Genomic DNA, 57671 nt, shown 5'->3' with positions numbered 1-57671 from the left:
TCCCTGGGCTTCGGCCGCCTCACCGTCCACAAGCTCATCGAGCCCCTGGTGCCTGAACCCGAGCGCGCCAAACCCAAGGAGAACACCTCGAATCTCCTGGATTCGGTGGTGGTGGGCGATACCGCGGGCATCCTCTACGCCCTGGCCGCCTGTTGCAAGCCCATCTGGGGCGACGAGGTGGTGGGTTACATCACCCGCACCCGCGGCACCGCCATCCACCGCGCCGACTGCCCCCAGCTCACCATGGGGACCATGCACCCCGAGCGGCGCGTGAATGTGGCCTGGGGCAAGCACGGCACGGAGCTCTACGACACCGAGATCGCCCTCACCACCGAGGACCGCCCGGGCATGGTGGCCGCCGTCTCCGAGGGCATCCAGCGGGTGGGCATCAATGTCCAGCGCTTCCACGGCTCGGCCACCGAGGAGGGTGCGGGCCTCTTCCACATCGCCTTGCGCGTGCGCGACCGCTCCCACCTCGTGGAGCTCATGGCCGGCCTTCGCAGGATCCGCGGTGTCTACACCGTGGAGCGGGTGAAGGGGTCGGTGTTCGGGAAGGTGAAATGAGGTTGGAGCAGGGAGGCTCCTTCCGCCAATGCAGGCATTGGCAGGGATCTATGGGCACCGCTGCGAGCCCGCGAGCAGGCGGGCGATCCAGGCGGAACGCAGGTTCGGTGGAGCGGAGAACCACGGTCCGCAGGACCACCCCGAAAGGGTGGCGCACGGGATGTGCGCCATGACCTCCTGGCGCCCTCCCGAGGACGCGCCCCCAATCCCCTGGCCCCGGATCGCGGAGAGCCTCCGCCGGCCCCAGCTCGGCCCGACCCCCCACAAGCTCAGCGCCCGCTTTCCCGAGGACCCCCGCCGGGCGGCGGTGGGCGTGATCCTCTGGGGCGATGCGGCCGGCGCGCGCAAGGTCGTGCTGGCCCAACGCGGCTTCGGGGCACCCCACCACCCCGGCGAGATCGCCTTTCCCGGCGGCATGGTGGAACCCCGCGACCGCGACCTGCCCGCCACGGCCCGCCGCGAGGTGGCGGAGGAGATCGGCCTGACCGAGGGACTGTGGGAATTGGGCTGTTTCCCCGATGGTGTGGCCAAGGCCCGGGTACGCTTCACGCCCGTCTTCTTCCGATGGGAGCAGCCAGATCCCCGGTTCTACCGCCTCGACCGGGAGCTGGAGCAGGTCCTCATGCTGCCCCTGGTCCCACTTATGCAGGCCCCCTGGACCATCGAGCGCCTGGAGCGCCACGGCCTGGCCATCGATGTGCCGCGGCTTGAGCTGCCCCAGGCTCCGCTGTGGGGAGCCACGGCCTTCATCCTGAAAGCCTGGCTGGATGTCCTCGACGGGTGCCCTTAAGGCGATGACCGGGAACCCGTGCCCTACTTCACATTCACGGCCAGCCAGGCCTGGTTCACGGCCGCGTATTCCGCGGAACCGGCACCGAAGAGGTCCGCGGCGGCATTCAGCGTCGCGACGCGGGCCCCGGCGTAGTCCGTGCGCTTGGTCATGTAGGCCGTGAGGGCGCGGTACCAGATGTGGCCGGCGCGGTCGTTGCCAATGCCCGTGATGCTGGCGACGCCGTTGGTCATGGGCGAGGCGATCCCATCGCTGAGGGCGTCCGCCTGGCTGCCGTGGGCCAGCAGGAAGAAGAAGTGGTTGGCCACCCCCGAGCTGTAGTGCACATCCAGGCGCCCGAGCCTGGGGTCATAGAAATCCGGGCTGCGGCCATCGAGGCTGGGCTGGTACATCCAGCGCAGGGCGTTGTTCGGGTAGGCGTGACCCCAGCTGTTTTCGAACAGCCGATAGTTCGCCGTGATGGGGCCGGGACCGGGGGCGGTGGGGATGACGCTGCCGGTGCCCCCATTCAGGGTGTAGAACTCCACCAGGGTGCCGAGGATGTCGGAGTTGGCCTCGTTGAGGCCGCCCGATTCCTTGCGGTAGACCAGGTTCGCCGTGGCGGCGCAGACGCCGTGGCTCATCTCGTGGCCGGCGGTGTCCAGGTCAGCCTCCCCCACGGAGCCGCCCACCTGGCCGTCCCCGTAGGTCATGCAGAAGCAGCTGTCGGACCAGAACGCATTGTCGTACTGGCTGCTGTAGTGCATCCGGCTGTAGGTGGCCTTGCCCGCATCGTCGATGCCGTTCCGCCCGAAGGCATTCAGGTAGAAGTCCCAGGTGGCCTGCATGCCGCGGTGTCCGTCCACACCGGCGGTCTGGGCGTTGGCGCCGGTGCCGGCCACGCCGTCGTACTGGAGCCCATCCCCCCAGGCATCGTCGCCGTCGGTGAAGATGGCACCGTTCCCCGTGGTCTTGTTCAGCAGGTTGGTGGTCACATTGTTGCCGAAGGTGCCGCCCTGCCCCCGGGTCGTGTCCCGCAGCTCGTAGCCGGAGCCCGTGCTGTTGGTGCTGAGGGAGACCTGGCCGTACCACTGGGACTGGCCGGTGCCGGTGGTTCCCGCCGTCCGCAATGTGTCCCAGGACTCGAGGACCGCGCCCGTATGCGCGTCCACCAGGAAGTCCGTATGCTTCGTCTCCTGGGCGCCGTTCTCGAGCTCGGTATGGACATGGTAGGCCAGGATCTGGCGGGTGGCGGCCCGGCCCTGCCCGCCGGTGTCGATGCCGGCGATCACGAGCTCCACCGTGGGTTCGTGCGCGTAGCTGCCCCGCGGGGCCAGGGCGGCATGGGCCGAGGCCAGGGCCTCGGATCGCCCCAGGGCCGGCTCCACGCCGAGGCCAAGCCCGCGCACCAGGTCGTCGGTGACCGCGCGCACCCGGCCGTTCCGGAAGTGGAGGATGGCCTCCCCCTCGAACACGGGAACGCCCCGGTGGGTCTGGTGGACCCGCACATGGTCCTCGCCGAGGGCATCGGCCACATGGTTCTTGAAAGTGAACCCGGCCTGGGGTCCGAGCCCCATCTGGAATGCCCGCGCGGCCAAGTGGCCCCGCGCCTCCCGGAAGAGGGCCTCACTGTGGACCGGATCCGGCGGTGCCGCCAGCAGGAGCGCGGGGAGGAAAACGGGAGCGAGAAGGGAAGCTGCCACGCGCACAAGACACCTCCGGAGCAAGTGGGATGGGTGAACAGGGGCCGGCGGATCTCGAGCCGGCCGCCGTGGGCATGAACAGAGGGAGGAGCGGGTCCAGCCTAGGGCCCCGATCCTACTCCCGGCGGTTAAGAGATGTTAATTTTTCGGCCTTTGCAGTATGAAATTACGATCCTTCCCCATTTCTTCCCATGACTCACCTCTCCCTTTTCCCACCCATGAAAAACGGCTCCCGAAGGAGCCGCCGGTTGGATTTGAAGGAAGAAGGCCTACTTCTTCTTCTCCGCCTTCACGGAGCCATCCTTCTCCAGGTACTTGTCGGGATCCTTCTGGAGCGAGGCCCCGCAGGACTTGCTGCACACGCGGTAGGCCTGGCCCCGCACGGCGAAGGTCGCGGACTTGGCGTCCACCGTCATCTTGCAGACAGGATCCTTGGTGTTGGTGGCCGGCTTGACCTTCTCGGCGGCGGGAGCGGCCAGGACGGCCAGGGTGAGCAGGGCGGCGTGAAGCATGGGAACTCCAGGAAGAAGGTTGGACGCGCTCTGGATCACCAGAGCGGTTTCGGGAACTGGGGTGCCTGGGGGTTCCCCAGGTCGGGACGCCCCGGGAAGGTCCCCAGGTCGAGGAAGACCGGCGCGCCGAGCGACCGGATCCGCTCCCGCTCCGCGGAATTCCACCAGGGCAACGGCTTCGTGGAGGTGGCCTCCAGGCGGAGTGGCTGGGCCACGGCGGGCAGGCGGGGCGGGGCCAGCGTAGGACCAAGCCCCCACCCTGCGGCGAATAGGACGAGCACGGCTGCTTTCATGGGCCACTCCGGATCGATGCCCCAGCATACCCTTTCTCCAGACGCGGCGGCGGCCCCCGAAGGAGCCGCCGTTCAAGGGAGGAAATCCGGGGGTCCCTACTTCTTCTTCGCGTTCTTCGGCGTTCCGTCCTTCTCCAGGAACTTGTCCGGGTCCTTGAGCAGCTTGGTGTCGCAGCCGGCGCAGCAGAGGCGGTACTCGCGGCCACGGACGGCCACGGTCTTGGACTTCTCCGTGACTTTGCCGCCCAACACGGGGCAGGTGGCGTTGGTGGCGGGGGCCGGCTTGTCGCCGGACGCCGCCAGCAGGGCGAGGGTCAGCAGGGGCGTGAGCATGGGGACTCCTTGAGGGCCACGGCCAAAAGACGATGGTGGATGGAACCCAGGCCGTGCATGGGGCCACCGCGGGAGAGGTCAGGCCGGTTCTGGCACGGGGAGGGGCGTGGGCGGACCTTCCACCACCTCTTTGCGCTTCCAGAGGTAGTAGATGGCGGGATAGACCAGCAGCTCCAGCAGAAAACTGGTGGCGAGGCCCCCCACCATGGGGGCGGCGATGCGCTTCATCACATCGGCGCCCGTGCCCGTGCTCCACATGATGGGCAGCAGGCCCATGAAGGCCGCGAAGACCGTCATGGCCTTGGGTCGGACGCGCTTCACAGCGCCGTGGATGATGGCTTCGATCAGGTCACCATCGGTCTTCAGGCGCCCCTCCCGTTTGGCCTCGTCGTGGCTGAGATCCAGGAACAGCAGCATGAACACGCCCGTTTCGGCGTCCAACCCCATCAGGGCGATGAGGCCCACCCACACGGCGATGCTCATGTTGTAGCCCAGGGCCCAGAGCAGCCAGAAGGCGCCGATGGCGCTGAAGGGCACCGCCAGCATGACGACGGAGGCCTTGAAGGCGCTCTTGGTGTTGGCGTAGAGCAGACCGAAGATCAGCACCAGGGTGATGGGCAGGATGATCTTCAATCGTTCCTTCACGCGGATCATGTTTTCGTACTGGCCCGACCAGGTGAGGCTGTAGCCCGGGGGCAGCTTGAGCTCCTTCTCCACGGCCGCCTTGGCGTGCTGGACATAGGAACCCACATCGATCTTCGAGGTATCGAAGTCCACCAGCACATAGCCGTTCATCTGGCCGTTCTCGTCGCGGATCATGGCAGGACCGTTGGCCCACTTCAGGTCGGCGATCTCCTCCATGGGAATCAGGGCCCCGCCTGGCGTGGGGATGAGCACCCGGTTCAGGGCATCGGGGTTCTCCCGGTAGTCCCTGGCGTAGCGCACATTCACGGGGTAGCGGGCCCGGCCATCGTAGACCGTGCTCTGATTGTCGCCGCCGATGGCGGTCATCACCAGCATGTTGGCCTGCTCCACGCTGAGGCCGTAGCGGGCCAGCTGCTCCCGCTTCAGCACGAAATCCAGGAAATAGCCCTGGGCCGTGCGCTCGGCGAAGGCGCTGCGGGTGCCCGGGACGCCCGATAGGATGCGCTCCGCTTCCACGGCCACCTTCTGGATGGTGTCCAGGTCGGCGCCGTTGATCTTGAGGCCGATGGGGGTGCGGATGCCGGTGCTGAGCATGTCCTGCCGCGCCTTGATGGGCATGGTCCAGGCGTTGGGGATGGCCGGGAGCCGCACCACGCGGTCCAGATCGGCGACGATCTCCTCCTCGGTGATCCGATCCCGCCAGATGGGCCGGAGGGCGGCTTTCAGGAAGTCCGGCGCCCAGGAACTGAACCAGCGGGGTTTCTCGCGCCACTGATCCTCAGGCTTGAGGACGATCACCGTCTCCATCATGGAGAAGGGGGCGGGATCGGTGGCGGTGTCCGCACGGCCCGCCTTGCCGAAGACACTGCCCACCTCGGGCACGGTGCGGATCAGGCGGTCCTGCACCTGGAGGATGCGCTGGGCCTCGGTCTGGCTGAGGCCGGGCAGCGTGGAGGGCATGTAGAGCAGCGTGCCTTCGTTCAGGGGCGGCATGAACTCGCTGCCCAGGGAGACGAAGGCCGGGATGGTGGCCAGCACCAGCAGCACGGCCACGGCGATGGTCGCCTTGGCGTGCTTCACCACGAAGCGGCAGGGCCCTTCGTAGATCCGGTGGAGGAAGACACTGATGGGGTGCTTCTCCTCGGCATAGTACTTCCCGACGACAAACTGCGTGAAGGTCCAGGCCAGCCACTTGGGCTTGAACTGGAAGGGCTCCACCCGCGCGAAGAGCATGCGCATGGCCGGGTCCAGGGTCAGCGCCAGGAGCGCGGCGATGCCCATGGCGAAGTTCTTGGAGAAGGCCAGGGGTTTGAAGAGCCTGCCCTCCTGATCCAGCAGGGTGAAGATGGGCAGGAAGCTCACCGCCACCACCAGCAGGGAGAAGAAGACGCTGGGGCCGACCTCCATCAGGGCCTCGAGCCGCACCTGGTAGAAGCTCCCCGGTTTGCCCGCCTCGATCCATTTCTCGATCTTCTTGTAGGCGTTCTCCACCTCGACGATGGCCCCGTCCACCAGCACGCCGATGGAGATGGCGATGCCGGCGAGGCTCATCAGATTGGCGTTCTGGCCGATCCCGTACATCGGGATGAAGGCCAGCGCCACACTCACGGGGATTGTGATGATGGGGACGATGGCCGAGGGGATGTGCCACAGGAAGATCAGGATGATGATCGAGACGACGATCATTTCCTCGATGAGCTTGTGCTTCACCGTCTTGATGGCGTTGTCGATCAGCTCGGAGCGGTCGTAGACCGTGACCACTTCCACGCCTTCGGGAAGGCCCTGCTTCAGGTCGTTGATCTTCGCCTTGACGCGGTCAATCACATTCAGGGCGTTCTCACCCTGCCGCATCACCACGATGCCGCCGACCACATCCCCCTGACCGTCCAGGTCCGCCAGGCCGCGGCGCATCTCAGGCCCCAGGGTCACCGTGGCCACATCGCCCAGGCGCACCGGGGTGCCGTTCTCCGCCTTGAGGACCGCTTGTTCGAGGTCCTTGGTCGTCTTCACATAGCCCCGGCCCCGGACCATGTACTCGCGCCCGCTGTACTCCACGAGGCGCCCGCCAACTTCCGAGTTGGCCCCCTTCACGGCACCGATGACGGCTTCGATGGGGATCTTGTAGGCCGCCATCTTGTTGGGATCGACCTGGACCTGGAACTGCCGGGCCTGGCCGCCCACGGTGGCGACTTCGGCGACGCCGGGCGTGCTCTGGATGGCGTACCGGAGGAACCAGTCCTGCAGCGATCTCAATTCATCCGTGCTGTGCTTCCCGCTGCGGTCCACCAGGGCGTACTGATAGACCCAGCCCACGGAGGTCGCGTCGGGGCCGATGACCGGCGTCACGCCTGGAGGCAGGCTGGAGGTGATCTTGCTGAGGTATTCCAAGGTCCGGGATCGGGCCCAGTAGATGTCCGTGCCGTCCTCGTAGATCACATAGACATAGGAGAAGCCGAAGTCAGAGAGGGCCCGCACCGCCTTCACCTTCGGGGCTCCGAGCAGCGCGGTGACGATGGGATAGGTCACCTGGTCCTCGACGATGTCGGGGCTCCGGTCCCACTTGCTGTAGACGATCACCTGGGTGTCGCTGAGATCCGGCAGGGCATCCAGGGGGATATGGCGCATGGTCCAGAAGGACATGGCAATCAGCACCACAGAGGCGGCCATCACCAGCCAGCGGTTCTCCGCCGAGAAGCGGATGATCCGCTGGAGGAAGGTCGGGTGTTCGGGGTCGTAGCCGACAGGTGCGCTCATCTCGCCCCCCTCAATGCTGGTGGCCGGACGGCGCCGGCTGGGAAGGGGCCGCCTTGGGGCCCTCGGGGCCGGCGCCCTTCTGGCTCAGGTGGGCCAGGGCGGCCTTCAGGCGGGATTCGGAATCCACCAGGAAGTTGGCACGGACGACGACTTCCTCGCCGGCTTCGAGGCCCGAGCGGATCTCCACCTTCTCGCCGACGGTGGTGCCCGTGGTGACCTCCCGGGGCTCGAACTTGCCGTCCCCCAGGGCCACGAAGGCCACCTTCATGGTGCCGGCATCCAGCACCGCATCCAGGGGGACGATCAGGCCCTTGTGCCCCTGCCCCTTCAGCACGACTTCTCCGAACATCTCGGGCTTCAGCTCGCCGGCGGGATTCGGGAACTCCACGCGGGCTTTGGCGGTGCGGGTCTTGGGATCCATGACCGGATCCACAAAGGCGATGCGCCCCTTGATGACCTTCCCGGGCGAGGCCTGGACCGTCAGCTCGGCGGGCATGCCCACCTTGGCGCGGCCCAGTTCGGCCTCGTAGATGTCCACCAGCACCCAGACGCGGCTGAGATCCGTGATCTCGAAGGGGATGTCCGCCGGGGTGAGCCGGGCGCCCTCCACCACATTCTTCACCGTCACCACGCCCGAGATGGGGCTGCGCAGCGTGAGCGACTTCAGAACCTCGCCGGTCTTCTCCAGGTGGTCGATGGCCGAGGGCGGCACATCCCAGAGCGTGAGGCGGCGCCGGGCGGAGTCCAGCAGGTCGCTGCCGCTGGCCTGCAGCGACCCGCCCGACAGGGCCTTCTGGGTCTTGAGGGCCAGGAGGAACTCCCGCTGGGCGCTGACGAACTCGGGGCTGTAGAAGCTGAACAGGGGCTGGCCCTTCGCCACGGGCTTGCCAACGAAGTCCACGAAGAGCTTCTCGACGAAGCCCTCCACTTTCACATTGACCTTGCGGACACGCGTCTCGTCGACGGCCACCCGGCCCAGGGCGCGAAGCTCCCCACTCACCATCCCCTCGGCCACTGTCTCAGTGCGAAGGCCAATGAGCTGCTGGCGTTCGTGGTCGATGGTGACGGCCGCATGATCCTCGAGGCCGGCGACGGCCGTCCCCTGGCCATCCATGGGCACGAGGTCCATGCCGCAGATGGGGCAGGTGCCCGCGTGGTCCTGGATGATCTGCGGGTGCATGGGGCACTGGAACATCTGCTTCTTGGGGGCGGCCGCACTGGCGGCTTCGTGGTCGTGCTTCGGCGCCGGGCGCAGGAGCAGGGTGCCGCCGACGCCGGCGATCAGGCCCAGGGCCACCAGGCCGAGGGTGCGGAGGCGCGGAACGCGGCTGGGGGCCTGGGTGGGGGTCAAACGGGGGGGATCGAAGGTGGGTTGGTCAAGGCTCATGGGGAATCTCCTACATCTTCATGGAGGCGGGACCGCTGTCCTGGGCCTTGCCCGGGGCCTTGGCGGTGGATAGAGAAGCCGAGGGCGCGGCCGCGGCGCCGGCCGAGAGGCTGGCGGAAGCCAGCGATCCGCCATTGATGGGAACCGTGGCGCCGAGGGCCGCTTCGCGCAGGGCGATGTGCTGGGCCTGCAGCTGGGCCAGGGTCTGCAGGTAAGCGCCCTGGTCGCCCACCCAGCCGTTCAGGGCCTCAAGGGCGCCGAGGAAGGAGGCGCGGCCGGCCTCGTACTGGGACAGCACGGCCTTGAAGGTCGCCTCGCTCTGCACCAGCAGGCCCGCCTGGTAGAGATCCCGGGTACGGCGCAGGGTCTGGATCTGGATGCTTCGTTCCTCCGTGCGCTGGCGGAGCAGGGTACGGACGGACTCGACCTCGGCGCCCTGGCCCCGGCGGTGGTGCTCGTGCTCAGCGACGGCTCGCTGCTGCTTGTGGCGGCCGTAGATGGGCAGCGAGATGCTCACGCCCACCTGCCACATGGGCTCCAGGCTGCCGCGGGGCATGATGCCGGCCGTCACGGCGAAGTCCGGGCGGCGGTCCAGCTTCGCCAGGTCCACCAGCTTCTCGGTCTGCCGCACACTGGCGCGGGCGCCGGCCAGCTCGGGGCTCACGGCTTCGACCTCCTCCGGGGCCAAGGACGCGGGTTCGGGCAGATCCGCCAGGGCCGCGGTCGTGGGGATGGGGTCGGCCGGGTCGTGCTGGCGCAGGCGGTTCAGGCCGGCGAGCACCGACCGTTCCTCGGCCTCCAGCGACCAGGCCGCCTGCTTCAGCCGCGTGAGCTCCAGCTGGGCCCGCAGCAGATCGCCCTGATTGCCCTGCCCCACCTCGTACCGCGTGCGGGCCAGGCGCTCGGACTGCTCCAGGAAGACGGCCTGCTGCGCCAGCAGCTGCTGCTGCCCGCGGACCAGGAGCAGGGCCGCGTAGCCCCGCCGCACATCGGCCTCCAGGCTCATCTGGACGCGGGCGCGGGCGGCTTCGGACACATCCACACCCAAGGCGGCCGCTTCCTTGCGGAGGCCCCGCTTGCCCGGCCAGGGAAAGGGCTGCGTGAAGGCGACGCTGTAGTAGCTCGTCTCCATCTTGCCGATCATGAGTTCCTTGAAGCCGTCGTTCTGGAGGCCCAGCGACAGCGAGGGATCCGGCAGCACCCCCGCCTGAGGGATGCGCTCGCGATCCATGCGCACGGCGGCTTCGGCTTTTTCGAGATCGGGATGTTTCCCGAGGGCTTCGGCCAACAGCGCCGCCAGGACGGGATCGGCCCCGGCCGGTGGCGTGGAGGGGGGTTCGGGAAGAGGGGTCTGGGCCAGGCCCGATGCGGCAAGCACCAGGGCCGGGGCCAGACGCAGCAGCGTGCGCATGGGGAACTCCGAAAAGGGAAAGAGACGGCAGCCTGCTCGTGGGCAGGCAAAGCTACGCTCAATCCCCGATCAGATCCGGAGTGCGCTCAGTCTTGCGAGGTGCCGACCCAGATCGGGATCACGGCCCTCCGCCGCGGGGAAGGATTCGGTGCGTTCAGGGGAAGGAACCGCCTGGGCCCAGGTGGCCGGTTCGGGGCGGGGCTCGGTGCGGCGCTCGACCTGAGTTCGACGGGCGGTCGGGGCGGCGACGGCAGCGGCGCGCTCCGTGCAAGTGGACGGGGCGGGCCCGCGGTTGCCTTCGGGCTTCGGGCAGGGACAGCTGTCCTCCATGCCGGTTCCGATACCTGCCCCGATACCTGTCGGGGCGCCGCAGCAGCAGGACTCATGCGACTCGTGCGCCTGCACCGGCGTCCAGATCCCGGCCCCGCTGCCCAGGAGCAGCACGACGGTCAGGATGGCGCGCAGGATCAGCCGCACGGAGGAACCTCCGGATGCTTCCCATCATAGGCCTTCCACCCATGTGGCAACACGGAATCCTTGACCAAGGTCACAGGGTTTGATTTGCCGCCCAGGGAATCGAGCCTCCCATCCGCCCCATGGGACCTCCACCTGTTGGGTCTACACAGATTGGGCGTCGTCCGGTGGCATAGATACTTCCCCCGGGCCTTGAAAAGGCGCGTGCTTCAAGGCGCAATCACCTGGCTTTACCTTCCTGAAAGCGCATATTGATATGTGTTGAAACAAGAATCTTGATCAGCGTTCTTTCACCCACCCTGGAGCCGCCCATGTCCAATGCCCGTGAAGCCCGACCTGAGGTCCGAACGGCCGCCGTCGCCGTCCTGCTGGCAGCTGGGATGGTCTTCCTCAGCTGCGGGGGGAGCAGCTCAAGTTCTGCCACGGCCATGGCCCCACTGCCGGCGAATGTGACCACCGTTCAAGTGAACCTGGGCGACGCCCCTTCGGATTGGATCATGGCCTTCGGCATGACCGTCAACTCGATCACGCTCACGAACTCGGGCGGAGGCACCGTGAACATGGTTCCGACGGCTTCGCCCATGGAGCTGATGCAAGCCATGGCCACGGTCATGCCCATCTCCTCCGTGGCGGTACCCCAGGGCACCTACACCCAGGCGATGGTCACCTTCTCGGCGGTCTCCATGGGCTACATGGACCCCGTCTCGCACACCTACAAACAGAAGACGCTGGCGGGCCCCTTCACTGCCACCGTGCCCTTCACCCCGGCCATGACCGTGGGCGCCTCCTCCATGGCACTGAACTTCGACATGAACATGGGGTCGTCGGTATCCATTGATGCGTCCGGAACCGTCTCCCTCACCCCGATGATGACCGCCAGCATGGGGGCGACCGCTGGCACGGGAATGAATCCCTGGCAGGGCACCATGCAGCACCAGGTCGGCACAGCCTCCAGCCTGTCGGGCTCCCGGTTCGCCCTCGGTTCGATGATGGGGATGCAGCAGACCACGCTCATGACGAACGCCAGCACCCAGTTCATGGGCACGGGATTCACCGGCATGGGATCCATGACCACCGGCATGCTGGTGGCTGTGGATGCGGCGCTGCAGTCGGATGGCACCTACCTGGCGCAACGGGTGGAATCCATGGGAGCGGGAGTCAGCGGCATGATGGGCGGGGGCGTGGTCACGGCCATCACAGGCAACCCGCCCACCCAGCTCACACTGGTGGCGAACGCCGGCCAAGGCGGTGGAATGATGGCCTCATCCATCGCCGGGACCCTCACCGTGGCCATTCCAGCCTCCACGCCCTACATCATCGATGCGAATGGCGTAGATCTCACGGGCCTTCCATTCATGCCGACCTTCGGTCCTTCAACCCTTAGCAAGGGACAGCGGGTGGAGGTGGTGAGCGGCAGCGGCATGATGGGCGGAGGCATGATGGGCGGCTCCGGCTCGCTCACCGCCAGCCAGGTGCGATTGGAACAGCAGGGGCTGCACGGTGTGGTATCTGCCTATGTCACCAACGGTTCCCAGACCAGCTTCACGCTGACGCTGCCCGCGGATTCTGCCTTCACCTCCCTCACCGGAGCCACCGCCATCCAGGTCTACAAGCAGGCGGGAACCCAGCTCCGAAACCTCAATGCCATCGCCAACACCAATGAGGTGATGGTCCGCGGCCTCCTGTTCAACGATGCGGGCACCTACCGGCTCGCGGCCAGCTGGATCGTCGCACCCTAAGCCCCAGCAGGTCCCGCCCCCATTCGCTGGCCAATGAACGCCGGGCGCTTCGGCCCCGGCGGGCAGCGGCGCTAGGATGGAGGCATGGGCACAGTTGAAACGGCAGAGGTTGCGATCATCGGCGGCGGCATCGCGGGGCTCAGCCTCGCCTTCCACCTCGCCCGCGCCGGTCAGCAGGGCATCGTCCTCCTGGAACGCGAGGATCAGGCCGGCACCTACGCCAGCGGCCACAATGCCGCCGTGGCCCGCTCCCTAACCGGCCGCGACGAGCACACGGCCCTGGCGGTGGAGGGGCGGCGGCGCCTGGCCGAGGCGGGTCTGATGACCGCGGGCGGCGGCCTGCTCGTGAGCGTGGAGCACGGCCCGCTCGATGCCTTCGAGGCCGAGGCGGCCCGCCACGGCGTGGAAGTCCACCGCGGCGAGGGCATCCCCCTGCCCGGCCTGAAGGCCGCCGAGCACCTGGCCATCCCCGGCGACGGGGTCATCGACATCGCCGGCCTGGTGCGCGCCTGCGCCGAGGGCGCCCGCGCCGGCGGCGCGGACCTTCGGTTCGGCTGCGCGCTGCTGGGCCTGCGCCTCACCCAACCTCCCGCGGAGGCCGGCTTCGACCTGGACACGGACCGGGGCCCCCTGCGCGCGAAGGCGCTCGCCATCGCGGCCGGGGCCTGGGCCGGGGACCTGGGCCGCCAGGCGGGCTCTCAGATCGCCTTCACGCCCCTGCGCCGCTCCCTGGTGTGGAGTGGCGCGCCCCATCCCCAGCGGGATCCCTGGGCCTGGTGGGTGGACCGCCCCTTCTACCTGCGCCCTGAAAGCGGCGGCCTGCTCATGTGCCCCTGCGAGGAGGTTGCCGTGCCCCTCCCGCCCCGTGGGCGGCAGCCCGAAGTGGACCCCGCCGTGCTCGAGGGCCTCTTCACCAGCCTGCGGGAGCTGGCGCCGGACCTGGCGGAGCGCCCCGTCACGCGCTACTGGACGGGCCTGCGCACCTTCGCGCCGGACCGCCGGTTCGTCCTGGGCTGGGATCCCTGGAACCCCCGCCTGTTCTGGTCGGCAGGCCTGGGCGGTCATGGCATGACCAGCGGCCTGGCCGTGGGCCAGCTCGCCGCCGACTGCTTCCTGCGCAAGACCACCGCCGGACCGCTCGATCCAGCCAGGTTTAAGGGCTGAGTAGCCTCTAGAATCTCCCCATGACCACGCTTCGCGTCGCCCTCATCCAGCAGGACACGGTCTGGCAGGACCCGGCGGCGAACCTGGGCCGGGCGCGGGGCTTCGTGGAAGCGGCGGCCCGGGCGGGGACGCGGGTGGCGGTGTTCCCGGAGCTGTTCACCCTGGGCTTCACCATGGCGCCCGAACCTTACGCCGAAGCCCTGCCCGGCCCCACCACAGAGGCCGTGGCGGCGCTGTCCCGCGAGTTCGGCCTATACCTGGTGGGCTCGGCCGTGGAAGCCCATGCGCCCCACCCGCGCAACGCCGCCTTCGTCACCGCGCCGGATGGATCTCTCGTGGCGGCCTACCGCAAGATCCATCCCTTCTCCTACGGTGAGGAGCACCAGCACTACACGGGCGGCGAGGACTGCCCCCTGTTCGAGATCGACGGCATCCCCTGCGGCCTGCAGATCTGCTACGACCTGCGCTTCCCCGAGCCCTTCCGAGCCCTGGCGGCCCGAGGTGCCGAAGTGGTGTTCGTCCCCGCCAACTGGCCCGCGCGCCGCATCTCGGCCTGGTCCACCCTGCTGGCCGCCCGCGCCCTCGAGAACCAGATGGCCCTCTGCGGTGCCAACCGCGTGGGATGCGATGCCCTGGGCCTCGACTATCCCGGCGCCTCCGCGATCCACGACGCCTACGGCGAAGTCGTCGCCCAAGGCGATGCCACCGAGGGACTGGTGGTGGGGGACATCGACCTTTCGACCCTGAGGGCGTGGCGCGAGCGATTCCCGGCGCTCAGGGATCGGCGACCGGAGGTTTATTCCGCGCTGGAGCGGAAAAGGGGAACACCGATGAACACCGGTAAGAACGAGTGAATTCGAGAGTCGGGAAGCCGGCGCCCGGACCGGGATGGAGCCATCAGGCGCCTCGGCCGAAACCAGGTTGAGCCCTGCTGGCTCCGGGCCGCTCGTAGATGGGTTGGAGCGAGATGCCGTAGTTCTTTTCGGAAGAACCCAGATGTCGGCGGATCCTCTGCATTCGGGTTTCGTAGATGAAGGGCTCTCCGCAGCCATCCACCGCCCAGCGCACGACCGAGGTCGCGACATAGTCTTCCGAATCATTTTTGGCCAGGATGGTGCGGTAGCCGATGAGACGCAGCGACTCGGATGGCGCCGGACAGCCGGCATGGGAGGCGCGGTGGGCCTTGAGAACGAGGGCCCTCGTCTCATGCTGGATCTCGGCCGAGCAGGAGGCCTGGAACGAGGCGAGCGGTGTCGTCTCGACCGTTCGGCACGCCCCCAGGCCCACCACCAGTGCCGTCACCAGTACCAGCCTCATCGTCACTCCCGTTTGATTGAGACTTTGGACCCGGAATCCTTCGAGCCGGTTGAGAACAAACGAAGGCCGTGCGGGCGGCCCCCAAGCCAAGGGAAGGTCAGACTGCCGGCGGGCCGTCTGGCCTTGAAGTTCCACAGTTCCAGCACTCCGAGAACTGCGATTCCAGGATTTCGTGGCACTTCGGGCAGGTCCAGGAAGGGCCTGCTTCTTCGGGGAGGGGCTCACCGGACGAGAAGTCCCGAATCAGATCCAAGGCCGCCTCGGCCTGAGCTGAGTTCAAGATCCACACCTCGGGAGAAGTGCCCGGGATGACCAGCGATCCGGGAACCGTATTCAGGAGCACATCCCCCACCACATGCGCCTGGATGCCGTTCGACCGAAGGAGATCCTCCACAAGGTGTGCCTCAGCCTGATGTTGTGCCGTGAATACCTTCAACATGGCGGACTCCAGGTGCGGCCTAATGGTGGTGCCAACTAGCCCCGCCTGCAATGAGGCGCTGAAGGAAGGCGAGGAAGCGGGGTGCCGTGAGGGATCATCGGAACAGGGCGGCTTTGATGATGTAGAGAACGAACCCGACGAACCCGACCCCGAGCCAGAACCGACCGGAGAAGAGAAACGGAGCGTCGTCGTGCTGGAAGGTCGTGTGTCGGCTGCTTGGTTGGCCCAACGCCGGGCCCCCCAGAATGCTCATCCATGAAGCCGTACCTATCGTAGGCGGTGGATGATCTGAATCATCTTGAAGGGTGACCAGCTTCTTCTCTTGGGCCAGCGTGCTCTTTTGCTTCATCGCCTCAGGGTCAATTCGGTAAGGGTTGGTCATCAGGAGTCCCACTTAAAATGAAGCGAACCTCATTGACGAATGCCCACGGCTGGTTGGCTGCAATTCCCCGCCGAAGGTCGCCGGTCAGATGGGTCAAACCGATTCACCCTTCATCCGGCTCGGTGTTCACCAGCTTGGATCGGCGTTCATCGATGGTTCTTTTCTCATTTCCCAGGATTCGCCGGCGCATCCCGCTTGTACCACGACGCCTGCCCATAAACAGGCTTCACCTTCTGTTCCAGCGCTTCCAACTGGGCCCCATTCAGGGGCAAAAAGTCCCGCGCGATGCGGATGTTCTCTTCGAGCTGGGCGATGTTGTCCACACCGATGATGACCGTGCTCACGGGGTGGCTGAGGGTGTACCGCATGGCCTCCTTCATGGTGAGGGTGCCGGGCCGGTCGTGCTTGGCGGTGCCCCGCTGCTGGGCGGGGGGCGGCGGCTGGACGCCTTCGAGGATGCGGCCCCGGGCGGGGATCTTCATGCCGATGATGCCCATCTCCTTTTCCACGGCCAGGGGCAGCAGCGTCTTCTTGAAGGGCAGGTGCCAGGTGTCGGCGGCGTTGAAGGCCATGAGCACGCAGTCGAAGGGGAAGCGCCGGATGGCTTCCGCCAGCACATCGGGATCCGTGTGGCCGCTGAAGCCCAGGAAGCGCACCAGCTTCTGGTCCCGGGCCTTCTGGAAGGCCTCCAGCGCGCCGCCCTTGGCGCAGACGCGCTCCACATCGTCCAGGGTGCTCATGGCGTGCAGCTGCCAGAGGTCCACATGGTCCGTCTGCAGGAGCTTCAGCGAGGTCTCCAGAATGCGCAGGGAACCGTCCGCCGTGCGGTCATGGGTCTTGGTGGCGAGGAAGGCCTCCCGGCGGCGCCGCTTCATCACCTGCCCGAAGTACTGCTCACTCCAGCGGGCGTCGCCGCCGTAGCGCGCCGAGGTGTCGAGGTAGTTCACGCCCAGATCCAGGGCCCGCTCGATGAGGGGCACGGCCACCCGTTCGTTGTTCGGCTTCTCGATGGCCGCCTGGCCGCCCAAGCTGAAGAGGCCGACATGGTGCCCCGTGCGCCCCAGGTTGCGGGTCGGCATGGCGGTGGCCGTGGCGGCATTGAAGGGCGCTTTGGGGGAGGGCCTCAGGGCCAGGGGCTCCGCCGCGTCCAGGGTATCCAGGGCATCCACCGCCCCGAGCCGCGTGGCGACCAGACCGGCCGCGGCGGCCGCACCGAGCTTGAAGAGGTCCCGACGGGTGGTTCCGGCGCCGCTCATGGCGTCCTCCTGATGGATGCGATCCGCCATTATCGCCCCAATACCGGACCGTGGGATCCCCATCGGCCCGGTATTGGATAGGATCGGCAAAGGCATCCGCCCGAAGGGACCCCGCCATGGCCGTCTTCCTGAACACCATGCTGTTCGCCTTCCTGGCGCTCTTCCCCATCCTGAACCCGCCGGCCATGGCCCCGGTCTTCCTGCAGCTGACCGGCGGCGTCAAGGAGGCCCAGCGCAACCACCTGGCGGCGCTCATCGGCTTCTACACCTGGGCCTTCCTCTCTTCGCTGCTCATCATCGGGGGTTGGACGCTCAAGCTCCTGGGGATCTCCATCCCCGTCATCGCCATCGCGGGCGGGCTGCTGCTCTTCCACAGCGCCTGGCGCATGCTCAACCGGGATCCGAAGCTCAGCGAATCCGATAAGGAGCAGCTGAAGACCTACCTGCTCGACAAGGCCTTCTTCCCGCTCACGATGCCGCTCACCGCCGGGCCGGGCGCCATCGCCGTGACCCTCAGCCTGGTGCCGCGGGGCCCCTCGTGGCATCCGAAGACCCTGGCCAGCTTCCTCGCCACCAGCTGCGGCATCGCGCTGGCGGCCCTCACGGTCTTTTTGTTCTACCGCTACGGCACCAAGGCCATCCGCAAGCTGGGGCCCACCGGCGAGGCGACCCTGTCCCAGCTGTCGGCCTTTGTCCTGCTGGCCATCGGGGTCCAGATCGTCTGGAGCGGCCTGAGCGAGCTGATCCGCGGCCTGTAGCTCCCCGCAAACCTCAGGGCTTCGGCTCGGCCAGGAAGGCCCCCGCCTGGGCCAGGGCCTCCTCCAGCGTCGTGTAGGGTTGGAAACTGAAGCCGGAATGGCGGATCCCCGTGAGCATCTTGCTGACGCGGACGCCTTCGCGGGCCAGGCAGAGCACGGGCTTTCCGCGCTCCAGGGCATAGGCGATCTCGAAGCCCACGCCGTGGGAGGGCGTGCTCACCTCCGCAATGACCGCATCGCACCCGCGCAACCAGGCCGTATCCCGCTCGAAGACGGCCTCGGGAGCCAGGCCTCCATCCGCGGCGGCCACCGCTTCCGACGCGAGGTGCTCCGTCAGCACGCGGTGGCCCAGGGCCTGCAGGTGCGTCACTAGCGCCGCGTAGACGGGCTGGTCCTGGCGGCCGCCGGTGAGCGAACAGGAGAAATAGAGATCCACGGCGCTACTTCCCGGTCAGCTCGTTCACCAGGTGCTTGGCATCCATGATCTTGCGCAGGGCCTCGAGGATGGCTCGGGCGTCCGTGGCCACGGCGCGTTTGGTGTCGGCGTCGTAGATGTAGTAGCCGCCCTGCCCTTCGAACACGCTGTCGAAGTTGATGCCGACGAACTCGCCCTTCACATTCACCACGGGACTGCCGCTGTTGCCGCCCACGGTGTCGCAGGCGTAGATGAAGTTGAAGGGGGTCGCGAGGTCCAGCTTCGACTGGCGCTTGAGCCAGCGCGGCGGAAGGGTCCAGGCGCCCTCCTCCGCGGCCGCGGCGTTGCCGCCCCAGCCCAGGTGCCGGTCGTACATGCCCATGTAGGTGGTGAAGGGCTGGGCCTTGGTGCCGGTCCCGTTCGCGTAGGTGGCCACGGGCCCGTAGCCCAGCCGCAGGGTGAAGGTGGCATCGGGGTAAAGCGTCTTCCCGAAGACCTTGAACCGGGCCTCGGCGATGCGGCCGCCGTGCTCGGTGAAGACGCTGGTGACCTCGTCCTCCATCTGCTTGCGGACGGCGCGGTTGAAGGGGTCCAGCCGCTTCGCCAGCAGGATCATGGGGTCGGTGCTGGCGTCGAGCGCGGCCTTGCCGCCTTCCGCGAGCTGCTTCCGCACGGCGGGATCCTCCAGCTTCGTGCCCTCCACCGCGGCCTTGGCCACGGCCTCCGGGGTCTGGCCGCCCAGCATCGCCTTCACGAAGGGATGCTCCGCGCCGAGTTCCCGCGCGGCCTCCTGGAGGCCCGCAGCCAGCAGGGTCGCGTCGATGGGCTTCTGCACGGGACGCGGCGACAGGAGCCGCGCCTTGGTGGCCTTGAGGTTGCCTTCGGTGAACTCGTTGAGGCGCTGGGCCGAGGGTTTGGTCTCTTCATCGGCCAGCCGCACCAGGGTGAGCGCATGGCCCAGCAGGGCCACCCGGCGGGCGTCGATGTAGGTGACTTCCTTGAGCAGGGCCTTCTGCCACTCCACGGCCTGGGCGACGCGATCCCAGCTGCCGCCCGCGCGGGCCTGCAGCTCGGCGTCCTTCGCCACGGCCGCCTTCAGGGAGGCCTCGGCGTCTTCCACCTTGCGGAGGTTCTCGGCCTTGGCGAGGCCCAGCAGCTGGCCGCTGAGGCGCTTGTAGCCATTTTCGATGCCGTAGATCGCTTCGGCGGCCAGGCGGTGGGCCTCGGGCGAAGCGGCCGAGAACGCCTGCAGGGCCTTCTTCTGGCGCTCCAGGGTCTTGAGCTGGAAGGGGATGCCGGTGTCTCGCGCGTAGACCATCTGGGCATGGGTCTGCTGGCGGAAGGTGGTGCCGGGGTGGCCCGAGATGAAGGTCAATTCGCCCATGGCGGTGCCCTTCGCGCTGAAGGGCAGGATGGCCTCGGGCCGGTAGGGCTGGCCGTTCTCGTAGACGCGGAAGAGGGCGAAATCGAGGTTGTGGCGGGGGTAGGTGTAGTTGTCCGGGTCCCCGCCGAAGGCCGCCACCTGCAGCTCGGGCGCGGCGACGAGGCGCACATCGCTGAACTTCTTGTAGCGGTAGATCCAGTACTCGCCGCCCTGGTAGAGCGTGACGGGTTCGCAGGTGAAGCCGGTCTTGGCCTCCTCGGTCCTGCGGATCTCGCCCAGGGCATTCCGCCGGGCCGTGAGGGCATCCTTGTCCGCCATGCCGGGTTTCACGGCACCGTTCACGCGGATCGTCACATCCCTCATGGAGACCAGCATCATCAGCTCGAGGCCCGGTACCTTGATCTCGTCGGCCCGGCGGGCGGCGGTGAAGCCGTCCTTCACCAGGTCGGCCTTCGCGTTTGACACCTGGGCGATGGCGCCCCGGCCCACATGGTGGTTCGTCACCACCAGGCCGTCCTTGCTCACGAAGGCGCCCGTGCCGCCGGGGAAACGCACCGTCGCCAGCTGCAGGTTCTTCAGCCAGGCGGCGTCGAGGTCCACGCCGTACTTCGCCTTGATCTTCTGGGTCGGGATGTTGTCGAAGGTCCACATGCCCTCGTCCGCGCGCAGGGCGGGCAGGGCGGCAAGGAGCAGGACGAGGGCGGAGAGGCGCATGGAGACTCCGAAAAAGGGGGCCCCGGGCGGGGCCCCCTGGCCTTCAGATCATCAGGTTACTTGCCGGTGAGCTCGGCCACGAGGCCCGTGGCGCCGTAGACCTTGTCCAGGGCATGGACGATGGCGCGGGCATCCACGGAGACACCGCGGTTCACGGCCTCGTCGTAGAAGTAGTTGCCGGGCAGGCTCTCGATGTTGCCGTCGAAGATGAGGCCCACCAGCTCGCCCTTCTTGTCGATCACGGGGGAGCCGGAGTTGCCGCCGATGATGTCGACCTTGTGGGCGAAGTTGAAGGGCAGCGAGGGATTCAGCTCGCCGCGCTTGTCCACCCAGCGCTGGGGCAGGGTCCAGGCGCCTTCGTGGGCCTTGGCCGCGTTGCCGCCCCACCCGTCGTAGCGGTCGAAGAGGCCGCCGAAGGTGGTGAAGGGCTGGATCAGCGTGCCGTTGCCCTTGTACTCGGCCACGGCGCCGTAGGAGAGGCGCAGGGTGAAGGTCGCGTCGGGGTAGGTGTTCTTGCCGTAGGCCGCGAAGCGGGCCTTGGCGAGACGGGTGCCGTGCTCGGTGATCACGCTCTGCACCTGCTCCTCCGCCTTCTTGCGCAGGCTCCGGGTCATGGGATCCAGCTTCTTCGCCAGGGCGATCATCGGATCCTGGCTCTCGGCGATGGCCTTCTTGCCGCCGGCCAGCAGGGCCTTGCGGGCCTCGGGATCACTGAGCTTGGAGCCCTCCACCGCCGCCTTGGCCACCTCGGCGGCGGCCTTGCCGCCCAGCATGGCCTTCACATAGGGGTGCTGCGCGCCCAGTTCCCTGGCGGCATCCTCCAGCCCCTTGGTGAACATGAAGATCTCCTGCTCCTTGTAGAAGGGCGCGGGAATGCCGAGGCGGGCCTTGGCGGTCTTCAGGTTGGCGTCGCTGTACTCGGGCAGGCGCTTCTCGCTGGGCAGGGCCTCCTCGTCGGCGATGCGCACCAGGGTCAGGGCCTGGGCCAGCAGGGTGGAATTCGCCGTGCCGACATTCAGGGTCTCCTTGGCCAGTCCCTTGGCGACCTGGGTGGCCTGCTCGATCTTGGCCCAGCTCTGGCCCGCGGCGGCGGTGAGCTTGGGATCCTTGGCCACCTTGGCGCGCAGATCCTTCTCGGCGGCCTCGATGCGGGCCATGGCCTCCTTGTCCTTCAGGCCGGACCAGTAGCCCGTGGTGGCCTTGATGCTGTTCTCGATGCCGAAGATCTGGGTGTTGACCTGCCGGGCGGCTTCAGGCGAGGTCTTGGCGTATTCCACCATGGCGGCCTTGCGGCGCTCCATGGCCTTGAGGCGCATGGGGATGGCGAAGTCGCGGGAGTAGAGCATCTGGGCCAGGGTGTCCTGGCGGTTCGTGCGGCCCGGGTGGCCCGTCACGAAGGTGAGGTCGCCCGCCTTGAGGCCCGTCCCGGTCCACTTCAGGAAGTGGGAGGGCGCATAGGGCTTGCCGTTCTCGTAGACGCGGAAGAGGGAGAAGTCGAGGTTGTGGCGGGGGAAGGTGAAGTTGTCGGGGTCGCCGCCGAAGAAGGCGATCTGCTGCTCGGGCGCGAAGACCAGGCGGACATCGGTGTGCTTCTTGTAGCTGTAGATCCAGTGCTCGCCGCCCTGGTAGAGCGTCACATGCTCGCAGGTGAGGCCGCTCTTCTCCTGCATCTCCTTCTTGATCTTCTCGATCTCGGTCTCGCGGAGCTTCAGGGCCTGCTTCTCAGGCGTGCCCGCCTTCACCGTCTTGGCCAGGCGGTCCGTGATGTTGTCCATGGCCATGAGCGTCATCAGCTCGAGGCCCGGCACCTTGATTTCCTGCTCGCGGGAGGCGGCCGCGAAGCCGTTCTTCACATAGTCGGCCTCCTTGCTGCTCACGCGCTGGATCCAGCCGCGGCCCACATGGTGGTTGGTGAGCACCAGGCCGTCCTTGCTCACAAAGGAGCCTGAACCGCCGGGGAAGCGCAGCGACGAGAGGCGCACATGGTCGAGCCAGGCCTGGTCCGGGGCCCAGCCGTACTTCTCCGAAATCTTCTTGCTCGGCAGGTTGTCGAAGGTCCACATGCCTTCTTCGGCCCGGAGGGAAGAACCGGCCAAGGTGAGGGCCAGGAGGGTGAGGGCCAGGGAACGCGGGTTCATGGGATCTCCCAAGATGCTGATGGAATGAGCCACCATCGTATCACTAAGTATCACCGGCCCGCCTTTGACGACCTCGCGGGCAAGTTACAATTTATCAACCCCTGTGTGTCCAGTAAGTTCCACTGCCATCTCTGGCCTAATTCCGTCATACTTGTGCCCTGGACATTTAATGACCCTCACCCTGAACCGGATCCTCAAGCGCGCCTCGGCCGGACTGATGCTGGCCCTGGCCCTGGTGTATCTGCTTCATTCGGCCGCGCATACCGCCGCCGCGGAAGTGGCGATCCCCGCCAACGGCGCGGCCGTGGTCCTGGAGCTGGATCCCTTCGTCCTGGCCCAGGCCCAGAGTGGCGACGGGGTGGCTGGCTGCCACTTCTTCTGCAACCACGGCTGCCCCGTGCCACCCCTGCCCGACCGGCCCCGGCTGGTCGAGCCCAATGCCTCCCGCACCTACGCCCTGGCCCGGATCAGCTCGGCCCGCGGTGCCCACCCGCAGCCCCTCAAGGCCCCGCCCCGGATGCTCGCCTGACGCTCCGCTGATCGTCCGTGATGCCGACCGCCTCTGGCGGTGTCGGCCTTCCCGGCGCGATCCCGCCCCACCGGGCCCAGGTCCGGTGGCCTTCTGCGACGCCTGACGAGGAACCCATGATCCGTGCCCTGCTTTCGGGGGCCCTGGCCTGCACGCTGACCGCGCAGACCCAGGGGCCCGTACCCACTCCTCCCCTGACTTGGGAAGCCCTGCTGGCCCGAGCAGGCTCCGACCCCTTCCAGCTGCGCCTGGAGGCGGAGCTGGCGGCCCGGCAGCGGCAGCTGGCCGCCACCGGGGGCCTGCTGCGGGAGGGCCCCACCCTCACGGCCGAAGCCGGCCGCCGCAGCGGCCCCGGCACCACCAGCACCGACAAGGTGGCCCAGGTGGACGCCCCCCTGCTGCTGGCCCCGGCTCTGCGCGCCGATGCCCGGGACGGCCTCGCCCGCGCCGAGGGCTCTCTCCCCGCCCTGGCCCGGGCCGAAGCCCGGCACCGGCTGCGGCTGGCCTACCTCGACGCCTGGCTCGCCGAGGCTCAGCTGCGCCTGCGCAGTTCGCAGCTGAACCTCACGGAGACTTGGGTGCAGGTGGCCCAGGCGCGGGTGGATTCGGGGTCGGATCCCGCCTACCAGGCCGACCTGGTGCGCGGCGACCTGCTTCGCCTCCGCGCCGAGCTGGGAGAGGCTCAGCGCCGGGCCAGCGAGGCCTGGGGCGCCCTGAGGGCCCTCGCCGACCTGCCGGCGGAGCCGCTGCCCCTGGCCGATCCGGGCCTCCCGACCCTGCCCAACCCCGAAGGCCTGGGTGAAGCCTTCCAGCGCAGCCTGGTGCGGCGCGCCCAAGCGGACCGGACCGCGGCGGACCGTTCCGCCTTCGACCTGCAGCAGGCTCTCAAAGGTTCCCGCTGGAGCCTGCGGGGCAGCCACGCGTCCGAGGGCGAGGAGCGCATCACCCGATTGGGTGTGGCCTTCCGTCTCCCCCGCCCCGGGGAACTCAGCGCCCAGAAGCGAGAGGCCTCCGCCGGCCGCGGAGCCCTCGCCCGGGAGGCCGAAGCTGCCGCCTTCCAGCTGGAGTCCCGCTTCCAGACCGCGCTGCTCCGCCTTCGTACTTTCGGCGGGATCCTGCCGCCCCGGGGCTTCGACGCCGCCCTCCGGGCCGTGGACCTGCGGCTCCAGGAGGGCAAGGAGCGCCCCTCGGATGCCCTGCTGCTGCGGCGCCAGCTGCTGGAGGCGGACAGCGCCTCGCTGCAGCGCCTGCGGGACGGCCATGCCCTCGCCGCCGAACTCGACCTGCTGACCCTTGGAGATGCCCGATGACCGCCATCCGCCCGACCGCCCGCCTCTTGCCCGTCCTGCTCACCGCGGGCGCCCTCCTGGGCCTCCAGGCCTGCAAGTCCAAGCTGCCCGCCGAGGGGGCCTCGCCCCAGTCCCGGGCGCCGGAGGCCGATGCCGTGCCCCTGAAAAGCATTCAGGAAGGACTGCGCGCAGTGGAGATCCCCGCCCCGTCCGTGCTGCAGGCATGGTTTCCCGCTGAAGCCGCCGGAGACGAGTCCGCCCGGGCCATCCTCACCGCCCCGGTGAGCGGCATCGTGGCCTCGGCTCCTGCTGCGCCGGGGCGTCCCGTGGCCAAGGGCGCGCCCCTAGTGACCCTGCGCAGTCCCGAGCTGGCCGAGCTGAAATCGAAGTGGCTCATCGCCCAGGCCCGGCTGCGCCGAGCCCAGGCGGAGCTGGCCCGGGAGCAGCGCCTCGCCGCCGCCCAGGCCGGCGCCCGGCGCGACCTGGACAACGCCGAAGCCGAACACGCCGGCGCCAGCGCCGAGGCGGAATCCGCCCGCATCGCCCTCCAGGCCCGGGGCGTCACCCCCGAACGCGCGGATGGCACTTTCGTCCTGCGCGCTCCCAGCGCCGGCACGGTATCGACCTGGAAAGCCCAACTGGGCCAGGGGGTGTCCGCCAACGAAGAGCTCGGCACCTTCCAGGCGGCTTCGGCCTCGCTGGCGGTGGTGGAGCTGTCGTCCCCGGCCCCCGGAACCTGGAAACTGGGCAGCCGCGCGGTCATCCGCGATGACCAGCGGACCTGGCAGGGCGAAGTGGTGGGGCTGCCTTCCAGCATGGGCGACATGACCCACCGCCTGACCTACCGCCTGCGCCTCTCCGGCGCTCCCCTGCCGCTGCCCGGAACGCCCCTGGAGATCCAGGTGCCGCTGGGCCAGGGCGTGCTGCTCCCGTCGTCGGCCCTCCAGCAGGTGGAGGGCGCCTGGGGCGTATTCATCCAGGAAGGTGAGCTGGCCCGGTTCCGCCCGGTGAAGCGCGGGCCCGATGCGGGCCGCGAGACCCTCGTGCTCGAAACCCTGCCCACCGGCGCCAAGGTCTTCACCGAGGGGGCCTATCTGCTCAAGTCCAAGCTGATGCGCACCAAGTCCGGAGGCGGTGATGAGTAAGAATCCCCACGCCCTGCTCACCCGCTGGTTCGCCTGGCTGCTGCCCAAGCAGGGCCTGGTCTACGGGGCCACGCTGCTGCTGGCCTGCACGGGCATCCTCACCTTCTTCAACCTCAAGCGCGACCTCATCCCCGACCTCTCCCTGCCCTCGCTCCAGCTGCTCATCCAGAGCCCTGGGCGCGCCGCGGCGGAGCTGGAGCTCACCGTGGCCCAGCCTGTGGAACAGGCCGTGGGCGGTCTGCCCGGCGTGCGGCGGGTGGTCAGCACCGTGCAGGCGGGCCTGGTGCAGGTGGTCATCGCCTTCGAGGGCGATACGGATCCCTGGCGATCCCGCCAGCTGGTGGGCGAGCGCATCTCCTCGCTCATGGGCGGATTCCCGCCCGGCACCCTGCCCCCGCTGGTGACCAGTGCCGCCGGCCGCCTGCAGGAGATCCAGGAGCTGGTGCTCACGGGCCCCGGCGTGGGCCCCATGGCGCTGCGCGACCACGCCGTGAAGGGGATCGTCCCGCGACTCCAGGCCGTTCCGGGGGTCGCCCGGGTGGAAGCCCTGGGCGGCGAGGCGAAGCAGATCCAGGTGCTGCTGCGGCCCGACCGCATGCGGCTGCAAGGCGTGCCGCTGAGCAAGGCCATGGAGGCCCTCGAGGGCAGCGACCAGGATGGCGGTGCCGGCATCCTCGAGCTGCAGGACAAGGGCTGGTTCGTCACCCTGGGCAGCGCCGCGCCCAGCCCCGACGAACTCCGGAGGCTGCCCATCCAGACCCAGCGCGGCACCGTGTACCTGGGTGAAGTGGCCGATATCCAGGTGGGCGCCGCCTTTCGCCGGGGGCTCTCCACCTACCGCGGCGTCGAGGCCGTCTCTCTGCGCGTGGTCAAGCAGCCCACGGCGGAGGCCCTGAGCACGGCGCAATCCGTGCGCGAGGCCCTGCCGGAGTTGCGCAAGGGCCTGCCCGAGGGGATGAAGCTGGAGATGTTCTATGACCAGGGCGAGTTCGTGCGTCATGCCCTCAGCGGCGTCACCCTGGCGCTGATGCTGGGCGGCGGTTTCGTGGGCCTGGTGCTCGTGGTGCTGCTGGGCAACTTCCGGGGCGCCCTGGTGGTGATCATCCTCCTGCCCCTTGCAACCCTCGGTGCGGCCCTGCCCCTCATGTGGATGGGCCTCGGCCTGAACGCCCTCACCCTCGGCGGGCTCGCCATCTCCGTGGGCCTGCTGGTGGATGCGGGGGTCATCATGGTCGAGAACCTCACCCACCGGCTGCACCAGGCTCATGCCGGCAATCCCGCCAGCCGCCGGGCCACACTGGTGGTGGCGGCCTCGGAGGTGGGCATCCCCATCCTCATCGCCGTGCTGGTGATCCTCGCGGTGTTCATCCCGCTGCTGGCCATCGGCGGCGTGGCCGGAAAGCTCTACGCCCCGCTCGCCGTGGCCGTGGGCTCCGCCATGACCCTCAGCCTCATCCTCAGCTTCACGCTGGTGCCCACGCTGGTGGAGCGTTTTCTGCCGCCAGGTACCGTGCTGGAGGAACCGCGCTTCGTCACGCGGCTGAAAGAGGTCTACCGGCCGGCGCTGACCTGGGCCCTGAGCCACGGCGCCAAGCTGCTGGCCGTGGCGGGCACCTTGACCGCCGCGAGCATCGTGCTGGCCCTGGGCCTCGGCAGCAACTTCCTGCCGAGCCTCGATGAAGGCGCCTTCATCCTCACGCCGAACTTCCCGGCGGAAACCAGCCTGGAGGCCGTGGACCAGGGCAACCAGATGCTGGGCCGGCGCATCCGCCAGGTGCCCGGCGTGAAGGACTACTACCGGCGCACGGGCCGGGGCGATGTCACCGAGGACCCCATGCCGCACTACTCCAGCGACATCCTGGTGCTGCTCCAGCCCGGGGCGGATCCGAAGAAGGTCGAGGCCGCCCTCGGCGCCCTGGCCGAGGACATGCCTTATCCCGTGGAACTCACCACGCCCATGAACATGAAGATCTCCGAAGGCCTCGGCGGCACCCCCGCCGACCTGCAGGTGAAGCTCTTCAACCCGGACATGGCGGCCCTGGAGGCCGCGGTGCCGAACCTGCGCAAGAAACTGGCGGAACTGCCCGGGGTGAAATCCGTGGCCCCTGATACCGGCGGCCCCCTGCCCAAGTGGCAGGTGAAGATCGATGACCGCGACCTGCGCCACCTCGGCGTGCCGCGCCCCCTGCTGCTCCAGACCCTGCAGGCCGCCCTCCAGGGCCTGGAAGCCGCACCCCGCTACGACGGCCCCCAGCGCATCGGCCGCGTGGTGAAGTTCCAGATCTCGGGCGACATCACCCCCGAGCGGCTGCAGCGGCTGCCCCTGGTCCTGGAGGATGGCCGGGTGCTGGAACTGGGCCAGGTGGTGACCTTCGAGGAGTCCACCACGCCGAGCATGATCCGCCGCGAATCCAGCCAGCGGCGCCTCGCCCTGAACCTGCGCACCGAGGGCGACCTGGGCGGCGCGGCCAAGCGCGTGGACGCCCTGCTGGCTTCCCATCCGCTGCCCAAGGGCACGGTGGTGAAGCTGGGCGGGCGCATCGAGGAGGCCCGGGAAACCCAGCGCCGGCTGCTCATCGCCGTCGTCGTGGCGCTGGGCATCGTGGTGGGCCTCCTGTATGTGGCCCTTGGTCGCTGGTGGGAGGTGACCGTCGTGCTGGCCACCCTGCCCAACGCCTTTGCCGGGGGGCTCTTCAGCCTCTGGCTGGCCGGAGAGACCTGGAATGTCAGCTCCATCGTCGGCATGATCGGCCTCTTTGGCGTGGCGGTGCAGAACAGCCTGGTGCTCATCACCCAGACCAAGGATCTGTACGCTTCGGGGCTCTCCCTGCGCCAGTCGGTGCTGGAGGCCAGCCTGGGCCGCGTGCGGCCCAAGCTCATGACCGCCGGGGCGGCCATCCTCGGCCTGCTGCCCATGCTGCTGGGCTTCGGGGGCAGCGAGCTGGAGCGGCCGCTCGCCATCGTGATGGTGGGGGGCCTCGTGACCTCCACCCTGTTCACGCTGCTGGTCCTTCCCGGCTTCTACGAGTGGATGGGCAAGCGCCGGGGACTGGAGGTCGCGCAGAACTAAGCGGGCCAGAACCAGGCAGGGGATGTCCAAGGCACACTCCCACCTCAACTTGCCTTTGAAAAATAAAGCCGCAAGCCAAGGGCGCCGAGATGGACATAGAGGTCACCTATGCCCTCCCGGCGCCCTTGGCACATGCTCGTCTGCGCGGCGATCTCGGTCGCCGCTTCGGCCGCGAAAGCCCAGGCGGCCCCGAACCTGCCCGTGGAACCCACCAAGCCCCCGACCTGGCGGGAATCCCTGGACGCCGGCCGGGACCGGCTCGCCGAACGCCTGTCCGGCCTCAAGCTCTCCGCCTTCGGAGATGTGCTCGCGGCGCCCGACGATCGGGGAAGGCGGAAGCTGGACTGGGGCACCTTCGAGCTGGACTTCGCCGGAGAATTCCACGACATGGTGGACGCGGCGGCCGCCGTGGTCACCACCCGCGAGGCCACCAAGCTTCCAGTGGCCTTCCTGGACTTCCACCCCTTCGGCGGCACCATCGCGCCCCGCGGCCGGCTCTGGGTGGAGAAGGGCTTCCACATCCAGGCCGGGCGCTTTGATGTGCCCTTCGGCAACGACTGGCAGTTCTTCGCCAGCAAGGACAGCGTGTCCATCTCTCGGCCGCTGACCACGGACGGCATCATGGAGGGTGGCTACAACGACATCGGCCTGCGGGTTCTCGGCAACGATGGCACGACCAACTTCAACGCCTTCGTCCTGCGTGGTTTCGGCGATGGTCGTTTGGCGGGCGGCCGCCTGGGCTTCACACCCTTCGGGAATCCCTTCTCCCTTCGGACCGTGCGGGATCCCAAGTCCCTCGAGTTCGGGGTCTCCTGCCTCTACGACACCGGCGCCGACCGGAGGAAGCAGGAGACGGCCTGGGCGGCGGATGCGGAAGGCCGGGTGGGACCCTGGTACCTGCGGGGCGAGTACCTCCTCCGGCGCCAGGAACCCGATGGGATCCACGAACGAATCACCCGCCGGGGCTGGCACCTGACGCAGGAATTCGTCTTCGCGGATCTGCCCGTGCCCACCACCCTCTTCCTGCGCTACGAGCGCATGGGCCAACGGCCGGTGGATGGCCCGCCCGGTGGAGACCATGATGTGCGCGCCGCCGCGGGACTTTCCCTCACCCTCGCCGGCATCTTCCAGCTGAAGGCTGAATGGCAGCACTTCCTCGAGGCCACCCTGACCACTCAGGACACCCCTGCCTACAGTCCCAATGTCTGGCTGGCCCAGCTGGTGGTGGTGTTCTGATGCATGGCCTCCGGCTGTCCGCCCTCTTCTGGAGCCTGGTCGCCTTCGCCCAGGCCCCCGACGACATGCCCGGGCGGATGGCACTGAAGGACCCGACCACCTGCACGCCCTGCCACCCCGGGGACGCCGCCGCACGGTGGGCCTCTCATCGCGAGCAGCCCTGCACCGCTTTTTGCCACACCTGCCACCTGGCCACGGACATGGTGAAACACCACGCGGTGGGCAGCCTCCTCCGCAAGCCCCTGAATGCGAAACTGCCGCTCACGGCCGGCCACCGCACCGCCTGTTTCACCTGCCATACCCTGGCCCAGACCCGCTATGACCGCGTCCGGTGGAAGGCCGAAAGCCTCTTCGGCCGGCTGTTCCGCCGGGAACCCCGCCAGAAAACCTACTACCTCGTCACTCGCAATGACCGCGGGCAGCTCTGCCGCGCCTGCCATTGAGGTCTGCCATGAGCCAGGGCCGTCAGCGCCGCATCGTCCTCATCGACACCCGGTTCCAGCTCCGTCTGGCTGGAGCCTTCGTCCTGCTCCAGGTGGTGCTCACGGGGACCTTCGCCTTTGGTCTTTATGTCTTCATGGACAGCGAGCTGCAGGCAGGCCTGGCTTCGGCCCACGCCGCCTACCGCTCCCTCGATCAGATGCTGCTGCCCCTGGTCCTCATCCTCGCGGGCTTCAGCCTGGCGCTCTCCACCTCCCTGGTGACGGCCTTCGTGGTGATCCTCAGCCACCGCATCGCGGGGCCCCTCTATCGGTTCCGCCTGGTCATGGAAGGCCTGGCCGAACGGCAGCTCGCACCCCACGCCCGCATCCGTCCGGACGATCAGCTGGGCGTCCTGTCCGAGGCCACGAGCCGCGCCCTGGACACTCTCCAGTCCGATCTGGCGACCCTGCGGACCGGTCTCGACCAGGCCCGGCAATCGGTGGCTGCGGGAGATCTTCCCTCGGCCGCCCGGGAGCTCGCCGATCTGGATGGAACTCTGTCGCGGTGGTCTCTCGGGGGTCCCGGCTGGCCCAAGTGATCCCGATCACTTCCTGACCTCAAGGTATTGTTTTATTAGATTTTGATACTCAATATCAAAATCATGCGACAGCCATCCTCCTCTTCCCCCGCCCTCGCCCTGGTGCTCGCCGCCGTTTTCAGCAACGCCCTTGGCGCCCAGGAACCCTCCCGCCCTACCCCCATCCAGGACAATTCCTTCCTCCTGGAAGAGGCCTACAACCAGGAAACGGGCGTCATCCAGCACATCCAGACCTTCTCCCGGCTCCAGCGCAGCGGAGATTGGGTCTACACCTTCACGGAGGAGTGGCCCTGGGGCGGCCAGCGCCATCAGCTGAGCCTCACGGCGCCGGTGCAGCGGCTGGCTTCGTCGCCCGACGGCGGCCGCCGCGGCATGGGCGACCTCGCCCTGAACTACCGCTATCAGGCGCTGGGCGATGGTTCGTCAGTCGTGGCCTTCTCGCCGCGTCTGTCCGTCCTGCTGCCCACGGGCAACCACAACCAGGGGCGCGGCAACGGGAATCCTGGCCTTCAGGTCAATCTGCCCCTCAGCGTGGTGCTCAGCGACCGGTTCGTGACCCACATGAACCTGGGCTACACCTACACGCCCCACGCCAAGGACCTGCTTGGCCACCAGGCCGACATCGGCACCACGAACATCGGCCAGAGCTTCGTCTGGCTGGCCCGGCAGGATGTCAACCTGCTCCTGGAGTTCGCCTACACCAGCGGCGAGGTGGTGGCGGGCCCAGGGGTGCGGCAGCCCACCCAGAGCGCCTTCATCTCCCCCGGCATCCGCTGGGCCCACACCTTCCCCAGCGGCCTCCAGATCGTGCCCGGCGTTGCGGTGCCCATCGGCGTGGGCGCCAGCCGCGGCGAGAAGGCCATCTTCCTCTACCTGAGCTTCGAACACCCCTTCACCAAGGGGAAGTAGGCCTTCCAACCAGACCCGAAAGGGCCGCCCCCGGGGCGGCCCTTTCGGGTCTGGAGAAGTCCAGCACGGCCGGGCCCTGGTCAGTGAAAGGACCCGCCGTCGAGCCGGCCCAGCAGGCGCTGCCATCCAAGGTGCACCAGGGGACAGGGATCCTGGGGGCTCGACAGGACCAGGACGCGCCCGCCCGCCGCGTCATAGCACTCAAGGCGGTGCCGCTCTCCAGAAGGGCTGGGTTGTGCGACGGACCAGAGGGTGTCGAGCCCCGAGGGATCGAGCGTGAGAAGGGCGCCATCCAGGTGGATCTTCCAGTCTCCGGGGCCCAGGGTCAGGTCCCCAATCGGAGACTCCAGCACCTGGGTGCAGTGACGGTTTCCGACCTGCGCGTGGACCGGCAGGCCCGAAGCCGCCAGCCCCGCGAGAACAGAAGCCAGGTCCTGCACGGTGATGAGAGAGGTGTAGAGCCCCTCCATGGCCCGGAGGGCCAGGAGGCGATCCAGGCCCAGACCCCCCAGCCGGATCTCCAGATCCCGTTCCGACCCGGCCCCGCTCCAGGCTTCGCGCAGCATCCAGATCGGGCACGCCCCCTGGGCTGCGGTGGCCGGCCCGGCGGTCGTGGGTCGGTGGCTGAGGCAATTCCAGCAGCCATGGTGGCGGCGGACCAGGGCGATGAAGGCCTCCCAGGCCTCAGGGTCCGGCAGCGTGACCTGATGGGCCAGCTCCCCCGTTTCCCCAAAGAGGAGCAGGCAGGGCGGCGTGCCGGTGAAATCCATGCTGCGGCTGAGGACCGCCACGGTGTGGCGCCAGGAACCGTCCAGCCAACGCAGGCCGTCGCCGTCTCCGAACAAGGTGGCCCCCTCCCCCACGGGCAGGACGCTCTTCACGGCCTCCCGCCGGGTGCAGGTCACGCAGGCGTTGCGGGTGGTGTAGTCCACGCGCCCCAGGGAGGGAAGGTCCAGGAGGAGGCCCTTCGCATTCCGCTGCAGGGGCATGAGCCGGACATCCTCCCGGGCATGCAGGGCCTCCAGGTCCGAGAGCCCGCCGGGTTTCGCCCCCCGATGAACCGTCTGGAACGAGGCGATCCAGTCTCCCTCACCCGGCATGCTGTACCTCCCGGGCCGAGACCGGTCCAGTGGCGGGCGATCCCCGACGATCTGCGCTGCGATCCGTCGCCGCCAGGGGTCCCCCGTCGGGCAGGGCCGTGTCCTCCGGCGCCAGGAGCAGGGTCCTGAAGGCTTCCACGGAACCCCGGACACGGATCATCGGACCTCCCCTGAACGGCAGCAGCGGACCAGGAAGGATCCCGGCGGTCGCGTCGAGATCAGATTATACAATTGAGAATAAGTCTCAATATGATTTTTATCACAACCGGGTCAGAACTTCCACTTCACCCGCGCCGCCAGGGTGCGGGGAGGGACGACATGGGTGCCGCCGAAGGTGCTGAGGAAGTTGTAGAGGCCCCGCTCGTCCGTGGCGTTCAGCAGGTCCAGGCCCAGGGCCAGGCGCCGCCGCCCGGAGATGGCCCACTCCTTCCCCAGGCTCAGGTTCCAGGTGGTGCGCGGTTTGATCCGCCAGGTACCCTCGGAATCCTTCTGGACATACCCCGCGCCGAAGGCGTAGTCGGGATTCCCGTCGACCTGGGCGGGATCGCTGGCCACCAGGCCCGAGTCGTAGCGGCCGATCACCTGCGCCGTGAGCCCCTCGTGCTCATAGGTGAGCCCCGCCTGGACGCTCAGCTTCTGGTCGTGGTCGATGAGGAAGCGCTCGCCGGCCGCGGCCTCGGGGGCCTCCAGCTGGAGGCCGCCCACCAGGGGCGCCTGGAAGATGGCCCGGGTGCGGCCCAGGCTCAGGTAGGCCGACCAGCCCTTCACGGGCACCAGGTCCAGACGCAGGTTCATGCCCCGGAAGATCCCCCGGTCGGCGCCCACCGGGAACAGCAGGCCGGTGTTGAGGAACTGGGCGTTGTCGCCCGCATTGCGGCTCTGCTTCTCCCAGTACTCCAGCATGAGGCGGCCGGCCTTGCCCAACTGCTGCTCCACGCCGTAGCTGTACGAATGCTGGCGCTCGGGCCGCAGGGGCTGCCGGGGTGTGCCCGCGTAGGGCCCCAGGTCCCAGGCCTGCTGGGACAGCGACAGGGCCAGGTTCTCGTGCTCCCGCAGGATCATCAGGCGGTCGTAGGAGGCGCGGAAGACCGTGCCCGTGGCATCCACGCGGTAGCTCAACCCCAGGCGGGGCTGCAGCAGGTTGTCGGAGAGGTCGGCCACGGTGTAGGCATCGTGGCGGAGGCCCAGCGCCAGGAAGAACGAGCCCAGGTGGATGTCGTTCTGGAGAAAGGCCGAGGTCAGCGTGGGACGCAGGCTCGCCTCGAAGCGGAACAGGTTTCCACCGCCGGCGGGGGTGTAGGGGTATAGAGGATCCGAGGGGCCCGCGGCCTGGGCATCGTCGGTGAGGGCGAAGCGGAACCGCTCGTGAAGGGGGAAGGCGATGCGCTGGAGCCCCACCTTCAGCAGGTTCTCCTGGCCCCACCGCTGCGTGAAGGACACCTGGACGCCGAGGTTGTCCAGGCTGCGATCCTGCTTCGCCCAGTACGGGACATCGCGGTGGCCGCCCGCCGTGAAGCCGTCCGCCAGGTCTTCGCTGGGCTTCAGCTCCGCCCGGGAGGCCCGGAAGAACAGGGAGGCATCCAGGCTCTGGCTCGCGCTGAACAGGTGGGCCCAGGCCAGGCTCGCATTGAAGTCCGAGGTGGCGGCGCGCTGATCCTGGCCCCGCAGCTGCTGGGAAGCCAGATTGACCACCTCGCGGTCCGTGCGGCCCCCGGACAGCGAGAAGCGGAGGGTGTCCCGGCTGCCGAGGATCCAGTCGAAGCGCGAGAAGAGCCGCCCGGTCTTCCCGTGGTTGTGCAGGTTGTCGAAGTTGACGGGGTCCAGGAACCGGTCGCTTTCGCTGGCGGCGGCACTCACGAACCAGCCGAAAGCGGCCTTCCCGCCCCGCGCATTGAACCCGGCTTCGGAAGTGTTGAAGCGCGAGACGCCGAAGGAGGCCTCGCCCTCGAACCCGTCCGGGGTGCCGAGCCCCGACTTGGTGGTGAGGTTCACCACCACCACGGGCTTGCCGCCGTACTCCGCCGAAATGCCGCCCGTGATGACCTCCATGCTCTCCACCTGGGAGGGATCCAGGCTGTTGCTGAAGGAGGCGTGCATCTGATCCGAGACGGGGATGCCATCCACCACATAGGTCATCTGCCCGTGGCTGCCCCGGAAGTGGAAGCGGCCGTTCTCGTCAGCGATGAAACCCGGCGTGGTGAGCAGGATGCTCTCCATGGCCCGGCTCTGCACGGCCGCCGGGGTGCGCTCGATGGTGGTCTTGTCGATGTCGATGTGGGTGCTGGGATGGTCCTCCACCAGCCGCAGGTTCTCCTCCACCACCACCACGGCACCCTCGGGCTTGAGGCTCACGGTCACCTGGAGGGGCAGCTGACTGTGGATGTCCACATCGAGATGGCTGGGCATCAGGCCCGTGGCCTGAGTGTCCAGGTGATAGGTGTTGAAGGGCACATTCTGGAAGGCGAAGGCTCCGCGGGCATCGCTTCGCACCCGCTGTCGGTAGCCCGACACGGGATTGGCGAGGGTCAGGCTGGCCCCCGCCACGGCTCGGCCCTGGTCATCGGCCACCCGACCCGACAGCTGGCCGCTGGTGGCCGCGGCGGCGAACGCCGGTCCGGCGGCGAGAAGGGCGAGGAGGGTGGGACCGAAACAGCGGTGCGACACGAAGGGCATCTCCTAGATGAAATTATTTTCTAATTGAAGTCCCTGTTCCGTCAATGAAAATTTTTTTCATTTATAGATCCAAGCCTGCACTAAACCCCGGAGAATTAGGCGCGAAGATTAGATGCGTTCAGCCCCTTGGGGAGGCCTTTGACATGAAGCGGAAAAAGCTGTGGATCCTCGGTGGAGGACTGGCGGTCGTCCTGATCGGCGGCCTGAGCCTCGCCGGCATGAGGGACAAGGGCATCGGCGTGCAGGTCGCCACCGTGGGCCGGGAGAACCTCCAGTCGAAAGTCAGCGCCAACGGCAAGGTCCAGGCCGTGACCAAGGCCGACATCTCCGCGAATGTCATGGGCCAAGTCACCCGGCTGGCCGTCAAGGAAGGCGACCGGGTCACCAAGGGCCAGTTCCTCATGGAAATCGACCCCCGCAGCGCCCGGGCCAATGCGGACGCCATGCAGGCCAACCTCCAGGCCACCCAGTCGGACCTGATCTCCACTACGGCGAACCTCGCCCAGGCCCGCTCCGATTTTGAGCGGGCGAAGGCCAATCGCACGGCGGGCATCATCTCGGCTGCCGACTTCGAGCGCGCCAAGACGGCCTTCGAGACAGCCCAGGCGGCCCAGGAGACCTCGCGCCGCCGCGCCGACCAGGCGAAGGCCAATGTGAACCAGTCCCATGTGGGCCTGGGGTATTCCACGATCTCCTCGCCCATGGACGGCGTGGTGACCGCCCGCCGGATCGAGCTGGGGGAGACCGCCGTCCCCGGCATCCAGAATCAGGCCGGCACCGTGCTGCTCACCGTCTCCGACATGAGCAAGGTCGAAGCGGAAATGGAAGTGGACGAAGCCTCCATCCCCAGCGTGAAGCTCGGCGAAGAAGCCCAGGTGCGCATCGACGCCTACCCCAACCAGACCTTCCAGGGGCAGGTCACGGAAGTGGGCGGCAGCCCCATCCTCAAGACCAGCGCCAACGAGGCCACCAAGTTCAAGGTGAAGGTCTGGATCAAGAATCCCCCCCTCACCATCAAGCCCGGCCTTTCGGCCCAGGCCGACATCTTCACGGGCAGCCGTGAGCAGGCCCTGACCATCCCCTTCCAGGCCCTGGTCATGCGCGAGATCAAGCTCAAGCCCGGTGAAACCCACAAGCCCGGCGCCCCCAGGGAAGAGGAAGGTGTCTTCCTGCAGGAAGGTGGCAAAGCCAAGTTCGTCCCCGTGAAGACGGGCCTCATGGGCGACCTGTCCGTGGAAGTGCTCTCCGGCCTCAAGGGCGGCGAAACGCTCATCACGGGGCCCAACCGCGCCCTCCGCGACCTGAAGGGCGGCGAGGCCGTCCGCGTGGAGAAGGCGAAGAAGAAGGAAGAGTCGAAGACCTAAACCTGATCCGGGGGAACCGCCGGCTCGCTCTGCTCGCGATGCCCCCCGAGACCCCCATCTTCTGGTCGGGCAAAGCCGGCCCATCGGTCTGACGGGACCATTCATGAACCTCACCGAACTCCTACGCTCCTCGCTGAGGGCGATCCGGGCGCACACCCTACGCAGCTTCCTCACGCTGCTGGGCGTCATCATCGGCGTGGCCACCATCGTCGCCGTGGTGGGCGTGATCTCCGGCCTGAACACCTATGTGAAGGAAAAGATCATCGTCCTGGCGCCGGATGTGTTCATCGTGCAGAAGTTCGGCATCATCCGCAGCCGGAAGGAATTCCTGGACGCGGTCAAGCGCCCGCCCATCACCTGGGCGGAGTACGAGCGCCTCTCCAGCGGCATGCTCAAGGAGGCCACCCAGGTCTCCGCCGCCACGGGCAACGCCATGCCCGTGAACTACGGCGACAAGCGCCTGCCCGATGTCATCGTCATCGGCGCCACCGCCAACTTCGGCATCCTCTTCAACCTGGAGATGGAATCCGGCCGCTACTTCAGTGAGAGCGAGAACCAGGCCGCGCAGGCCGTGGCCGTCATCGGCGCGAACACCAAAGAGGAGCTGTTTCCGCACCTGGATCCCATCGGGCGCACGATCCTCATCCGCGGCCTGCCCTTCCGCATCATCGGTGTGATGCCCAAGCAGGGGCGCAGCATCGGCTTCAACCAGGACGGGCGCATCTACCTTCCCCTCCAGGTCTACCGGAAGAACTTCATGGCGGCCAACGAGAGCCTGGAGCTGCACATCAAGGCCCGGGGCGGCGTGGAGGGGCTGGACGCCTCCATGGATGAAGTTCGGGCCATGTTCCGCGCCATGCGGCACACCAGCTTCCGCAACCCGGACCCCTTCGGCATCATCACTCAGGAGAGCCTGCAGCAGCTGTGGAAGACCATCAGCAGCGCCGCCTTCCTGCTGCTCATGCTCATCTCCAGCGTCAGCCTCGGCGTCGGCGGCATCGTGATCATGAACATCATGCTGGTGAGCGTGGTCGAGCGCACCCAGGAGATCGGCGTACGCATGGCCCTGGGGGCCAGGAAGAAGGACATCCGCCGCCAGTTCCTGCTGGAGGCCGCGCTGCTGTCAGCGGCCGGCGGCGTCATCGGCGTGCTGGTGGGCGCTGCAGGAGCCTTCACCGTCCGGGCGCTGGCGGACTTCCCGGCCCAGATCACGCCGGGCATCGTCCTGACGGGCATCCTCCTAAGCACCCTCGTGGGTCTGGCCGCAGGCTTCCTGCCCGCCTACCGCGCCTCCAACCTCGTCGTCATCGACGCCATCCGCGCGGAGTAGCCATGAATAGGCGGAAGGCGGGATTCAGGGGCATCGGCACCGAGAACATGCGGTTCGCCCTCCGCGCCATGCTGTCCCAGAAGCTGCGCAGCTTCCTCACGCTGCTGGGCATCGTGGCAGGCGTGGCCACGGTCATCGCCATGGTGAGCTTCGTCTCGGGCTTCAACGCCGCCGTCACCGACAGCTTCAGCAGCTTCGGCACCACCCTGGTGCAGTTCCAGAAATACGAGCAGCGCTTTGGCGGCGGGGGCCCCCTGCCCGAGGACCAGAAGCGGCGGCGGAACCTGACCATCGAAGACGCCGAGGCCCTCAAGCTCACGGCCACCCTGGCGGCGGCGGTCTCCCAGGAGCGCTACCTCTTCGGTCCCGCGGGCGCCGCGCTCACCATCAAGACGCCCGAAGGCACCGAGGCCAACGGCCCCACCTTCGTGGGCACCAACCCCGACTACGCCCCCGCCAACAACAGCTTCGTCCAGGACGGCCGCTTCCTCGTGGATGCGGATGTCACGCACGCGTCCCGCACCTGCGTGCTGGGCCCGGAGACGGCCTCCGCCCTCTTCGGACGAAAGGATCCCATCGGCCGCACCGTCCTCGTGAACGGGACCGCCTTCAGCGTCGTGGGCCTGCTGGAGAAGAAGGGCAGCTTTCTGGGGGGAGATGCGGACAACATCCTGATCATCCCCATCAGCACCTTCGACGACATGTTCCCCCAGATCAAGAACGGCACGGGCGACACCATTCACATCGCCACCGTGCCCAAGGATCCGAAGCGCATGTACGACATGATGGATCAGGAAGTGGCCATCCTGAGGGTCCGCCGCGGGCTGAGGGCCAACCAGCCCAATGACTTCGCCATCTTCACCAGCGAGGCGCAGCTGAAGACCTTCCAGCAGATCACCGGAGGCATCGCCGGGGCCATGATCGTCATCGCCGCCATCGCCCTGCTGGTGGGGGGCGTGGGCGTCATGAACATCATGCTGGTGAGCGTCACGGAGCGCACCCGGGAGATTGGTGTCCGCAAGGCCCTGGGCGCCACCCGCCGCGACATCGCCATGCAGTTCCTGGTGGAGGCCATCAGCCTCACCGGTGTGGGCGGGGCCGTGGGTATCGCCGCAGGGCTGGGCATCGCCATGCTCGTCCGCCTCGTCTTCGAATTTCCTGCCGCCGCCCCCCTCTGGAGCATCGTCCTAGGCTTCGGCGTGAGCACGGCCATCGGGCTGATCTTCGGATTGTGGCCCGCCCTGAAGGCCGCGAAGCAGGATCCCATCGAGGCCCTCCGCTACGAATAAGCCAAACCATCGTCCGTGGGCCAGCGCCCGGGTACTCGACTTTGTCTCACGCACGGCGAGCCCGATCCGGCCAGAATGGGGACATGGACGCCCAAGAATTCCGCCGCCTCGGTTATCAGCTCGTGGACTGGATCGCGGACTACCGCGAAGGCCTGGAGCGCCTGCCGGTCATGAGCCAAGTGAAGCCCGGCGAGATCCGGGCCGCCTTCCCGGATCACCCGCCCCAGCATGGGGGCCGCATGGCCCAGGCCCTCGCAGCCCTGGACCGGGATGTGATGCCGGGCATCACCCACTGGAACCATCCCTCCTTCTTCGCCTACTTCCCCAGCAACACCAGCTACAGCTCGATCCTCGGCGACCTTGCGGCGTCGGGCATCGGCGCCCAGGGCATGAGCTGGCAGACCAGCCCCGCGGCCACCGAGGTCGAAGAGGTCGTCATGGACTGGCTGCGGCAGATGGTGGGACTGAGCCCCGCCTTCACCGGCGTCATCCACGACACCGCCAGCACCGCCACCTTCACGGCCCTGCTCTGCGCCCGGGAGAGAGCCTCGGACTACGCCCAGGACACCGAGGGACTGCAGAGCGGCGAATCGCCCCTGGTGATCTACGCCACGGACCAGGGCCACAGCTCCATCGAAAAAGCCGCCCTGCTCGCCGGCTTCGGCCGCAGTTTCCTGCGCCTCATCCCCACCGACGACCAGCATGCGATCCGCATGGACTTGCTGCAGGCCGCCATCGAGAAGGATCTCGAGATCGGCCTGCGACCCTGCGCGCTCGTCGCGGCGGTCGGGACCACGGGCACCACGGCACTTGATCCGGTGGCGGCCATGGCGGACCTCGCCGAGAAGCACGGCCTCTGGCTCCATGTGGATGCGGCCCTGGCGGGCACGGCCATGGTGCTGCCCGAGTGCCGCTGGATGTGGGCCGGCATCGAGCGGGCCGACAGCCTGGTGTTCAACCCCCACAAGTGGATGGGTGTGGGTTTTGATCTCAGCGCCTACTTCGTGCGTGATCCCCAGCACCTCATCCGCGTGATGAGCACCAATCCAAGCTACCTGCGCACGGCCCAGGACGGCCAGGTGAGCAACTTCCGCGACTGGCACATCCAGCTGGGCCGCCGCTTCCGGGCCCTCAAACTCTGGTTCTACCTCATGGATGTGGGCGTGGAAGGCCTGCAGGCCCGCCTGCGACGCGATCTCGAGAATGCCCAGTGGCTGAAGACGCAGGTGGACGCGGCCCCGGACTGGGAGCGCCTGGCGCCCGTGCCCCTGCAGACCGTCTGCGTCCGCCACCTGAAGCCTGGGCTCGACGAACCCGGCCTCGCCGCCCACAACCTCGAAATCGCCCGCCGCATCAACGACGGCGGCAAGGCCTACCTCACCCCCTCCCTGCTCAAGGGAGTGCAGATCCTCCGCGTGAGCATCGGCGCCGAAACCACCGAACGGCGGCATGTCGAAGCCCTGTGGGAGGCCTTGAGGCACGCGGCGCTGGAGGCCTGAATCCAACGGGGAAGGGCCCGTCACCAAGGTGATGCAAAAATCAGCAATTTAGACGAACTGTCAAAATTGGAACCTTTTCGATTGCCTTTGCGACATTTGCCGTTCTCAGTCGCCCGAGCGAACTGTTATCCTTGAAGAAAGCTTGTCGTCCTTGCGATTCCGCGAGGACGACCTTTTCGTATCGGCCTGCCTGCATTCCGCCCTGGAGGTCCCGTGTCCGTGTCCCTGCTCTCTCCCGAGAAGCCTGCCTTCGCTGTACCTGAAGGGAACCTCGTCCCCGTGAGCGATCACCTGGGGCGGCTCCTGGCCATTCCGCCTTCGCGCATGTTCCTCATCAACAAGTCGCTGAAGGTGTTCCAGGAGAAGCAACCCGGCGTGCCGGTCTTCGACGCCAGCCAGGGCGATGGTGGCGCCTCCCTGCCGGGCGTGCCCGAAGCCCTGCTCGACCGTGCCTTCGAACTGCAGAAGCAGCATGGCACGGCCTACGACATGCCCTTCGGCACCGAGGCCTACCGCAAGAGCGTGGCCGAAGCCTACTGGAAGCTGGCGCCGGACACGGGCTGGGGCCCGGCCAATGTCATCGGTACTCAGGGCGGCCGCGACGGTCTGCAGAAGGCCTACCAGGCCATGCTGGCCCTGGGCCACGGCCGCCAGGGCGATGTGATCGTGGTGAGCCGAGTGCCCTGGATCAGCTACAACTGGGGCCCGTACGGCATCGGCGCCAATGTCATGTGGGCCCCGGGTCGCGCGGAGGAAGGCTGGGCCTATTCGGAAGAGGGCCTCCGCGCCTGCGTGACCGAGGCCGCGAAATCGGGCCGCAAGGTGGCGGGCCTGGTCATCACCAGTCCCGACAATCCCACGGGCCAGACGCTCACGCTGGAGCGCCAGATCGCCCTGGCCCGCGCCGCGCTTGAAGCGGGCGTGGCCTTTGTGCTCTTCGACTGGATGTACCACGCCGTGGGCGATGGCGAGCCCTACGATGTGAATGTGCTGCTGCGGGCCTTCGAGCCCGCATTGCGCAAGCGGCTGATGGTGCTGGATGGCATCACCAAGAGCCTGGGCGGTTCCAACATCCGCAACTGCCACCTGCTGGCGGACGCCGAGGTGGTGAAGACCATCGTGGCCCAGGCCTCGCACACGGTGATCCCCTCCTTCTTCAGCCTGGCGGTGGCCATGGCCGCCTACGAGAAGGGCTTCGCCGCCGCCAGCGCGCCCATCGCCGGCCCCACCCGCGCCAGCCGTGCCTGGCTGCGCGAGTTCCTGAAGGTCCAGGGGCTCACCCACATCATCGGCCAGGGCTACTACGCGTTCATCAAGGTGGCCGATGTCCTGAAGGCCAGGAACTGGGCCGACTCCGAACCCATGGGCCAGCATCTCGCCGAAAACCATGGCGTGGCCGTCGTGCCCGGCGCCTTCTTCAGCCCCTATGGCGCCGAGTGGATCCGCTTCTCCTACGCCACGCCCCCCGAGCGCACCCAGGGTGCCGCGGAGCGGCTGGTGGCGGCCCTCAAGTCCCTTCAGACCTGAACCCATTCACCCCCCAGGCACCAAGAACTGACTTCTCTGGCTGATTGATCTGGAGCACCTGTGTTCGACCTGAACGCCTTCGTCGAGAAGTTCCTGCTGGCCCGGCAAACGGCGCTGGAGACCCGCCCCACCGGTGGGCTCTGCGGCCTGGAGCTGGAGTGGAACCTGGTCGATCCCCAGTTCCGTCCGCTGCTCACCGTGGGCACGGGCCCCGACCGCATGTCCTTCGTGGATCACCTGCGCACGAAGGTGCTGTCGCCCTGGACGGAGGAGTACCATCAGCTGGAGGTCTTCCACTGGATGATCGAGTGGGTGACCCGGCCCTACCACACGCCCAAGGGCGCCGTGTACGAGGGCCGCCTGCTGGAAGCCGCCCTCATCAACGCCCTGGCCAAGGCGGGTCGGGCTTTCGGCGAGCCCCTCCACTACTGGCACGGCAACCTGCTCGTGCTGCCCGAGATCGGCCCTGACTGCGTGCCCATGTCCTGGCACCTGGCCAAGCGCCGCTACCTCCAGCGGTGCGTCGAGCTGTACGGCACCGAGCTGGCTACGGCGGGCACCCACTCCAACCTGAGCCTGCCCGAGCCCATGCTGGCCTGGGATTTCATGCATCTGCCCGCCTCCGAGCGAGGCGACCGCCACCTCGACGACTACAAGAACCAGGTCTACATCACCGGCACGCGCCTCATGCGAGCCTTCGCCGCGCTCTTCATCGCCGCCAGCGCCAGCACGCCGCTGCAGGCTTCTCTGGAGGACGGCAAGCCCGTGGTGCGGCTCACGCCCTTCGAATCCGTGCGCAACCTGACCTTCCCGAACCCCCCCGCCCTGGATGTGCCGGATCTCAACCGCAGCCACTCCGACTACCTGCGCCTGTCCTACGACCTGGTGCGGCGCGGCGTGCGCTTCGGCAACAACAACTGGATCCCCGTGCGCGCCCGCTCCCAGGCCGAGCCCGTGGAGCGCCTCATCCAGGTCACCAGCGACCAGCTGCACGACATCTACGCCCGGGGCCTCTTCGCCGCTGGAGAAACGCGGAATGTGGAGGATATGGCGGCCCAGATCGAGCGCCAGAACCTCTTCGCCCGCATCGACCTGCCCATGGCCCGCGTGGAGGTGCGCACGGACGACCCCGGTCACGAGCTGGCCCTGGATGTGGCCAACCTCACCCTGAAGCACCTGCTGCTGCTCCGCTTTTATGCCGATCCCGACTTCGCCCGGGGCTTCCGGTACGACGCCGAGGACATCAAGCGGGCCCGCCGCAATGAGGAGCTGGCCGCCCGGGAGGGCCTCCGCGCCGTCATCGAGGATCCCCTCACCGCCAAGCCCATCGCTCTGCACGCCTTCCTGGACTGGACGCTCCAGCAGCTGCGGCCCATGGCCGAGGCCCTGGGCATGTGGGGCGATCTCCAGCCCCTGCGCGACCTGGCCGCCGGCGCGCCCAGCACCGCCGAGAAGATCCGCCAGCGGCTGAAGGTGAAGCTGGGCGGCTCGGACATCGTGCCGCCGTCCCTGCTCGTGGAGCTGGCCGAGGCCCGGAAGGCCCAGGTGCACGACGATGTGGAGACCATCACCGCCCACATCGCCGACCTGGGCGGCGAGGAGGGCAAGCTCCGGGATTTCCTCGAGCGGGCCCGCGACGAGGTGCACCTCGACCCCCAGGCGCCCGTGCGCTTCCGGCCCCGGCGGGAAACCCTGGTCGATGCGGACTATCCGGACAAGGCGACGGAGATCCTGGCCTTGTCCCAGCGCCTGGTGCGCATCCCCAGCGTCACGGCCTGTCCCGAGGAGCGGCTCCCGGAGGTCCACCGCGCCGCCACCTTCATCTACGACTACCTGCAGAACCACAGCGTGCCCGTACGCACCTTCGACCAGGGGCCCTTCCCCGCCATCCTGGCCCACTTCCCCGGAGGCGAGCAGGCCCCGGCCATGCTCTGCGGCCACTTCGATGTGGTGGAGCCGGAGCCCGACGACAGCCAGTTCGAACCCCGCATCGAGGGCGATTACCTCTGGGGCCGCGGCGCCGCGGACATGAAGACCGTGGTGTCCACCTACCTCGTGTGGATGAAAGACACCCTCAAGAAGGGCGCCCCCTACCCGCCCGTGAACCTGCTGCTGGTGGGCAACGAGGAGAACGGCGAACTGGAGCCCATGGGCACGCCCCATGTGCTGAAGCTGCTGAAGGAGGAATCGGGCTATGAACCGGCTTTCTTCGTGGCGGGCGAGCGCACCGGCGAGAAGGGTACCGAGCTCTGGGGCGAGGTCTGCACCCAGAACCGCGGGGTTCTGCGCTTCGAACTCATCGCCCACGGCACCCGCGGCCACAGCGGGCTGGCCGGGGGCAGCGACCTCACCGAGCGGCTGCTGGGCGCCCGCGAAGCCCTGCGCGAGCTGTTCGCGAAGTACCTGACGCTGAAGTCGGCCGACGGCTGGCAGTCCCTGGCCCGCTTCGCCTACATCCAGGTGGGCACCCCCGGCATCTACAACATCACGCCGGACCGCGGTTCGCTCGGCGCAGAGATCCGCCCCATTCCGCAGGACGATGTGTCCCGTCTGCGCGCCGACATCGAGGCCCTGGCCGCCGAGCTGCAGCTGGAGTTCCTGCCCTCGGCCTGGGAGCCCGGCGTGGCCTGCCACCCCGAGAATCCCCACCTGAAGGCGCTGCTGGCGGGCATCACAGCGGCGGGCGGCGAGGTGCGCCTGGGCCGCAAGGGCGCGGGAACCTCCGCTCGCTTCGCCCCCGGCGGCCAGGGCGTGGTCTGGGGGCAGACCGGCATCGGTCCCCACGCCGCCGGCGAGCGCCACTACATCCCCAGCATCGACCCCTACTACCGCGCGTTGGAGGCTTTCGCGGCCCAGCTGAAGGGCTGACCAGAGGTAGATTTCGGGGTCGTGCCAAAAATCACTGTCAAAACAGGTTTATGGGTCCACCATCAGGACTGGGCTTCAGGACTGAACGATCCTGATCATCCGAAGCCCGGGAGAGTCCTTCCATGAGTCACCGCATGAGCCACCCGGCGGCTGCCTGTACGGGCCCGAAGCCCGGGGGGGATGCCCGGCGGATGCCGACGCGGCACCCGGCTGCGGCCCACCTGGCGGAACTCCGCTCCCGCGACGGCCTGGTTCCCGTGTGCAGCTGGTGCCGGAAGGCCCGGACCGGAGCAGGCATCTGGACCCCGGTGGAGGCGGGCCTCCTGGAAGGGGCAGGCGTCGTCCTCACCCATGGCGTGTGCCCCGACTGTGCCCAGGAGCTCCTCGCGCCGAAGCATGAGCCTCCGCACGAGGCCGCCTAGGCATCGTTTGCCCCTGGAAATGGCCGGGATGGACGCGAAATCCGTGTCCCGCATCACGGAGGCCAGGGCGGGCCCTCGGCGATAATTCCCAGGAATATCGATGCCACGGTCCCGTTCCTCGCGCCACTCCCGGGGGTACTGCCATGATCCGCAGGTTGAGCCAGCTCTGGCCGCAGCTGATCCCCTGGGATGATCAGGCCACTCTGGAAATCCGCCTGTTCCGGAAGGCCTGCCTGGTGTCGGCCTGCCTGGCGCTGTTCGTCATCCTCCCGACGAACCTCCTCCAGGATCTTCCCCTCAGCCTGAACCTCGCGATCACGGCCTTCGGCGCCCTCTCCTACGCCCTGTACCGGACCTCCCTCCGCGGCGTGCATGCCATGAAGACCTTCTGCGGGTGCCTGGGTCTGCTGCTCAACTTCAGCTGGTTCATGAACGCCGGTTCCGAGGGCAGCATCACCATGTTCATGTTCGCCGGGGTCCTGGTCCTGAACATCTTCTTCCGGGGCCGGACCCGGTGGCTGTTCCTGGCCATCTTCCTCGTGAACGGGCTGGGGCTCCTGTGGGTGGAACGCGCCTTCCCGAAACTCGTCGTGCCCTACGCCCACGCTGGCGACCGTCCGTGGGATCTCATGGCCGGTTTCGTCGTGAGCACCTTCGCCTGCGTCCTCGTCCTGCGGGTGGTGCTGACCGCCTACGATCGCGAGCGGGAGCGGCTCGGCGCCATGAATGCCCGGCTGGAGCAGACCCTGGCCGAGATCCGGACCCTCCAGGGGTTGTTGCCGATCTGCAGCTGGTGCAAGAAGATCCGGGACGATGCGGGACTGTGGACCCAGGTGGAACAGTACTTGGTCCAGCATGTGGATGTGGCCTTCACCCATGGCATGTGCCCCGAGTGCGCGCAGGACCATTTCTCCAAGGAGCAGGACCGGATGCCCGAGCGCCAAGGGGTCGAGCAGAGGCAAGCACAGCGGGGCGGAACTCGGGACTTTCAGGGGATCTGAGTCGCTCCCATCCTCAGAAATCCTGATTCTCCGTCATCCGGGTGCCGTCCTTCCTGAAGGCCTCGAGGAACCGCGCGATGCGGGCCTCGGCCACGGCCAGCTCCTCCACGCCGAGGTTCAGGTTCAGGAGGTCCACATACCAGGGGGCCTTCGTATCGCTCTGGACATAGGTCTGGACGATGGCCCTCGCGATGGGCAGCGTGGTTCCCTTGGAATCGTCATGGACATCGCGGTTGCCGGCCTGGCGGAGCTTGGCGTATTCCTCATCGAGGAGGCGGGCGAAGAGGGCGGGCGTGAAGGCATCCCCGGCGGCCGTGCCGGTGGCGGCGTCCGCCTCCGTGAAGGTGGCGCCCTTGTGGAGCCACTCCCAGAGGATGGACAACCGGATCTCGCCGGTGGCCATGTCTTCCATGAGGTAGAGCACATCGTCGTTGCCGAAGAAGTCGGCGGGCTTCAGGGCCGCGGCCTGGAAGCCGCGGAGGAAGGCATTCCCGTACTGCAGGGCCACCGAAAGCAGGTCGCGGGCTCCGGCGATGGTGCGCGGCGCATCTTCGAGCCGGGTCAGGCCCGCCGCATCCTCGGGGCCGTAGGTCAGGGCCGGGAAGGCCCTCCCCGCCTGGTTGTCCTGGCCCACACGCTCCCAGACGGGCCGGACGATGTGGACCATCTTCCAGTGGGCCACCCACTTGCCGGAGGCGCCCTCGCGCTGCTCGCGTTCGGCGCCGGCCACGGCCCGCTTCATGCTGGCGGCCACTCCGGCCTCGGAACCCACGGGGATGTTGGGCTCCATGCCACCCTGCCACAGGGCGAAGCGGCCCTGGCGATCCGGCGTGTTCATGGCGCGCCGCACCCGGTCCTCGTAGGTCCGCATGTAGCCGTAGGTCATGGTGATGGATTGGATGTTGGGGTTCACGAAGGTCCGGTCCCAGGCCAGGGCATCCGAGACGCTGTTGATGTAGTCCCAGCGGCCCGTGTTGAAGCCCACGAAATGCGGCGAGAGGGCCGCCCGGATTTCCATGAGCTGGAAGCACTGCTCGATCTGTTCCACCAGCACATAGGCCTTGATGGTGCCCACCGGCAGGCCCAGATGGCCCTCCAGGGCCAGCAGCAGGCTGTTCCAGAAGGCGGCCTCCTCGGCGGTCTGGATCTTGGGCAGGTAGAGTACGAGGCTGCGGCCGGCCGCCCTCAGCCGCTCGTGGTTGTTCGCCACATAGAGCGCCAGGTCCGCGATGGAGGCAGAGAAGCCGTGGCCCTGGAGGCGGATGTGCCGGTCGTCCAGGTGCAGACCCCGGGCTCGGTAGAGCACCGTGGTGAAGTCCAGCTGCCCACGCCAGTCGGCGATGATGGGGTGGCCGAGAAAGCCCTCCGCCCAGCGGTTCATCTCCGACGCGACCTCCTCGGCCACATCCAGGAAGAGCGGATCCCGCGCGATGGCGAGCTTCAGGTTGCGGTGGTTGTCCAGCGACATCGTGTCCACCTGGCCCAGCGCGTCCTCGCCGTCGAACATCCAGCCGTCGGCGCCGGACAGAAGCGCATAGGCCACATTGCGGATGCCGGAGCGCACATCGGAGCGCGGCTTGGTGGCTGGTCCCGTGCCCTGGATCCACTGGCGCGTGAGATCGGGCGGAATCTCCGCCCCGTCGAAGTTCCCCGCCCGGGCATCGGCCACGGTGATCTGGGTGCCCGGAATCAGCGAGGCGGGATCGAGGAAGGTGATCCGCTCGCCCTGCTCGGCACGGCGCTTCCGGCGCGCGGTCCGCTGCGCCATCAGCTCCCGGCGCCGCTGATCGAGGGGCGCCAGGGCCTCCAGGGCGCGGAGAGCCTCCGGCGTGTAGACATCCTTGTACCGGGCCAGGATCCCTGCGCGGAATTCGAGAGAATGGGTCATCGTAGCCTCCGGTGGCGAACCCCCATGGCCAGGTCCTTGGGGGTTCCAGGTGAGTGCGGGTTGAGAAGGGCCGGTTCAAGGGCCCATGAAGCCGGGGAATTCCACGACATGGCTTCATGGCCGTTCGGTTGCCTGCCTAGACATTTAATTTCAGGTCACCGCGCCCTGGAAACCAGAGAATCTTTTCGATCCCTGGAATCGGAATCACCGATCGGGGCTGGCGCGGCCCTCAAGGGCCTTCCAGGTGGCATGAGGGACGCCGGTAGAATTGCCCCATGGATGTCCGAACCCTGTCCACCTTCACCGTGGCCGCCCGCACCCTGAATTTCACGAACGCCGCGCTGTCCCTGGGCTATGCCCAGTCGAGCGTGACGGCCCAGATCAAGAGCCTGGAGGAAGATCTCGGTTCAGCGCTCTTCAACCGCGTGGGCAACCGGCTCGAGCTCACCGAACCCGGCGAGCGGTTCCTGATCTACGCCGAGCGGATCCTCGCCCTGACGCACGAGGCCAAAGCCTCCCTGCAGGATGAGGCCGGGGTCGGAACCCTCCGGTTCACGGCACCCGAGACCGTCTGCACCTACCTGCTCCCGCCCGTGCTGAAGGCCTTCAAGGAGGCCTTCCCGCGGGTCCACCTGCAGTTCCTTCCAGGCTTCGTGCGCGACTTCAAGCGGCAGGTGCTGGAAGGCGTCGTGGATTTCGCCTTCATCCTGGAAGAGCCCTTCCCCTCCAAGACCCTGGCCGTGGAGAAGATCCGGGACGAGGAGATCCTGATCGTCGCATCCGCCTCCCATCGGTTCGCCGGGTCCCCCGGGATCTCCGCCCAGGACCTCATCGGGGAGGATGTGCTGCTGAAGGCGCTCGGCTGCAGCTATCGCAACCAATTCGAACGGCAGCTGATCAACGCCGGGGCGCACCCGGGGCGCTTCCTTGAATTCCAGGGCGTCGAAACGATCAAGCGCTGCGTGGAAGTGGGCCTGGGCATCGCACCCCTACCCCGGATGGCCGTGGAGGCGGAACTCCGCACCGGGCAGCTGGTGGCCGTGCCCTGGGAGGGTCCCGAGATCCAGATCTCGACTTATCTCGTCTGGAATCCCGAGCGGCACCTGGGATCCGCCGAAAAGGCCTTCCTCCAGCATGTCCGGGACGCCCTGCTACCGACGGCCTAGATCCCTGCTGCCGGCGGCCTAGACACCGTCCGTATTCACCGGCCCAGCGACCTGCCCACGCGCAGCATCCGGCAGACGCCCGCCACGGCGGTCTCCACGAGGGAACTGCCCTGCCCCATGCAGGCCTCCAGGCTCATGGGCTGGGGCACGATGGAGGCCAGGGCATCGATGCCACGGGCCAGCACCTCTTCAGCGCCGTCGCCCAGCCCGCCCGCGATGCAGACCACAGGCACGCCATGGCGCTTGGCCACCGCCGCCACGCCCACGGGCGCCTTGCCCATGGCCGTCTGGAAGTCCGTGCGGCCTTCGCCGGTGATGACGAGGTCCGTGCCCTGGATCAGGGTCTCGAAATGGGTCGTCTCCAGCACGATGGATACGCCGGGCCGGAGGCTGGCCGGGGTGAAGAAGAGCAGGCCCGCGCCCAGGCCCCCGGCGGCGCCGGCCCCGGGCAGCAGGGCGATGTCTCGCCCCGTGGCCGCGGCGGCCACCGTGGCGAAGGCGCCCAGGGCCGCGTCGAGTTCGGCGACCATCTCCGGCGTGGCACCTTTCTGGGGTCCGTAGACGGCCGAGGCCCCCCGAGGTCCGCAAAGCGGATTGTCCACATCGCAAGCCACGAGGACCGAAGCCTCCGCGAGGCGGGGATCCAGGCCCGAGAGCTCGATGCGGGCCAGGCGCGCCAGCGCCGCGCCGCCTTCGGGCAGGTCGCGACCCTCGGCATCCAGGAAGCGCGCGCCCAGGGCCCGGGCCATGCCCGTGCCGCCATCATTGGTGGCGCTGCCGCCGATGCCGATGACGAGCTTCCGAAGACCGGCGTCCAGGGCGGCCTTCATCAGTTCCCCGGTCCCGAAGGTGCTGGTGACCCTCGGATCCCGCCGCTCCTTCGGCACCAGGGGCAGGCCCGAGGCCGCGGCCATCTCCAGAAAGGCCGTGGTGCCGTCGCCGGAGATGCCCCAGTGGGCGCGCACGGGGTCGCCCAGGGGCCCCCGCACCGTCGCATGCAGGAGGCGCCCATGAGTGGCGGCCACCAGGGCCTCGACGGTACCTTCGCCTCCGTCGGCAATGGGCACCTTGAGAATGTCCGCCTCCGGGAACACCGCCCGGATGCCGCGCTCCATCGCCTCAGCCACTCCCAAGGCGGAGAGGCTGCCTTTGAACGAATCCGGAGCCACGATGATGCGCATGAAATCCACCTCGAATGCAGTCAGGGATAAAACGACCGCCAAGACGCTCGCGCGTCTTGGCGGTCATGTTTCGTCAAATCAGGGGACGAGGCCCGGGAACAGGAACGCAAAGCCCCAGACCATGAGACCCAGGAGAATCACATAGGGGATCGTGTACTTGATGGTCTGCCGCATGATCAGACCCTCCTTGCCGGCCAGGCCTACCGCGGTGGCGGCGATGACGATGCTCTGGGGGGAGATCATCTTGCCGGCGGAGGCGCCCGCGCTGCCAGCGGAGGCCATGAGGATGTCGGAGAGGCCCATGCCCTGGGCGGTGAGCTTCTGCAGGTTGCCGAAGAGGGCGTTGGCGGAGGTGTTGCTGCCCGTGAGGAACACGCCGATGGTGCCGAAGAGCGGGCTCAGCAGCGGGTAGATGTGCTTGCTCACCAAGGCGACGATGCCGTTGGCCATGGTAGCCACCATCGAGATCTGCTTGGTGGCGAGGTCGCCCACCACCGCCAGCTTGGTCTTGGGGTCGATGATGGGCAGGGCCAGGTTCATCACTTCGGCGATGGACAGGATGCAGGCCACCGCGATGAAGGAAGGGATCATCTGCTTGAAGGTCTTGCCGAACTGCTCGCCCATCACCGAGTATTTGATGCCCATGAAGGGGAAGGCGATGAGACCGGCGATGAGCATGATGGTGCCGGGGCTCTGCAGCCAGGTGAAGGAGTAGAGCTTGCCGGGGTTGTAGATCTGGGCCTTGAGGAGCACCCAGTTCCAGCCCGCGGCGCTGCCGTTGAAGAGGGGCTTGGTCTTGGGCAGGTTCACGGCGATGACCAGCACGGCCAGCAGCAGGTAGGGCAGCCAGGAGAGGAACAGTTCCTTGAAGTGGAATTCCTTGGGGGCGTCGTTCGCCGGGGCGTCGCCCTCGAACAGCCAGGGCTGGGCGTGCTTCTGAACCTTCAGGTAGATGGCCACGGCGACCAGGCAGGCGAGGCCCGCCAGCACGGAGGTGAGGTCCGCGCCGATGTAGTTGGACACCAGGAATTCGGTGATGGAGAAGCTGAGGCCGGCCACCAGGATGGTGCCGATGGCGCCCTTCAGGCCCTTGGACTTGGACATGGCATAGACCGTGGCAAACGCCATGATCAGGGCCAGCGGCGCCATGAACCGACCGGTCATCTGGGAGAGCTTCATCACATCCAGGCCCGTGGTCTTGGCCAGGGTCACCGTGGGAATGGCGAGGGAGCCGAAGGGCACGGGGCCCGTGTTGGCCACGAGGCAGACCAGGGCGGCCATCATGGGGTTGTAGCCGAGGCCGATGAGGATGCTGGCGGGAATGGCCACCGGGGCGCCGAAGCCGCAGATGCCCTCGAGGAAGGCACCAAAACCGAAGGCGATGAGCAGAGCCTGGGCGCGGCGGTCCACCGTGAGGTTCGCCATGGCGCCCTGCATCTTGTCCATCCAGCCCGTGGCTTTCAGCACGTTGTAGACCACCAGCGCGCCGAAGGGGATGTACATGATCGGGAAGATGCCCGTGAGACCGCCCTGCAGGGCCGCCAGCAGCGTGGTCTTCGCCGGGAAGTGGAAGACGAAGATGGCGGTGAGCACGGTCACCAGCCACGCCACGGGCGCCACCTTGGCGGCGGGCTTCATCAGCAGCGGAATGCCGATGAGCAGAACGATAAGCGGCAGTGTGGCCGCAAGGGCGCCGAGCAACATAATCTACCTCCGGATCGATTGTTGACACGGTACCGGACAAAGGTCTGACCACCAAGCCAAAAAACCTCAAAAAACGAGGGCTCATGCCTTCCCGGCATGAGCCCCTGTCTCTTCAGTCTGAGCTTAGGATTTTTTCGGTTCAACTCCTTGTGGTCTGACCATCAGGCCTACTTTGTTTTCACCGGATCCGCGGGCCGCCTCGGCAGAGTCATGGGCTTTTCGGCCATGCGCTTCAGGACCTCCTGCACGCCGCGCTCCAGCTGCCGGTCATGGCCCGCCAGCAGCGAGGCAGGATCGTTCTCCACCTCGATGTCGGGGGTGACGCCTTCGCCCTCGATGATCCACTCGCCCGTGGGCGCGTTGGTGCCCGACTGGGGCACGAAGACGCTGCCGCCATCGACCAGGGGGCTGTTCCCACCGCCCACGACGCCTCCCCAGGTGCGCTTGCCGATGAGGGGGCCGAGCCCCGCGAACCGGAAGTGGTAGGGGAAGATGTCGCCGTCGCTGGCGCTGGTCTCGCTGGTGAGCGCCACCATGGGGCCGTGGAACACGGTGCCCGGGTAGGTGGTGGGGTGCTCGCCCGCATAGCCGAACCGGGTGCCCAGCAACTTCTTGCCCAAACGCTCGAGGATCATCTGGCTGATGTTGCCGCCGCCGTTGGCGCGGACATCCACCACCAGGCCCTCCTTGCGGATCTGGGGGTAGTACCACTTGATGAACTCATAGAGCCCGGGGCCGCCCATGTCGGGAATGTGGAGGTAGCCCACCTTCCCGCCGCTGAGTTTGTCCACGGCCTCTTTCGAGCGCAGCACGAAGTCCAGGTAGCGCAGGCTGGCATCGCTCTGGATGGGCTGGTAGGTGACCTGCCGGGCGCCCTCGAAACCGGGTTGGCCGTTGAGCGTGAGCGTCACCGTGAAGGTCTTGTTGCGGAGCAGGCGGTAGGGGTTGTCGTCCGCCTTCAATTCCACGCCGTCGATGGCCAGGATGTAGTCCCCTTCGCGGGCATCCACGCCCGGTTCCGTCAGCGGGCTGCGGTACTTGGGCTCCTCGTTGTGGCCGCGGTAGATGTGGGCGAGGCGGTAGCGGCCGGCGGCGGCATCCAACTCGAGGCGGGCGCCCGGCAGGCCCACCTTGGCCCGTTCGGGCAGGAACTGGTCCCCGCCCTCGGTGTAGGTGTGGCCGATATTCAGTTCCGAGATGAGCTCCGTCAGCACATAGGTCAGGTCCGAACGGTGCGTCACATGCTGGAGCCAGGGACGGTACTGCTCGCGCAGGGCCTTCCAGTCGTAGCCGTGCATGTTCTTCACATAGAAGAAGTCCCGGAAACGGCGCCAGGTCTCGTCATAGACCTCGCGCCATTCCTCGGCGGGGATGCGGTCCACGAAGAGCTCCTTCGTGGAGACCATCTTCTTTTCAGTAGCCTTCGGCTTGGCGTCGAGGAGCTGGTAGGAAGCCGCGGGTCCCTGCCCAGCCCGGGCCAGGACCTTGCTTCCATCCTGGCTGAGGGTCCAGCCCTGGACTTCCGGCAGCAGCTCGCTCTCCTGACGCTTCTTCAGGTCGAAGATCCAGAGGCTGCTGCCCGCATTCCGGCGACCGTTGGCTTCGCCGTACACGAAGGGCGCGGACTTGCTGTAGAGCAGGTAGCCCTTCACGGCCTCCAGCCCGCCCAGGTTGTCGGCGGGCACGGGCACGCGGACGCCCCGCTGTTCGAAGCCATCCCAGTCGATGCGGACGGACGCAGGCGCCGCAGGGGCCTTGGCGCCCTCCGCAGGCTTGTCAGCCTTCTTCTCGCCGTCTTCCTTCTTCTCGGGCGCCCCCCCCACTTCATCGCTTTCGGGCGGGAAGGGATGGGCCGTGTCCTTGCGGAGGGCGTAGGCCACCACATCCACATTGCGGTTGCCCGCATAGTCGAACTCGAGGTTGCTGATCTGCGGCGCGTAGTCCCGGCGGCTGAGGGCATAGAGATACTTGCCGTCCGGATCCCAGGCGGGATCGGTGACGGGGAACAGGTCGCCGGTGGCCCGATGCAGCTGCTGGTCCGCCTGGCTCCACACATGGAGGCTGCGGGTGCCATTCAGGTTCGCCAGGGAGAAGGCCAGGAACTGGCCGTCCGCCGACCAGGCCAGGTCGCCCACCCGGGCGAGGGGATCCTTCGCGGCCTTGACCAGCTTGCGGTCCGCTATGCCCACCACATAGACCACGCCATCTTTGTCGGTGAAGGCGAGCTGCTTCCCCGTGGGCGACCAGACGGGCGCGTTCAGCATCCCCGCCAGCCCGGAGGTGAGGGCCTCGGGCTTGCCCTTGCCGCCCTGATCCACCAGGTAGAGCTGGTCTTCGCCGCTCAGGTCCGAGATGAACGCGATCTTCTTGCCGTCCGGCGACCAGCGGGCATGCTTGTCGTGGGCGCCGGAGCTGTTGGTGAGGTTGCGCACGGGGCCCTTCTCGACGGGCACCGTGAACACATCGCCGCGGGCCACGAAGAGGGCCCGTTCGCCCTTGGGTGACAGCGCGAAGCCCTCGATGTTGCGTTCGGCGCTGATGCGCGAGGGCCGCGAGGCGCCGCCATCGGTCGGCACGGCGATGGAGATCCCGCGGTCGCTGCCGTCCTGCACATTGAACACGCGCAGTTCGCCGTTCTGCTCATAGACGATGCGCGACTGGTGGTCGCTGGACGGCCAGCGGACATCCCAGGTCTTCTGGAAGGTCAGCTGCTTCAGCGCGTCCGTGGCCGGATCCACCGCGTAGAGGTTCAGCGTCCCGTCGCGATCCGACGCGAAGTAGACCTTGTCGCCAATCCACATGGGATCGCGCTCGGTGCGCGGGCTGGCGGCGATCTTCTTCTGCGCGTTCGTGGCCAGATCGAAGACATAGAGATCCTGCGCCCAGCCGCCCTGGTAGCGCTTCCAATGGCGGAAGTCGCGGAACATCGGCGCGTAGGCGATGCGCTTGCCGTCCGGCGAGAAGGAGCCGGGCCCCGCGGTCGGCATGGGCAGCTTCTTCGCCAGCCCGCCGCCCAGGGGCACGGTGTAGAGCGCCGTGCGGCTCAGGACGCCATCGGCATCGCTGGAGGCGCGGAACAGCACGCTGGAGCCGTCCGGCGTCCACCCCACCACCTGGTGGTCGTAGCCGCCCCGCGGCGGCAGCGGACCGGCGGCAGGATCGAAGGTCAGCTGGCGCGGAATGCCGCCACCGCTGGGAATGACATAGACCTGCTCGTCGCCGTCGTACTGGCCCGTGAAGGCGAGCCACTTGCCGTCGGGGCTGAACTTCGCGAACACCTCCAGCCCCGGATGGGCCGTGAGCCGCGTGGCCGTGCCGCCCGTGGCCGGGGCACTCCAGAGGTCGCCGCCGTGCGTGAACACCACCTTGTCCCCATGGATGTCGGGGAAGCGCAGCAGCTTGGTCTGCGCCGAGGCCGTGCCTGCCAAGGCCAAGGCCAGGGCCAGCCTGGAAAGAAGGAAGGGTCGTCCGGACATCGGTTCACCTCGGAGGTTGGAAGACCCGAGCATTGTATGACGAGGCAAAATTTCCGCCTCATCGGATTCCGTTGCGGCTTCCCCATCCCCGCTTGGCAGATCCGCTAGCCTGGAAGGCCATGAAGGTCCCCCAAACCAGCCTCCCCGCCCTGTCCCTGGCCCTGTCCCTGTCCCTGGCCCTGTCCCTGGCGCTGTCCCTGGCACTGGCGCCTGCCCTCAGGGCGGAGGAACCGCCGCCCATCGAGGTGAACCCCAACCGGCCCACCTTCGCCAATCCCGCCCTCACGACTCAGCCGGGGCTGGCGGAGCTGGAGTGGGGTCTGCAGCAGAGCCACCTGCGCGAGGACGGCCCCAGCTTCGGCACTCCCACCCTCCTGAAGCTGGGTCTGGCCAAGGATGTGGAACTCCGCCTCTCCTGCCCGGGCTACCTGCGCCTGGAACCCTCGGGTGCGCTCGCGGCCAGGGGCTTCGGTGACTTCAACCTGGCCGCGCAATGGTGCTACCTGCACGACGGGCTGTTCGGAACGGACCAGGCCATCCAGGTGGCGCACACCTTCCCCACGGCCCCGGCCTCCCAAGGGCTCGGCAACGGCGCACCCATCGACACGCTCACGCTGCTGTTCAGCCGCGACGCGGGGAACTACCACATCGATGTGAACCTGCTGGAGTCCTGGATCGGCCAGCCCTCGGACCAAGCCGAGGGACCGGCCGGAGGAAGGGCGGCCCAGGCGGCAGGCACCGTCTCCATCACTCGGAACCTCGGCGAGACCTGGTCCCTCACCGGCGAGCTGTACTCCCTCCAGTCCACGCCGCAGAACGGGCGAATCGTCTCCAACCTCTGGGCCATCGCCTACAAGGTGTCCAAGCGGCTGGTGCTGGATGGCGGCGTGGACATGGGGCTCTCCCACGGAGCCCCGCGCTACACCCTCTTCGCCGGGCTCACGGTGGGCCTCGGACGGTTCCGCAAGCCATGAACGACCTCGCCCCCCTTTCCGTCAAGCGCCTGCTGGAACAGGTGAAGACCCGGCTGGAACCGGCTTTCGCCGCGGTCTGCGTCGTGGGCGAGGTGTCGAACTTCCGGGGCTCGGGGAAGCACTGGTATTTCACGCTGAAAGAAGAAGGCGCGGCGCTGTCCTGCGCGGTCTGGGCCGGGCAGCAGCGCTTTCTCCAGCACAAGCCGGCGGATGGGCAGCGGGTGGTGCTCAAGGGCAGCCTCAACCTCTATGTGGCCGGGGGCACGATCACCCTGGCCGTCACCCACTGCGAGCCCGCGGGCGCGGGCGACCTGCAGGCGCGGCTGCGGGCGCTGGAGGCGGACCTCCGCGCCCAGGGACTCTTCGACCGCCCCAAGCGCCCCCTGCCCCGGTTCCCCCGGAAGCTGGGCGTGGTGGCGGCCCTGGGCGGCGCAGCCCTGCGCGATGTGCTGGAGGTCA

Annotated in this window: 47 protein-coding genes (2 of these 47 cut by a window edge); 25 read left to right on the top strand and 22 right to left on the bottom strand. The window is 67.8% G+C overall.

The window, feature by feature from the left end; all coding sequences use genetic code 11:
- Both QZ647_RS03705 and QZ647_RS03700 read left to right on the top strand, forming a co-directional pair.
- On the top strand, window positions 1–564 hold the final stretch of the coding sequence (locus QZ647_RS03705) for a bifunctional (p)ppGpp synthetase/guanosine-3',5'-bis(diphosphate) 3'-pyrophosphohydrolase (protein WP_291270881.1). It extends 1662 nt beyond the left edge of the window; the window shows 564 of its 2226 coding nt (coding positions 1663–2226); the start codon falls outside the window, past its left edge; it ends in the stop codon at window positions 562–564.
- Window positions 565–733: 169 nt separating this feature from the next.
- Entirely contained in the window at window positions 734–1354 is a 621-nt protein-coding gene (locus tag QZ647_RS03700) for a CoA pyrophosphatase (protein ID WP_291270880.1), read from the top strand.
- 23 nt (window positions 1355–1377) lie between these two features.
- Here QZ647_RS03700 and QZ647_RS03695 read toward each other — a convergent pair whose 3' ends face one another.
- The 8 genes from QZ647_RS03695 to QZ647_RS03660 form a co-directional block, all read right to left on the bottom strand.
- Window positions 1378–3036 carry a M4 family metallopeptidase gene (locus QZ647_RS03695; protein WP_291270879.1) on the bottom strand — a complete coding sequence of 553 codons (1659 nt, stop codon included), beginning with the start codon at window positions 3034–3036 and terminating at the stop codon, window positions 1378–1380.
- 269 nt (window positions 3037–3305) lie between these two features.
- Window positions 3306–3548, bottom strand: coding sequence for a hypothetical protein (locus QZ647_RS03690; protein WP_291270878.1), 243 nt, complete (start codon window positions 3546–3548; stop codon window positions 3306–3308).
- A 35-nt stretch (window positions 3549–3583) separates the two neighbouring features.
- Entirely contained in the window at window positions 3584–3841 is a 258-nt protein-coding gene (locus QZ647_RS03685) for a hypothetical protein (RefSeq protein WP_291270877.1), read from the bottom strand.
- Window positions 3842–3937: 96 nt separating this feature from the next.
- Window positions 3938–4174: a hypothetical protein gene (locus QZ647_RS03680; protein ID WP_291270876.1), complete on the bottom strand. Its 237-nt coding sequence runs from the start codon at window positions 4172–4174 to the stop codon at window positions 3938–3940.
- Window positions 4175–4252: 78 nt separating this feature from the next.
- Window positions 4253–7573: a CusA/CzcA family heavy metal efflux RND transporter gene (locus QZ647_RS03675; RefSeq protein WP_291270875.1), complete on the bottom strand. Its 3321-nt coding sequence runs from the start codon at window positions 7571–7573 to the stop codon at window positions 4253–4255.
- A 10-nt stretch (window positions 7574–7583) separates the two neighbouring features.
- The gene (locus QZ647_RS03670; protein WP_291270874.1) at window positions 7584–8960 is read right to left on the bottom strand and encodes an efflux RND transporter periplasmic adaptor subunit; all 1377 of its coding nucleotides are present in this window, start codon (window positions 8958–8960) and stop codon (window positions 7584–7586) included.
- Between the two features lie 10 nt (window positions 8961–8970).
- On the bottom strand, window positions 8971–10371 hold the full coding sequence (locus QZ647_RS03665) for a TolC family protein (RefSeq protein ID WP_291270873.1): 1401 nt from the start codon (window positions 10369–10371) through the stop codon (window positions 8971–8973).
- A 69-nt stretch (window positions 10372–10440) separates the two neighbouring features.
- On the bottom strand, window positions 10441–10848 hold the full coding sequence (locus QZ647_RS03660) for a hypothetical protein (RefSeq protein WP_291270872.1): 408 nt from the start codon (window positions 10846–10848) through the stop codon (window positions 10441–10443).
- A gap of 308 nt (window positions 10849–11156) precedes the next feature.
- On the opposite strand from QZ647_RS03660, the gene QZ647_RS03655 reads away from it, so the two are divergent.
- The 3 genes from QZ647_RS03655 (at window position 11157) to QZ647_RS03645 (ending at window position 14602) form a co-directional block, all read left to right on the top strand.
- The gene (locus QZ647_RS03655) at window positions 11157–12584 is read left to right on the top strand and encodes a DUF5666 domain-containing protein (protein WP_291270871.1); all 1428 of its coding nucleotides are present in this window, start codon (window positions 11157–11159) and stop codon (window positions 12582–12584) included.
- 84 nt (window positions 12585–12668) lie between these two features.
- On the top strand, window positions 12669–13748 hold the full coding sequence (locus QZ647_RS03650; protein WP_291270870.1) for an FAD-dependent oxidoreductase: 1080 nt from the start codon (window positions 12669–12671) through the stop codon (window positions 13746–13748).
- 20 nt (window positions 13749–13768) lie between these two features.
- Complete coding sequence (locus QZ647_RS03645) at window positions 13769–14602, top strand: carbon-nitrogen family hydrolase (protein ID WP_291270869.1); 834 nt, start codon at window positions 13769–13771, stop codon at window positions 14600–14602.
- Window positions 14603–14645: 43 nt separating this feature from the next.
- Here the strand turns inward: QZ647_RS03645 and QZ647_RS03640 are convergent, their stop codons facing one another.
- From QZ647_RS03640 to QZ647_RS03625, 4 genes are all read right to left on the bottom strand, one after another.
- Window positions 14646–15065 (bottom strand): hypothetical protein, encoded by a 420-nt coding sequence (locus tag QZ647_RS03640; RefSeq protein WP_291270868.1) that lies wholly within the window; start codon window positions 15063–15065, stop codon window positions 14646–14648.
- 97 nt (window positions 15066–15162) lie between these two features.
- Window positions 15163–15504: a DUF2007 domain-containing protein gene (locus tag QZ647_RS03635; protein ID WP_291270867.1), complete on the bottom strand. Its 342-nt coding sequence runs from the start codon at window positions 15502–15504 to the stop codon at window positions 15163–15165.
- A 94-nt stretch (window positions 15505–15598) separates the two neighbouring features.
- Window positions 15599–15886 carry a hypothetical protein gene (locus QZ647_RS03630; RefSeq protein WP_291270866.1) on the bottom strand — a complete coding sequence of 96 codons (288 nt, stop codon included), beginning with the start codon at window positions 15884–15886 and terminating at the stop codon, window positions 15599–15601.
- Window positions 15887–16050: 164 nt separating this feature from the next.
- Window positions 16051–17172, bottom strand: a complete 1122-nt coding sequence (locus QZ647_RS03625; protein WP_291270865.1) for an aldo/keto reductase — start codon at window positions 17170–17172, stop codon at window positions 16051–16053.
- Window positions 17173–17258: 86 nt separating this feature from the next.
- Here QZ647_RS03625 and QZ647_RS03620 point away from each other — a divergent pair, with 86 nt between their 5' ends.
- A complete protein-coding gene (locus tag QZ647_RS03620; RefSeq protein ID WP_286353697.1) occupies window positions 17259–17900 on the top strand; it encodes a MarC family protein in 642 nt (213 codons plus the stop codon).
- Window positions 17901–17913: 13 nt separating this feature from the next.
- Here QZ647_RS03620 and QZ647_RS03615 read toward each other — a convergent pair whose 3' ends face one another.
- Genes QZ647_RS03615 through QZ647_RS03605 form a run of 3 tightly spaced genes read right to left on the bottom strand, consistent with a single transcriptional unit; the run spans window position 17914 to window position 22551 of the window.
- Window positions 17914–18336 carry a nucleoside 2-deoxyribosyltransferase gene (locus QZ647_RS03615; protein ID WP_291270864.1) on the bottom strand — a complete coding sequence of 141 codons (423 nt, stop codon included), beginning with the start codon at window positions 18334–18336 and terminating at the stop codon, window positions 17914–17916.
- A 4-nt stretch (window positions 18337–18340) separates the two neighbouring features.
- A complete protein-coding gene (locus QZ647_RS03610; protein WP_291270863.1) occupies window positions 18341–20413 on the bottom strand; it encodes a S46 family peptidase in 2073 nt (690 codons plus the stop codon).
- 56 nt (window positions 20414–20469) lie between these two features.
- Entirely contained in the window at window positions 20470–22551 is a 2082-nt protein-coding gene (locus QZ647_RS03605) for a S46 family peptidase (protein ID WP_291270862.1), read from the bottom strand.
- A gap of 169 nt (window positions 22552–22720) precedes the next feature.
- Here QZ647_RS03605 and QZ647_RS03600 point away from each other — a divergent pair, with 169 nt between their 5' ends.
- The 8 genes from QZ647_RS03600 to QZ647_RS03565 all read left to right on the top strand — a co-directional run bounded on the left by QZ647_RS03600 (window position 22721) and on the right by QZ647_RS03565 (window position 31750).
- Window positions 22721–23080 (top strand): hypothetical protein, encoded by a 360-nt coding sequence (locus QZ647_RS03600; RefSeq protein ID WP_291270861.1) that lies wholly within the window; start codon window positions 22721–22723, stop codon window positions 23078–23080.
- A 116-nt stretch (window positions 23081–23196) separates the two neighbouring features.
- Complete coding sequence (locus QZ647_RS03595) at window positions 23197–24390, top strand: hypothetical protein (RefSeq protein ID WP_291270860.1); 1194 nt, start codon at window positions 23197–23199, stop codon at window positions 24388–24390.
- Window positions 24387–25514, top strand: a complete 1128-nt coding sequence (locus QZ647_RS03590) for an HlyD family efflux transporter periplasmic adaptor subunit (protein ID WP_291270859.1) — start codon at window positions 24387–24389, stop codon at window positions 25512–25514. Before QZ647_RS03595 ends, QZ647_RS03590 begins: the two co-directional genes overlap by 4 nt.
- Window positions 25507–28584: an efflux RND transporter permease subunit gene (locus QZ647_RS03585; protein ID WP_291270858.1), complete on the top strand. Its 3078-nt coding sequence runs from the start codon at window positions 25507–25509 to the stop codon at window positions 28582–28584. Before QZ647_RS03590 ends, QZ647_RS03585 begins: the two co-directional genes overlap by 8 nt.
- Window positions 28585–28692: 108 nt before the next feature.
- A complete protein-coding gene (locus tag QZ647_RS03580) occupies window positions 28693–29820 on the top strand; it encodes a hypothetical protein (RefSeq protein WP_291270857.1) in 1128 nt (375 codons plus the stop codon).
- Window positions 29820–30263 carry a hypothetical protein gene (locus tag QZ647_RS03575; protein ID WP_291270856.1) on the top strand — a complete coding sequence of 148 codons (444 nt, stop codon included), beginning with the start codon at window positions 29820–29822 and terminating at the stop codon, window positions 30261–30263. Before QZ647_RS03580 ends, QZ647_RS03575 begins: the two co-directional genes overlap by 1 nt.
- An 8-nt stretch (window positions 30264–30271) precedes the next feature.
- Window positions 30272–30841, top strand: a complete 570-nt coding sequence (locus QZ647_RS03570; RefSeq protein ID WP_291270855.1) for a hypothetical protein — start codon at window positions 30272–30274, stop codon at window positions 30839–30841.
- A gap of 63 nt (window positions 30842–30904) precedes the next feature.
- Entirely contained in the window at window positions 30905–31750 is an 846-nt protein-coding gene (locus QZ647_RS03565) for a transporter (RefSeq protein WP_291270854.1), read from the top strand.
- An 80-nt stretch (window positions 31751–31830) separates the two neighbouring features.
- On the opposite strand, the gene QZ647_RS03560 is transcribed toward QZ647_RS03565, so the two are convergent.
- The 3 genes from QZ647_RS03560 to QZ647_RS03550 all read right to left on the bottom strand — a co-directional run bounded on the left by QZ647_RS03560 (window position 31831) and on the right by QZ647_RS03550 (window position 35514).
- Window positions 31831–32850: a hypothetical protein gene (locus tag QZ647_RS03560; RefSeq protein ID WP_291270853.1), complete on the bottom strand. Its 1020-nt coding sequence runs from the start codon at window positions 32848–32850 to the stop codon at window positions 31831–31833.
- Window positions 32840–33010, bottom strand: a complete 171-nt coding sequence (locus QZ647_RS03555) for a hypothetical protein (protein WP_291270852.1) — start codon at window positions 33008–33010, stop codon at window positions 32840–32842. The genes QZ647_RS03560 and QZ647_RS03555 overlap by 11 nt, the downstream gene beginning before the upstream one ends.
- Before the next feature lie 110 nt (window positions 33011–33120).
- Complete coding sequence (locus QZ647_RS03550; protein ID WP_291270851.1) at window positions 33121–35514, bottom strand: TonB-dependent receptor; 2394 nt, start codon at window positions 35512–35514, stop codon at window positions 33121–33123.
- A 152-nt stretch (window positions 35515–35666) separates the two neighbouring features.
- On the opposite strand from QZ647_RS03550, the gene QZ647_RS03545 reads away from it, so the two are divergent.
- The 8 genes from QZ647_RS03545 (at window position 35667) to QZ647_RS03510 (ending at window position 46823) form a co-directional block, all read left to right on the top strand.
- Entirely contained in the window at window positions 35667–36887 is a 1221-nt protein-coding gene (locus QZ647_RS03545; protein ID WP_291270850.1) for an efflux RND transporter periplasmic adaptor subunit, read from the top strand.
- Window positions 36888–36990: 103 nt separating this feature from the next.
- Window positions 36991–38217 carry an ABC transporter permease gene (locus QZ647_RS03540; protein WP_291270849.1) on the top strand — a complete coding sequence of 409 codons (1227 nt, stop codon included), beginning with the start codon at window positions 36991–36993 and terminating at the stop codon, window positions 38215–38217.
- A 2-nt stretch (window positions 38218–38219) separates the two neighbouring features.
- Window positions 38220–39506 (top strand): ABC transporter permease, encoded by a 1287-nt coding sequence (locus QZ647_RS03535; protein WP_291270848.1) that lies wholly within the window; start codon window positions 38220–38222, stop codon window positions 39504–39506.
- A gap of 83 nt (window positions 39507–39589) precedes the next feature.
- On the top strand, window positions 39590–41005 hold the full coding sequence (locus QZ647_RS03530) for a pyridoxal-dependent decarboxylase (RefSeq protein WP_291270847.1): 1416 nt from the start codon (window positions 39590–39592) through the stop codon (window positions 41003–41005).
- Between the two features lie 213 nt (window positions 41006–41218).
- Window positions 41219–42532, top strand: a complete 1314-nt coding sequence (locus QZ647_RS03525) for a pyridoxal phosphate-dependent aminotransferase (RefSeq protein ID WP_291270846.1) — start codon at window positions 41219–41221, stop codon at window positions 42530–42532.
- A gap of 60 nt (window positions 42533–42592) precedes the next feature.
- Window positions 42593–45400, top strand: a complete 2808-nt coding sequence (locus QZ647_RS03520; RefSeq protein ID WP_291270845.1) for a M20/M25/M40 family metallo-hydrolase — start codon at window positions 42593–42595, stop codon at window positions 45398–45400.
- A 122-nt stretch (window positions 45401–45522) separates the two neighbouring features.
- On the top strand, window positions 45523–45822 hold the full coding sequence (locus tag QZ647_RS03515) for a hypothetical protein (protein WP_291270844.1): 300 nt from the start codon (window positions 45523–45525) through the stop codon (window positions 45820–45822).
- 143 nt (window positions 45823–45965) lie between these two features.
- Window positions 45966–46823 (top strand): hypothetical protein, encoded by an 858-nt coding sequence (locus QZ647_RS03510; protein WP_291270843.1) that lies wholly within the window; start codon window positions 45966–45968, stop codon window positions 46821–46823.
- Between the two features lie 13 nt (window positions 46824–46836).
- Here QZ647_RS03510 and QZ647_RS03505 read toward each other — a convergent pair whose 3' ends face one another.
- Window positions 46837–48711: a hypothetical protein gene (locus QZ647_RS03505; RefSeq protein ID WP_291270842.1), complete on the bottom strand. Its 1875-nt coding sequence runs from the start codon at window positions 48709–48711 to the stop codon at window positions 46837–46839.
- Between the two features lie 275 nt (window positions 48712–48986).
- Here QZ647_RS03505 and QZ647_RS03500 point away from each other — a divergent pair, with 275 nt between their 5' ends.
- Entirely contained in the window at window positions 48987–49877 is an 891-nt protein-coding gene (locus QZ647_RS03500; RefSeq protein ID WP_291270841.1) for a LysR family transcriptional regulator, read from the top strand.
- A 35-nt stretch (window positions 49878–49912) separates the two neighbouring features.
- On the opposite strand, the gene QZ647_RS03495 is transcribed toward QZ647_RS03500, so the two are convergent.
- From QZ647_RS03495 to QZ647_RS03485, 3 genes are all read right to left on the bottom strand, one after another.
- Window positions 49913–51058 (bottom strand): glycerate kinase, encoded by a 1146-nt coding sequence (locus QZ647_RS03495; protein WP_291270840.1) that lies wholly within the window; start codon window positions 51056–51058, stop codon window positions 49913–49915.
- A gap of 78 nt (window positions 51059–51136) precedes the next feature.
- The gene (locus tag QZ647_RS03490) at window positions 51137–52762 is read right to left on the bottom strand and encodes an L-lactate permease (RefSeq protein WP_291270839.1); all 1626 of its coding nucleotides are present in this window, start codon (window positions 52760–52762) and stop codon (window positions 51137–51139) included.
- Between the two features lie 167 nt (window positions 52763–52929).
- Window positions 52930–56238, bottom strand: coding sequence for a S41 family peptidase (locus QZ647_RS03485; protein ID WP_291270838.1), 3309 nt, complete (start codon window positions 56236–56238; stop codon window positions 52930–52932).
- A 119-nt stretch (window positions 56239–56357) separates the two neighbouring features.
- On the opposite strand from QZ647_RS03485, the gene QZ647_RS03480 reads away from it, so the two are divergent.
- Window positions 56358–57212 carry a hypothetical protein gene (locus QZ647_RS03480; RefSeq protein WP_291270837.1) on the top strand — a complete coding sequence of 285 codons (855 nt, stop codon included), beginning with the start codon at window positions 56358–56360 and terminating at the stop codon, window positions 57210–57212.
- Window positions 57209–57671 carry the 5' end (the start) of an exodeoxyribonuclease VII large subunit gene (gene xseA, locus QZ647_RS03475; RefSeq protein WP_291270836.1) on the top strand. Its footprint extends 854 nt past the window's final position, so the window shows 463 of its 1317 coding nt (coding positions 1–463); it begins with the start codon at window positions 57209–57211; its stop codon lies beyond the right edge, outside the window. The genes QZ647_RS03480 and xseA overlap by 4 nt, the downstream gene beginning before the upstream one ends.

It is taken from the genome of Geothrix sp. (assembly GCF_020622065.1).
Classification (GTDB): domain Bacteria; phylum Acidobacteriota; class Holophagae; order Holophagales; family Holophagaceae; genus Geothrix.
Note: the sequence above shows the minus strand (reverse complement) of the source record. Positions and strands in the feature narration are given on the sequence as shown.

Excerpts from the sequence above, each read along its gene's own strand:
- QZ647_RS03530 (WP_291270847.1), top strand. The coding sequence starts at position 39,590 with ATGGACGCCCAAGAATTCCGCCGCCTCGGTTATCAGCTCGTGGACTGG.
- QZ647_RS03570 (WP_291270855.1), top strand. The coding sequence starts at position 30,272 with ATGAGCCAGGGCCGTCAGCGCCGCATCGTCCTCATCGACACCCGGTTC.
- QZ647_RS03580 (WP_291270857.1), top strand. The coding sequence starts at position 28,693 with ATGCCCTCCCGGCGCCCTTGGCACATGCTCGTCTGCGCGGCGATCTCG.
- QZ647_RS03620 (WP_286353697.1), top strand. The coding sequence starts at position 17,259 with ATGGCCGTCTTCCTGAACACCATGCTGTTCGCCTTCCTGGCGCTCTTC.
- QZ647_RS03680 (WP_291270876.1), bottom strand. The coding sequence starts at position 4,174 with ATGCTCACGCCCCTGCTGACCCTCGCCCTGCTGGCGGCGTCCGGCGAC.
- QZ647_RS03610 (WP_291270863.1), bottom strand. The coding sequence starts at position 20,413 with ATGCGCCTCTCCGCCCTCGTCCTGCTCCTTGCCGCCCTGCCCGCCCTG.
- QZ647_RS03685 (WP_291270877.1), bottom strand. The coding sequence starts at position 3,841 with ATGAAAGCAGCCGTGCTCGTCCTATTCGCCGCAGGGTGGGGGCTTGGT.
- QZ647_RS03640 (WP_291270868.1), bottom strand. The coding sequence starts at position 15,065 with ATGAGGCTGGTACTGGTGACGGCACTGGTGGTGGGCCTGGGGGCGTGC.
- QZ647_RS03635 (WP_291270867.1), bottom strand. The coding sequence starts at position 15,504 with ATGTTGAAGGTATTCACGGCACAACATCAGGCTGAGGCACACCTTGTG.
- QZ647_RS03490 (WP_291270839.1), bottom strand. The coding sequence starts at position 52,762 with ATGTTGCTCGGCGCCCTTGCGGCCACACTGCCGCTTATCGTTCTGCTC.
- QZ647_RS03565 (WP_291270854.1), top strand. The coding sequence starts at position 30,905 with ATGCGACAGCCATCCTCCTCTTCCCCCGCCCTCGCCCTGGTGCTCGCC.
- QZ647_RS03535 (WP_291270848.1), top strand. The coding sequence starts at position 38,220 with ATGAATAGGCGGAAGGCGGGATTCAGGGGCATCGGCACCGAGAACATG.
- QZ647_RS03575 (WP_291270856.1), top strand. The coding sequence starts at position 29,820 with ATGCATGGCCTCCGGCTGTCCGCCCTCTTCTGGAGCCTGGTCGCCTTC.
- QZ647_RS03690 (WP_291270878.1), bottom strand. The coding sequence starts at position 3,548 with ATGCTTCACGCCGCCCTGCTCACCCTGGCCGTCCTGGCCGCTCCCGCC.
- QZ647_RS03560 (WP_291270853.1), bottom strand. The coding sequence starts at position 32,850 with ATGCCGGGTGAGGGAGACTGGATCGCCTCGTTCCAGACGGTTCATCGG.
- QZ647_RS03590 (WP_291270859.1), top strand. The coding sequence starts at position 24,387 with ATGACCGCCATCCGCCCGACCGCCCGCCTCTTGCCCGTCCTGCTCACC.
- QZ647_RS03645 (WP_291270869.1), top strand. The coding sequence starts at position 13,769 with ATGACCACGCTTCGCGTCGCCCTCATCCAGCAGGACACGGTCTGGCAG.
- QZ647_RS03595 (WP_291270860.1), top strand. The coding sequence starts at position 23,197 with ATGATCCGTGCCCTGCTTTCGGGGGCCCTGGCCTGCACGCTGACCGCG.
- QZ647_RS03510 (WP_291270843.1), top strand. The coding sequence starts at position 45,966 with ATGATCCGCAGGTTGAGCCAGCTCTGGCCGCAGCTGATCCCCTGGGAT.
- QZ647_RS03540 (WP_291270849.1), top strand. The coding sequence starts at position 36,991 with ATGAACCTCACCGAACTCCTACGCTCCTCGCTGAGGGCGATCCGGGCG.
- QZ647_RS03485 (WP_291270838.1), bottom strand. The coding sequence starts at position 56,238 with ATGTCCGGACGACCCTTCCTTCTTTCCAGGCTGGCCCTGGCCTTGGCC.
- QZ647_RS03600 (WP_291270861.1), top strand. The coding sequence starts at position 22,721 with ATGACCCTCACCCTGAACCGGATCCTCAAGCGCGCCTCGGCCGGACTG.
- QZ647_RS03700 (WP_291270880.1), top strand. The coding sequence starts at position 734 with ATGACCTCCTGGCGCCCTCCCGAGGACGCGCCCCCAATCCCCTGGCCC.
- QZ647_RS03655 (WP_291270871.1), top strand. The coding sequence starts at position 11,157 with ATGTCCAATGCCCGTGAAGCCCGACCTGAGGTCCGAACGGCCGCCGTC.
- QZ647_RS03630 (WP_291270866.1), bottom strand. The coding sequence starts at position 15,886 with ATGACCAACCCTTACCGAATTGACCCTGAGGCGATGAAGCAAAAGAGC.
- QZ647_RS03585 (WP_291270858.1), top strand. The coding sequence starts at position 25,507 with ATGAGTAAGAATCCCCACGCCCTGCTCACCCGCTGGTTCGCCTGGCTG.
- QZ647_RS03650 (WP_291270870.1), top strand. The coding sequence starts at position 12,669 with ATGGGCACAGTTGAAACGGCAGAGGTTGCGATCATCGGCGGCGGCATC.
- QZ647_RS03670 (WP_291270874.1), bottom strand. The coding sequence starts at position 8,960 with ATGAGCCTTGACCAACCCACCTTCGATCCCCCCCGTTTGACCCCCACC.
- QZ647_RS03665 (WP_291270873.1), bottom strand. The coding sequence starts at position 10,371 with ATGCGCACGCTGCTGCGTCTGGCCCCGGCCCTGGTGCTTGCCGCATCG.
- QZ647_RS03625 (WP_291270865.1), bottom strand. The coding sequence starts at position 17,172 with ATGGCGGATCGCATCCATCAGGAGGACGCCATGAGCGGCGCCGGAACC.
- QZ647_RS03495 (WP_291270840.1), bottom strand. The coding sequence starts at position 51,058 with ATGCGCATCATCGTGGCTCCGGATTCGTTCAAAGGCAGCCTCTCCGCC.
- QZ647_RS03480 (WP_291270837.1), top strand. The coding sequence starts at position 56,358 with ATGAAGGTCCCCCAAACCAGCCTCCCCGCCCTGTCCCTGGCCCTGTCC.
- QZ647_RS03505 (WP_291270842.1), bottom strand. The coding sequence starts at position 48,711 with ATGACCCATTCTCTCGAATTCCGCGCAGGGATCCTGGCCCGGTACAAG.
- QZ647_RS03515 (WP_291270844.1), top strand. The coding sequence starts at position 45,523 with ATGAGTCACCGCATGAGCCACCCGGCGGCTGCCTGTACGGGCCCGAAG.
- QZ647_RS03500 (WP_291270841.1), top strand. The coding sequence starts at position 48,987 with ATGGATGTCCGAACCCTGTCCACCTTCACCGTGGCCGCCCGCACCCTG.
- QZ647_RS03545 (WP_291270850.1), top strand. The coding sequence starts at position 35,667 with ATGAAGCGGAAAAAGCTGTGGATCCTCGGTGGAGGACTGGCGGTCGTC.
- QZ647_RS03555 (WP_291270852.1), bottom strand. The coding sequence starts at position 33,010 with ATGATCCGTGTCCGGGGTTCCGTGGAAGCCTTCAGGACCCTGCTCCTG.
- QZ647_RS03605 (WP_291270862.1), bottom strand. The coding sequence starts at position 22,551 with ATGAACCCGCGTTCCCTGGCCCTCACCCTCCTGGCCCTCACCTTGGCC.
- QZ647_RS03675 (WP_291270875.1), bottom strand. The coding sequence starts at position 7,573 with ATGAGCGCACCTGTCGGCTACGACCCCGAACACCCGACCTTCCTCCAG.